The 55,032-nt window shown below is 68.1% G+C and carries 55 protein-coding genes, 2 pseudogenes and 2 riboswitches (2 of these 59 only partly in view); of the genes and pseudogenes, 30 read left to right on the top strand and 27 right to left on the bottom strand.

What is annotated here, in order from left to right; all coding sequences use genetic code 11:
* Window positions 1–79: the final stretch of a DUF7134 domain-containing protein gene (locus BJ988_RS15545; RefSeq protein WP_179658790.1), read on the top strand. Its footprint begins 1,160 nt before the window's first position; the window shows 79 of its 1,239 coding nt (coding positions 1,161–1,239); the start codon falls outside the window, past its left edge; the stop codon is at window positions 77–79.
* On the top strand, window positions 76–753 hold the full coding sequence (locus BJ988_RS15540; protein WP_179658789.1) for a response regulator: 678 nt from the start codon (window positions 76–78) through the stop codon (window positions 751–753). Before BJ988_RS15545 ends, BJ988_RS15540 begins: the two co-directional genes overlap by 4 nt.
* Before the next feature lie 14 nt (window positions 754–767).
* On the opposite strand, the gene BJ988_RS15535 is transcribed toward BJ988_RS15540, so the two are convergent.
* Both BJ988_RS15535 and BJ988_RS15530 read right to left on the bottom strand, forming a co-directional pair.
* Window positions 768–1,310, bottom strand: a complete 543-nt coding sequence (locus tag BJ988_RS15535) for a DUF4822 domain-containing protein (RefSeq protein ID WP_179658788.1) — start codon at window positions 1,308–1,310, stop codon at window positions 768–770.
* Window positions 1,311–1,430: 120 nt separating this feature from the next.
* Window positions 1,431–2,693 carry an HNH endonuclease signature motif containing protein gene (locus BJ988_RS15530; protein ID WP_179658787.1) on the bottom strand — a complete coding sequence of 421 codons (1,263 nt, stop codon included), beginning with the start codon at window positions 2,691–2,693 and terminating at the stop codon, window positions 1,431–1,433.
* Window positions 2,694–3,398: 705 nt separating this feature from the next.
* On the opposite strand from BJ988_RS15530, the gene BJ988_RS15525 reads away from it, so the two are divergent.
* On the top strand, window positions 3,399–4,109 hold the full coding sequence (locus tag BJ988_RS15525; protein WP_179658786.1) for an ABC transporter ATP-binding protein: 711 nt from the start codon (window positions 3,399–3,401) through the stop codon (window positions 4,107–4,109).
* On the top strand, window positions 4,109–6,493 hold the full coding sequence (locus tag BJ988_RS15520) for an ABC transporter permease (RefSeq protein WP_179658785.1): 2,385 nt from the start codon (window positions 4,109–4,111) through the stop codon (window positions 6,491–6,493). Before BJ988_RS15525 ends, BJ988_RS15520 begins: the two co-directional genes overlap by 1 nt.
* A 112-nt stretch (window positions 6,494–6,605) precedes the next feature.
* Here BJ988_RS15520 and BJ988_RS15515 read toward each other — a convergent pair whose 3' ends face one another.
* Complete coding sequence (locus BJ988_RS15515; protein ID WP_179658784.1) at window positions 6,606–7,538, bottom strand: TerC family protein; 933 nt, start codon at window positions 7,536–7,538, stop codon at window positions 6,606–6,608.
* 192 nt (window positions 7,539–7,730) lie between these two features.
* Here BJ988_RS15515 and BJ988_RS15510 point away from each other — a divergent pair, with 192 nt between their 5' ends.
* Together BJ988_RS15510 and BJ988_RS15505 are read left to right on the top strand one after the other, a co-directional pair.
* Entirely contained in the window at window positions 7,731–9,113 is a 1,383-nt protein-coding gene (locus tag BJ988_RS15510; RefSeq protein WP_179658783.1) for an FAD-binding oxidoreductase, read from the top strand.
* Between the two features lie 24 nt (window positions 9,114–9,137).
* Window positions 9,138–9,992, top strand: a complete 855-nt coding sequence (locus BJ988_RS15505; protein WP_179658782.1) for a hypothetical protein — start codon at window positions 9,138–9,140, stop codon at window positions 9,990–9,992.
* Here the strand turns inward: BJ988_RS15505 and BJ988_RS15500 are convergent.
* From BJ988_RS15500 to BJ988_RS15480, 5 genes are all read right to left on the bottom strand, one after another.
* Window positions 9,982–11,694: a copper resistance protein CopC gene (locus BJ988_RS15500; protein ID WP_179658781.1), complete on the bottom strand. Its 1,713-nt coding sequence runs from the start codon at window positions 11,692–11,694 to the stop codon at window positions 9,982–9,984. The genes BJ988_RS15505 and BJ988_RS15500 overlap by 11 nt on opposite strands.
* The gene (locus tag BJ988_RS15495) at window positions 11,691–12,398 is read right to left on the bottom strand and encodes a YcnI family copper-binding membrane protein (RefSeq protein WP_179658780.1); all 708 of its coding nucleotides are present in this window, start codon (window positions 12,396–12,398) and stop codon (window positions 11,691–11,693) included. Before BJ988_RS15495 ends, BJ988_RS15500 begins: the two co-directional genes overlap by 4 nt.
* A gap of 62 nt (window positions 12,399–12,460) precedes the next feature.
* The gene (locus BJ988_RS15490) at window positions 12,461–12,982 is read right to left on the bottom strand and encodes a cell division protein FtsQ (RefSeq protein ID WP_179658779.1); all 522 of its coding nucleotides are present in this window, start codon (window positions 12,980–12,982) and stop codon (window positions 12,461–12,463) included.
* A 121-nt stretch (window positions 12,983–13,103) separates the two neighbouring features.
* Window positions 13,104–14,513 carry a GntP family permease gene (locus tag BJ988_RS15485; RefSeq protein WP_179658778.1) on the bottom strand — a complete coding sequence of 470 codons (1,410 nt, stop codon included), beginning with the start codon at window positions 14,511–14,513 and terminating at the stop codon, window positions 13,104–13,106.
* A 22-nt stretch (window positions 14,514–14,535) separates the two neighbouring features.
* On the bottom strand, window positions 14,536–16,278 hold the full coding sequence (locus BJ988_RS15480; protein ID WP_218860899.1) for an IlvD/Edd family dehydratase: 1,743 nt from the start codon (window positions 16,276–16,278) through the stop codon (window positions 14,536–14,538).
* Window positions 16,279–16,418: 140 nt separating this feature from the next.
* Here BJ988_RS15480 and BJ988_RS15475 point away from each other — a divergent pair, with 140 nt between their 5' ends.
* On the top strand, window positions 16,419–17,114 hold the full coding sequence (locus BJ988_RS15475) for a GntR family transcriptional regulator (RefSeq protein ID WP_179658777.1): 696 nt from the start codon (window positions 16,419–16,421) through the stop codon (window positions 17,112–17,114).
* A gap of 86 nt (window positions 17,115–17,200) precedes the next feature.
* On the opposite strand, the gene BJ988_RS15470 is transcribed toward BJ988_RS15475, so the two are convergent.
* Window positions 17,201–17,830, bottom strand: a complete 630-nt coding sequence (locus tag BJ988_RS15470) for a 3-oxoacid CoA-transferase subunit B (RefSeq protein WP_179658776.1) — start codon at window positions 17,828–17,830, stop codon at window positions 17,201–17,203.
* 1 nt (window position 17,831) lies between these two features.
* The gene (locus BJ988_RS15465; protein WP_179658775.1) at window positions 17,832–18,596 is read right to left on the bottom strand and encodes a CoA transferase subunit A; all 765 of its coding nucleotides are present in this window, start codon (window positions 18,594–18,596) and stop codon (window positions 17,832–17,834) included.
* Between the two features lie 127 nt (window positions 18,597–18,723).
* Between BJ988_RS15465 and BJ988_RS15460 the strand changes: the two genes are divergently transcribed.
* The gene (locus tag BJ988_RS15460; RefSeq protein ID WP_179658774.1) at window positions 18,724–19,524 is read left to right on the top strand and encodes an IclR family transcriptional regulator; all 801 of its coding nucleotides are present in this window, start codon (window positions 18,724–18,726) and stop codon (window positions 19,522–19,524) included.
* Here BJ988_RS15460 and BJ988_RS15455 read toward each other — a convergent pair.
* Complete coding sequence (locus BJ988_RS15455; RefSeq protein ID WP_179658773.1) at window positions 19,481–20,485, bottom strand: MsnO8 family LLM class oxidoreductase; 1,005 nt, start codon at window positions 20,483–20,485, stop codon at window positions 19,481–19,483. The genes BJ988_RS15460 and BJ988_RS15455 overlap by 44 nt on opposite strands.
* A gap of 162 nt (window positions 20,486–20,647) precedes the next feature.
* Between BJ988_RS15455 and BJ988_RS15450 the strand changes: the two genes are divergently transcribed.
* A complete protein-coding gene (locus BJ988_RS15450) occupies window positions 20,648–21,328 on the top strand; it encodes a Crp/Fnr family transcriptional regulator (protein ID WP_179658772.1) in 681 nt (226 codons plus the stop codon).
* A gap of 7 nt (window positions 21,329–21,335) precedes the next feature.
* On the opposite strand, the gene BJ988_RS15445 is transcribed toward BJ988_RS15450, so the two are convergent.
* The gene (locus tag BJ988_RS15445; protein WP_179658771.1) at window positions 21,336–22,382 is read right to left on the bottom strand and encodes a CobW family GTP-binding protein; all 1,047 of its coding nucleotides are present in this window, start codon (window positions 22,380–22,382) and stop codon (window positions 21,336–21,338) included.
* A 127-nt stretch (window positions 22,383–22,509) separates the two neighbouring features.
* Window positions 22,510–22,604: riboswitch (glycine riboswitch) on the top strand.
* Window position 22,605: 1 nt separating this feature from the next.
* A riboswitch (glycine riboswitch) is annotated at window positions 22,606–22,705 on the top strand.
* Between the two features lie 56 nt (window positions 22,706–22,761).
* Between BJ988_RS15445 and gcvT the strand changes: the two genes are divergently transcribed.
* The 3 genes from gcvT (at window position 22,762) to BJ988_RS15430 (ending at window position 25,715) form a co-directional block, all read left to right on the top strand.
* The gene (gene gcvT, locus BJ988_RS15440; RefSeq protein WP_179658770.1) at window positions 22,762–23,865 is read left to right on the top strand and encodes a glycine cleavage system aminomethyltransferase GcvT; all 1,104 of its coding nucleotides are present in this window, start codon (window positions 22,762–22,764) and stop codon (window positions 23,863–23,865) included.
* Complete coding sequence (gcvH, locus tag BJ988_RS15435; RefSeq protein WP_425490871.1) at window positions 23,862–24,245, top strand: glycine cleavage system protein GcvH; 384 nt, start codon at window positions 23,862–23,864, stop codon at window positions 24,243–24,245. Before gcvT ends, gcvH begins: the two co-directional genes overlap by 4 nt.
* 63 nt (window positions 24,246–24,308) lie before the next feature.
* The gene (locus BJ988_RS15430) at window positions 24,309–25,715 is read left to right on the top strand and encodes an L-serine ammonia-lyase (RefSeq protein ID WP_179661532.1); all 1,407 of its coding nucleotides are present in this window, start codon (window positions 24,309–24,311) and stop codon (window positions 25,713–25,715) included.
* 30 nt (window positions 25,716–25,745) lie between these two features.
* On the opposite strand, the gene BJ988_RS15425 is transcribed toward BJ988_RS15430, so the two are convergent.
* The gene (locus tag BJ988_RS15425; RefSeq protein ID WP_179658769.1) at window positions 25,746–26,078 is read right to left on the bottom strand and encodes a type II toxin-antitoxin system PemK/MazF family toxin; all 333 of its coding nucleotides are present in this window, start codon (window positions 26,076–26,078) and stop codon (window positions 25,746–25,748) included.
* A 64-nt stretch (window positions 26,079–26,142) separates the two neighbouring features.
* Window positions 26,143–26,637 (bottom strand): FBP domain-containing protein, encoded by a 495-nt coding sequence (locus BJ988_RS15420; RefSeq protein ID WP_246321497.1) that lies wholly within the window; start codon window positions 26,635–26,637, stop codon window positions 26,143–26,145.
* 47 nt (window positions 26,638–26,684) lie between these two features.
* Between BJ988_RS15420 and BJ988_RS15415 the strand changes: the two genes are divergently transcribed.
* The gene (locus BJ988_RS15415) at window positions 26,685–27,296 is read left to right on the top strand and encodes a TetR/AcrR family transcriptional regulator (protein WP_179658768.1); all 612 of its coding nucleotides are present in this window, start codon (window positions 26,685–26,687) and stop codon (window positions 27,294–27,296) included.
* 110 nt (window positions 27,297–27,406) lie between these two features.
* Here BJ988_RS15415 and BJ988_RS15410 read toward each other — a convergent pair whose 3' ends face one another.
* Complete coding sequence (locus BJ988_RS15410) at window positions 27,407–28,297, bottom strand: LysR family transcriptional regulator (RefSeq protein ID WP_179658767.1); 891 nt, start codon at window positions 28,295–28,297, stop codon at window positions 27,407–27,409.
* 151 nt (window positions 28,298–28,448) lie between these two features.
* Here BJ988_RS15410 and BJ988_RS15405 point away from each other — a divergent pair, with 151 nt between their 5' ends.
* From BJ988_RS15405 to BJ988_RS15380, 6 genes are read left to right on the top strand one after another with little or no spacing between them, the layout of a single operon-like run.
* Window positions 28,449–30,074, top strand: coding sequence for a BCCT family transporter (locus tag BJ988_RS15405; protein WP_179658766.1), 1,626 nt, complete (start codon window positions 28,449–28,451; stop codon window positions 30,072–30,074).
* A complete protein-coding gene (locus BJ988_RS15400) occupies window positions 30,071–31,537 on the top strand; it encodes an aldehyde dehydrogenase family protein (protein WP_179658765.1) in 1,467 nt (488 codons plus the stop codon). Before BJ988_RS15405 ends, BJ988_RS15400 begins: the two co-directional genes overlap by 4 nt.
* The gene (locus BJ988_RS15395; RefSeq protein WP_179658764.1) at window positions 31,534–33,264 is read left to right on the top strand and encodes a hypothetical protein; all 1,731 of its coding nucleotides are present in this window, start codon (window positions 31,534–31,536) and stop codon (window positions 33,262–33,264) included. The genes BJ988_RS15400 and BJ988_RS15395 overlap by 4 nt, the downstream gene beginning before the upstream one ends.
* Window positions 33,261–34,268: a membrane dipeptidase gene (locus BJ988_RS15390; RefSeq protein WP_179658763.1), complete on the top strand. Its 1,008-nt coding sequence runs from the start codon at window positions 33,261–33,263 to the stop codon at window positions 34,266–34,268. The genes BJ988_RS15395 and BJ988_RS15390 overlap by 4 nt, the downstream gene beginning before the upstream one ends.
* Window positions 34,265–35,056, top strand: a complete 792-nt coding sequence (locus tag BJ988_RS15385; protein ID WP_179658762.1) for a hypothetical protein — start codon at window positions 34,265–34,267, stop codon at window positions 35,054–35,056. Before BJ988_RS15390 ends, BJ988_RS15385 begins: the two co-directional genes overlap by 4 nt.
* Window positions 35,053–35,490, top strand: a complete 438-nt coding sequence (locus BJ988_RS15380) for a RidA family protein (protein WP_179658761.1) — start codon at window positions 35,053–35,055, stop codon at window positions 35,488–35,490. Before BJ988_RS15385 ends, BJ988_RS15380 begins: the two co-directional genes overlap by 4 nt.
* A 202-nt stretch (window positions 35,491–35,692) precedes the next feature.
* Here the strand turns inward: BJ988_RS15380 and BJ988_RS15375 are convergent, their stop codons facing one another.
* Genes BJ988_RS15375 through BJ988_RS15365 form a run of 3 tightly spaced genes read right to left on the bottom strand, consistent with a single transcriptional unit; the run spans window position 35,693 to window position 38,121 of the window.
* On the bottom strand, window positions 35,693–36,349 hold the full coding sequence (locus BJ988_RS15375) for an HAD family hydrolase (RefSeq protein ID WP_179658760.1): 657 nt from the start codon (window positions 36,347–36,349) through the stop codon (window positions 35,693–35,695).
* 57 nt (window positions 36,350–36,406) lie between these two features.
* A complete protein-coding gene (locus BJ988_RS15370; RefSeq protein WP_218860898.1) occupies window positions 36,407–36,766 on the bottom strand; it encodes a hypothetical protein in 360 nt (119 codons plus the stop codon).
* A gap of 20 nt (window positions 36,767–36,786) precedes the next feature.
* Entirely contained in the window at window positions 36,787–38,121 is a 1,335-nt protein-coding gene (locus tag BJ988_RS15365; RefSeq protein ID WP_218860896.1) for a helix-turn-helix domain-containing protein, read from the bottom strand.
* Between the two features lie 255 nt (window positions 38,122–38,376).
* On the opposite strand from BJ988_RS15365, the gene BJ988_RS31015 reads away from it, so the two are divergent.
* Window positions 38,377–39,042 (top strand): helix-turn-helix domain-containing protein, encoded by a 666-nt coding sequence (locus tag BJ988_RS31015; protein ID WP_343051626.1) that lies wholly within the window; start codon window positions 38,377–38,379, stop codon window positions 39,040–39,042.
* Window positions 39,043–39,713: 671 nt separating this feature from the next.
* Window positions 39,714–40,112: a hypothetical protein gene (locus BJ988_RS15355; protein WP_179658757.1), complete on the top strand. Its 399-nt coding sequence runs from the start codon at window positions 39,714–39,716 to the stop codon at window positions 40,110–40,112.
* Between the two features lie 449 nt (window positions 40,113–40,561).
* Here the strand turns inward: BJ988_RS15355 and BJ988_RS15350 are convergent, their stop codons facing one another.
* Both BJ988_RS15350 and BJ988_RS15345 read right to left on the bottom strand, forming a co-directional pair.
* Window positions 40,562–41,005 carry a hypothetical protein gene (locus tag BJ988_RS15350; RefSeq protein WP_179658756.1) on the bottom strand — a complete coding sequence of 148 codons (444 nt, stop codon included), beginning with the start codon at window positions 41,003–41,005 and terminating at the stop codon, window positions 40,562–40,564.
* A complete protein-coding gene (locus tag BJ988_RS15345) occupies window positions 41,002–41,397 on the bottom strand; it encodes a hypothetical protein (RefSeq protein ID WP_179658755.1) in 396 nt (131 codons plus the stop codon). The genes BJ988_RS15350 and BJ988_RS15345 overlap by 4 nt, the downstream gene beginning before the upstream one ends.
* A 131-nt stretch (window positions 41,398–41,528) precedes the next feature.
* On the opposite strand from BJ988_RS15345, the gene BJ988_RS15340 reads away from it, so the two are divergent.
* Both BJ988_RS15340 and BJ988_RS15335 read left to right on the top strand, forming a co-directional pair.
* Window positions 41,529–41,885: a hypothetical protein gene (locus BJ988_RS15340; RefSeq protein WP_179658754.1), complete on the top strand. Its 357-nt coding sequence runs from the start codon at window positions 41,529–41,531 to the stop codon at window positions 41,883–41,885.
* A gap of 357 nt (window positions 41,886–42,242) precedes the next feature.
* Window positions 42,243–43,442, top strand: a complete 1,200-nt coding sequence (locus BJ988_RS15335) for an IS110 family RNA-guided transposase (protein ID WP_218860894.1) — start codon at window positions 42,243–42,245, stop codon at window positions 43,440–43,442.
* A gap of 125 nt (window positions 43,443–43,567) precedes the next feature.
* Here BJ988_RS15335 and BJ988_RS15330 read toward each other — a convergent pair whose 3' ends face one another.
* The gene (locus BJ988_RS15330; RefSeq protein WP_179658753.1) at window positions 43,568–44,218 is read right to left on the bottom strand and encodes a GNAT family N-acetyltransferase; all 651 of its coding nucleotides are present in this window, start codon (window positions 44,216–44,218) and stop codon (window positions 43,568–43,570) included.
* A gap of 194 nt (window positions 44,219–44,412) precedes the next feature.
* Window positions 44,413–44,997, bottom strand: coding sequence for a carboxymuconolactone decarboxylase family protein (locus BJ988_RS15325; RefSeq protein WP_179658752.1), 585 nt, complete (start codon window positions 44,995–44,997; stop codon window positions 44,413–44,415).
* Window positions 44,998–45,438: 441 nt separating this feature from the next.
* Here BJ988_RS15325 and BJ988_RS15320 point away from each other — a divergent pair, with 441 nt between their 5' ends.
* From BJ988_RS15320 to BJ988_RS15310, 3 genes are read left to right on the top strand one after another with little or no spacing between them, the layout of a single operon-like run.
* Window positions 45,439–45,747 (top strand): helix-turn-helix domain-containing protein, encoded by a 309-nt coding sequence (locus tag BJ988_RS15320; protein ID WP_179658751.1) that lies wholly within the window; start codon window positions 45,439–45,441, stop codon window positions 45,745–45,747.
* Window positions 45,744–47,012 carry a type II toxin-antitoxin system HipA family toxin gene (locus BJ988_RS15315; protein WP_179658750.1) on the top strand — a complete coding sequence of 423 codons (1,269 nt, stop codon included), beginning with the start codon at window positions 45,744–45,746 and terminating at the stop codon, window positions 47,010–47,012. The genes BJ988_RS15320 and BJ988_RS15315 overlap by 4 nt, the downstream gene beginning before the upstream one ends.
* 57 nt (window positions 47,013–47,069) lie before the next feature.
* Window positions 47,070–47,930: an alpha/beta fold hydrolase gene (locus tag BJ988_RS15310; RefSeq protein ID WP_179658749.1), complete on the top strand. Its 861-nt coding sequence runs from the start codon at window positions 47,070–47,072 to the stop codon at window positions 47,928–47,930.
* Window positions 47,931–47,973: 43 nt separating this feature from the next.
* On the opposite strand, the pseudogene BJ988_RS15305 reads toward BJ988_RS15310, so the two are convergent.
* A pseudogene (locus BJ988_RS15305) lies at window positions 47,974–48,900 on the bottom strand (NAD(P)-dependent oxidoreductase); the annotation flags it as partial.
* An 84-nt stretch (window positions 48,901–48,984) separates the two neighbouring features.
* Here BJ988_RS15305 and BJ988_RS15300 point away from each other — a divergent pair.
* Complete coding sequence (locus BJ988_RS15300; protein WP_179658747.1) at window positions 48,985–49,368, top strand: winged helix-turn-helix transcriptional regulator; 384 nt, start codon at window positions 48,985–48,987, stop codon at window positions 49,366–49,368.
* Between the two features lie 48 nt (window positions 49,369–49,416).
* On the opposite strand, the gene BJ988_RS15295 is transcribed toward BJ988_RS15300, so the two are convergent.
* Window positions 49,417–51,009: an MFS transporter gene (locus BJ988_RS15295; RefSeq protein ID WP_246321496.1), complete on the bottom strand. Its 1,593-nt coding sequence runs from the start codon at window positions 51,007–51,009 to the stop codon at window positions 49,417–49,419.
* A 114-nt stretch (window positions 51,010–51,123) separates the two neighbouring features.
* On the opposite strand from BJ988_RS15295, the gene BJ988_RS15290 reads away from it, so the two are divergent.
* Window positions 51,124–51,720, top strand: coding sequence for a helix-turn-helix domain-containing protein (locus BJ988_RS15290; RefSeq protein WP_179658746.1), 597 nt, complete (start codon window positions 51,124–51,126; stop codon window positions 51,718–51,720).
* Window positions 51,721–51,840: 120 nt separating this feature from the next.
* Window positions 51,841–53,310, top strand: a complete 1,470-nt coding sequence (locus BJ988_RS15285; RefSeq protein WP_179658745.1) for a peptide MFS transporter — start codon at window positions 51,841–51,843, stop codon at window positions 53,308–53,310.
* 86 nt (window positions 53,311–53,396) lie between these two features.
* Here BJ988_RS15285 and BJ988_RS31580 read toward each other — a convergent pair whose 3' ends face one another.
* The 3 genes and pseudogenes from BJ988_RS31580 to BJ988_RS15275 form a co-directional block, all read right to left on the bottom strand.
* Entirely contained in the window at window positions 53,397–53,615 is a 219-nt protein-coding gene (locus BJ988_RS31580) for a cyanase (RefSeq protein WP_425490870.1), read from the bottom strand.
* Between the two features lie 67 nt (window positions 53,616–53,682).
* Window positions 53,683–53,850 (bottom strand): annotated as a pseudogene (locus BJ988_RS31380) (hypothetical protein); the annotation flags it as partial.
* Between the two features lie 4 nt (window positions 53,851–53,854).
* Window positions 53,855–54,709: a formate/nitrite transporter family protein gene (locus tag BJ988_RS15275; protein ID WP_179658744.1), complete on the bottom strand. Its 855-nt coding sequence runs from the start codon at window positions 54,707–54,709 to the stop codon at window positions 53,855–53,857.
* A 231-nt stretch (window positions 54,710–54,940) separates the two neighbouring features.
* Here BJ988_RS15275 and BJ988_RS15270 point away from each other — a divergent pair, with 231 nt between their 5' ends.
* On the top strand, window positions 54,941–55,032 hold the 5' end (the start) of the coding sequence (locus BJ988_RS15270; protein ID WP_179658743.1) for a helix-turn-helix transcriptional regulator. 667 nt of this gene lie beyond the right edge of the window; the window shows 92 of its 759 coding nt (coding positions 1–92); its start codon is at window positions 54,941–54,943; its stop codon lies beyond the right edge, outside the window.

Below are 55,032 nucleotides of genomic sequence, written 5' to 3'. Positions count from 1 at the left end.
CACCGCCCATGAGGGAACGCTGGAGACCGGCCCGGCCCCCGGTGGCGGTTTCCGCGTCTACGCGAAGATGCCCCTATGACGACTCCTGCCGAACCCATCAAAGTGATGCTCGTCGACGACCAAGAGCTCGTCCGTGCCGGGTTCCGGATGCTCATCGACTCCCAGCCCGACCTGACCGTCGTCGGCGAGGCCGGCGACGGCCAGGAGGCGATCGCCGAGCTGGGCCGCACCGAGGCCGACGTGGTCCTGATGGACGTACGCATGCCGCGCATGGACGGCGTCGAGGCGACCGGTCTCATCGCCGGCAGCGTGAACGCACCCCGAGTGATCGTCCTGACCACCTTCGACCTCGATGAGTACGCCTTCGCCGCGATCCGGGCAGGTGCGGCCGCCTTCCTGCTCAAGGACGCCCGCCCGGAGGATCTGCTCACCGCGATCCGCACCGTGCACGCCGGCGACTCGGTCGTCGCCCCCAGCACCACCCGCCGCCTGCTGGAGCATTTCGCCGCGGCCGCCCCCTTGACCCCGACGACGGCCGCCGCCGAGCAGCGCCTGGCAGCATTGACCGAGCGTGAGCGTGAGGTGCTCACCCTCGTCGGCCGTGGCCTGTCCAACACCGAGATCGCCGAGACCTTCGTCGTCGCCGAGGCCACCGTGAAGACCCACGTCGGCCGCGTGCTGGCCAAGACCGGCTCCCGTGATCGGGTCCAGCTGGTGGTGCTGGCCTACGAGACCGGCCTCGTAGGCCGCTGATCCGGAGGATCAGGTCAGGCGGTGGGCTCCGCGTGGTCGGTGGGCGTGTGGACGATGTCGAGGTAGACGGACTTGTCGTTCTCGTCGGGGAAGACGCGGTAGGTGAACTCGTCCTCGGTCAAGGTGACAATGTCGGAGTCCCGCTCGAACATCACCTCACCGGCGCCGTCCTTGGCGACGATGTGGCGGGTCTGGCCGTCCTCGGTGACGGTCCAGTCGCCCTGCATCTTCGGGGTGTCGTCGAGGTTGTACATCGAGAAGGTGCCGTCGGCGTCGAAGTAGGCCCAACCGACGAAGGTCGAGACCTCCTCGTCCGTGAGCGGTACGTCCTTCCCGTCCTGGTCCACCGCGCCGGTGGTCTCCCAAGCGGTCGAGGCGAGTACGTCGGACGGAGTCGCCAGAGTCGACTCGGCCTGCTGGGCCGAGCCGGCCTGCTCGGCGCCGGTCGAGGCGCCGTCGGTCGCGCCGCATGCGGCGAGCACAGCTGCGGTAGCGAGGGCGGCCACCGAGGTAGCGATGAAGCGGACGGGGTTGGTTGCAAGTGCGGAATTCTTCATACATCCACGATCACTCGATCGGGCGCACCCAGACATCTGGCGACAGGCCACGATCAGATAGCCGATCGGATGATGCCGTGACGCTGCGTGGGAGCGCTTCAGAAGATGCGTCCTGCCGGTTTAGGGCCGGCGGGTGAATCGGACTGTGCCGTCGGGCAACCGCTCATGAACATAGGCAGGGTTGTGCGCCAGTCGGTGATGGTGCGGACAGAGCAGCACCCCGTCCTTCAGATCCGTTCTTCCGCCTGCGGCCCAGGGGTCGAGGTGGTGGGCATCGCACCACTCCGGTGGCATGTCACAGCCTTCGGCCTGGCAGCACTTCTGCTGCAACCGGAGTGCCTTGCGCTGGATCGGCACGAAGAACCGGCTCGCCCGACCGACATCGAGAACCTCACTGCCACCGCCCAACACCCAGGGGATGATGGTCGCGTTGCACGCCAACTTGCGGGCTTCGGCTGCGGTGATGGTGGTGCCGTTGGTCTCGTCGTAGCCCAGGGTCGCGGTGCCGAGCTCTTTGCGGAGCTCCTCGAGCGAGATCACCACATTCACGACCGTGGCGTCGCCACCGTGTCGGGGCAGCGCATTCGGGTCGATGGTCTCGATCAGCCGGGCGAACCCCTGGCCCATCAACCGCTCCCAGGGCGGCAGGGCCGAGCCCTTCTCGACCAGTTGCTGCTTACGCGGCTGAGCCCAGGCCTCGACCTGCTTCTTGAAGCGCATCCCGATCGATGTCGGGAGGACACCGTCGAAGCCGATGGTGCCGTCGTGGTTGTCCCAGACCCGCAGCGCGGTCTTCTGTTGGGCGCGTTCTTCTTCGGCGAGGAGTGCTTTGGCTTCGGCTGCCTCGAACCGGGCGGGGTCGACCTCGACCAGGATCCGTCTACCGACGACCCGCAGTTCCTTGGCCGTGAACTGGGTCGCGTACTCGACCAACAGCTTCTCGGCCAGGACCAGGTCCTCATCAGTGGCGATCGGGTCGGTCTCGATCTTGTCGAGGGCTTTGGTGATCACGCGGGCCTTGTCCTGGGAGACGACGCCCTCAGCGAGGCCGGCAGCGACCAGCTCGTATCTGGCCACCGAGGTGGCGAGCTTGATCTGCGAACGGGCCGTGCCCTTGTCGACCAGTAGTTCGGCGCGCATCCAGGCCGAGGCGTCCTTGTCTCCGGTCTCTGCGGCGATGTCACCGGAGACAGCCAGCACCCGCAGCGTCAACGCCGCTTGTTGGGCCTGAAGCTTCTCTACCTTGGCCAGGAAGTCTTTCTTCTGGCTGGTGCGCCAGTAGGTCGGGTCCATCGCGAGCAGCTCTTCCAGGGAGGTTTCGATGGCAGCAAGAGCCGACGAGACGAGGTCGGCGGGGTTGGTGCCCCAGTGGTCGATGCTCATGGCTGCTACCTCCCTTCAAAGGTGTGTCGTAGTGCCTCCGATTCTACTCCGACCCAGCCTTCTTCAACACCTATTTATGCAGGTCAACAGATGTTTTCGCGGTCAGCGAACGGCGTCAGACCTGTGGATGGTAGGTGGCTCGAAGGGCCACCCTCCTGCCCGTTCAACAGCACCGTTCTGAAGCAAGATTGCGCTGCGCCACACCCGGGCCGCCGCCCCGATAGCCAGCCAAATTTTTTCTCGACGTGGTCCGGTGTCAAGGACCGCGAAGCGGCCGGCGGAGCCGGCGGCCGGAGGGCGTCCTTGACTCCGGGGCAGGTCGAGAAGACCCTCGAAGTCGGGTCGGCGGCCCTGTCCGGCCTTTGGGGTGGGACGATCCGGCAGGGAACTGTGTTGGTCTCGACACGCCTCCGCCTAGCGGCTCCGGCGGCTCGACCAGCGGGGGCGAGGGGGTCTCGACAAGCTCGACCAGCGGGGTGAGGTCTCGACGAGTTCGACCAGCGGGGGCAGGGAGGTCTCGACAGGCTCGACCAGCGGGGGCAGGGAGGTCTCGACAGGCTCGACCAGCGGGGGCAGGGAGGTCTCGACAGGCAAAACCCCAGGGATGACCCCGAGCCGACCCTTGCCGATCAACCCCAGGTCGTACATCAGGATCAGCCCCCAGCCCGATGCGGACTGACGACCCGGAACGAGAGGCTCGGTGGCATGACACAGACCTCTGTTCACACGACAACAGCCGCCGCCCGAGCGGTGGGATTGACGAAGACCTACGGCAAGGGTGCCACCGAGGTGCACGCGCTGCGGGGCGTCGACCTGGAGATCCGCCGCGGAGCGTTCACCGCGATCATGGGCCCGAGCGGTTCGGGCAAGTCCACATTGATGCACTGCCTGGCCGGGCTCGATCGTCCTACCAGCGGCGAGGTGTCGGTTGCCGGGCAACCGTTGGAGAACTTCAATGACGACCAGCTGACCATCTTCCGGCGGGAGAACGTCGGGTTCGTCTTCCAGGCGTTCAACCTGCTGCCGATGCTCACCGCCGGGCAGAACATCCAGCTGCCGCTGGAGCTGGCCGGCAAGCGGGTGACCGACGAGACCCGCGCGCGGGCGCAGATGATCGCGGACACCCTTGGTATCGGCCAGCGCCTGGGCCACAAGCCCTCCGAGCTATCCGGCGGCCAGCAGCAGCGCGTGGCCATCGCCCGCGCGCTGGTCACCCAGCCCGCGATCCTCTTCGCCGACGAGCCCACCGGCAACCTCGACTCCGAGACCTCGGCAGAGGTGCTCGACCACCTCCGCCGCAGCGTCCGTGAGCTCGGTCAGACCGTGGTCATGGTGACCCACGAAGCCTCCGCCGCTGCGTACGCCGACGAGATCGTGACCGTCAAGGACGGGCGCATCGAAGGGGTGACGCGCTGATGCGGACGGTGTTGTTCGCGTCCTTGCGAACCTACGCCCGTCGATATGCCGCGGCGGTGGTGGCGGTCGTCGCCGCGGTCGCCCTGATCGTGGTCACCAACGCGCTCACCTCCGCGACGAAGGCGGGCCTGTTCGCGGGCATCGACGCGCCGTTGCAGAACGCGGTCGGCGCGGTCGACTTCCCGACGGAGGAGGTCACCGCGAAGTACGTCGAGCAGGGCGGCTGGCCGGTGGCGGCCTCGATGCAGGCGGTCCGTTCTGACGAGAAGATGTTCGGCCAGGAGATCATGGTCGGCGCCGTCTCCACCGAGAAGCGCTGGCAGTGGCAGGACCTCGAGGAAGGCCGGTTCCCGGCCCGAGCCGGCGAGTCCGTGGTCGACGCCAACGCCGCCAAGACCAACAAGGTCGCCGTCGGCGACACGCTCAAGGTCGGCAGCGGGACGCTGGCGATCGAGACGACCGTGGTCGGTCTCGTGGACGCCCCGTCGATGTGGTCCTCACCGATCTACGTCACCTGGCCCGAGATGCAGGGCTGGGAGGAGCAGCATGTCCAGGCCGTCCTGACCGCCGGGACCGGCGACAAGGCCGACGGCTGGCTGACCACCGACGAATACCTCACCGAGCTGCAGACCCAGCTCAACCAAGAGGTCAACATCATCGCGTACATGGTCTTGATCTTCGCCTTCATCGCGCTGTTCGTCTCCGTGCTGGTCATCACCAACACGTTCTCGATCCTCTTCGCACAGCGGATGCGCGACTTCGCGCTGCTGCGCGCGATGGGTGCGACGAAGCGGCAGGTCCTGAGATCGGTACGCCGCGAGGCGCTCGTCCTCGGCCTGCTCGCCTCGCTGCTGGGCCTGGCTGTGGGCGCTCTGCTCGGCTGGGGGATCGTCGCGCTGGTGCGGCAGCTCGCCGAGACGGCACCGTTGGGTGCGGTCTCCTTCGAATGGCCGTGGCTCGTGGGCGCGTTCGTGCTCGGTGTGCTCACCACCCTGGTCGCCTCGTGGCTGCCGACCCGCCGGCTGATGCGGCTGAGCCCGCTGGCCGCGCTGCGTCCGCAGGAGGGGTTCGACGTACGCGGCGCCGGGATGTTCCGGACCGGGCTCGGCCTGTCAGTCGTCCTCGCCGGGGTGGCGACGATCTTCGTGGCCGTCGGCTGGGACGACGCCCAGATCGGCATGCTCATCGTGCTCTTCGGCTGCGGGGTGACGTTCCTCGGCGTGATGCTTCTCGGACCGGTGCTGGTGCCCGGCCTGGTGCGGCTGGCAGGGTCGGCGCTGGCGACGGTCGTCGGGTCGCCGGCGAAGCTGGCCGCGGCCAACGCCGGCCGCAACCCGAAGCGCACCGCGGCCACCGCGGCGTCGCTGCTCGTCGGCGTCACGCTCACCACCGGGGTGCTCACCGGGATGAGCACCATCCGCACGGCCACGGTCGAGGAGATGGCCGAGCAGCATCCGATCGACCTCGCTCTGCAGGCGGAGTCGAAGCCGCTGGAGGACTCGGTCCTCGGCGACGCGAAGTCGGTCCCGGGTGTCGCCGACGCGGTGGCAGTGCCGGGTGCGATGGCCTCGGTCGAGGCCGACGGCAAGCCTGTTCCGCTGCCCGTCGTCGCCCCTCCTGCGGGAGACGTCGCGCTCAAGGACCTCACCGTAAAGCCCGGCACGATGGTGCTCTCGCCGTTCGCCGCCTCCGCGTTCATCGAGGACTCCTTCGAAGCGACGGGGGAGAAGGTGACGTTGGTCGTCGGCGACCGGTCGGCCACGGTGACCCTGGACGTACGCGAGATCGACGGCGCCCCGCAGATCTCCGCCGCGACGCTCGATGAGCTCACCGACGACCCGCAGACCTATGCCGTCTGGGTCCGCGCGGATGCCGGAGCCGACCCCGAGGACATGGCAGGGACGCTCGGAGCGCTCGCTCCGGACGCCGAGCTGATCAACGGCAAGGGCCAGCGCGCCTGGGTCGAGCTCCAGCTGGACGTGTTCACCTGGGCGGTGATCGGGCTGCTGGCGATCTCGGTGCTGATCGCGCTGGCCGGCATCGCCAACACGCTGGGTCTCTCGGTGCTCGAGCGTGGACGTGAGCACGCGCTGCTGCGGGCACTGGGGCTGACCAAGCGCCAGCTGCGGCGGACGCTGGCCGCCGAGGCGGTGCTGCTCTCAGCTGTGGCGGCCCTTGTCGGAACCGCGCTGGGCGTCTTCTTCGCCTGGGGCGGCAGCGAGATCCTGGTCGGCGACATCATGCCCGACGCCACCTTCCAGCTGCCTGTGCTGCAGCTGGTCGGCGTGGTCGTGGCTGCGGGCCTGGCAGGCCTGATCTCCTGCGTGGCACCGTCCAAGCGGGCCACCAAGGTCAGCCCAGCGGAGGGACTCGCGCTGGACTGACCGCGGTCAGGAGATGTGTTGGTCTCGACACGGACTCGTTCGTTCCTCACGAGTCCGTGTCGACCGGCGGGGGTCGCCCGTCGGTCGAGCGTGTCGAGACCAACACGGTCGCCTACGCGTTCGACTCCTCCAGCGCCTCGGTCTCCTCCCGAGCCTGGGTGCGCGCGGAGGAGATCAGGCTGGTGGTGACGGTGACGGCGAGGATGCCGACGATGATCACCAGGGACAGCCAGGTCGGCACGACCGGGACACCGTCCCAGTGGCCGTGGGCCCAGTGCAGGCCGAGCTTGACGCCGATGAAGGCGAGGATGGCGGCCAGACCGTAGGAGAGGTGGACCAGCTTGGACAGCGCACCCTCGAGCACGAAGTAGAGGGCTCGCAGGCCGAGCAGCGCGAACGCGTTGGTCGCGAAGACCAGGTAGGGGTCGCCGGTGATGCCGTAGACCGCCGGCACCGAGTCGACCGCGAAGACGATGTCGGCGGCGAAGATGGCGAGCACGACGATGGCCATCGGCTTCAGGCCGATCTTGCGGCCGAGGCGTACGGCCAGCATCTGCTCGGGGTCCACCTTCTGCTCGTGGCCCTGGAGTGCCTCGGTGAAGATCTTCGCGGCGGTGATCAGGAGGATCACGCCGAAGAGCAGGAAGACGATGTCCCACTGCGAGAGCGCCGCGGCGCCGAGGGCGATGAAGATGCCGCGGAGCACGAGCGCGCCGACGATGCCGAAGAGAAGCACCTTCTGCTGCAGGTGCCGTGGCACCGCGAAGGCTGCGAGCAACAGCATGAAGACGAACAGGTTGTCGACGCTGAGCGACTTCTCGACGATGTAGCCGGTGTAGTACTCGAAACCGGTCTGGCTGCCGTGGGCGTTCCAGACCCAGACGCCGAAGGCGAGCGGAAGCGCGACGTAGAAGACCGACCAGCCGATGGCTTCCTTCATGGAGACATCGTGCGGCTTGCGAGTCAGGACGAAGTCGAGGGCGATCAGCGCCACGACAGCGGCGATCGTGACGGCCCACAGAGTGGGCGTGGCAATAGAAGGCATCAGGCAGGTTCCTCAGGCGTGTCGGTGAACGTCTGAGGTCTCCCTCACCCCGAGACCGGGGCGCCAATCCGGGACGGTTTCGGCACCGACGTACTGACCGGAATGAGCTTGATGAGGTACTCCCCTCGAAGTGAAGCCTATCGGTTGGGCGGAAGGGAATCGCAATCGACCCTCTCGCGACACAATGGGGGGATGACGACGGCACCACAGCTCTCTTTGGTCAACGACCTCGCCTCCCAGGTCTCGGAGGTGGTGACCGACGACATCTCGCTGCTGGCGGCCTCGACCGACCGTTCCGGGTCGGTCGCCGTCGGCCTTCCGCTGGCAGTGGTGCGGGCGCACAGCATCGCGGACGTCCAGGCGGCGATGCGGGTCGCCTCTGCCCATCGGGTGCCCGTCGTCCCGCGGGGCACGGGCACCGGTCTCGCCGGGGGAGCGGTGGCCGGCACCGGCCACCTCGTCGTCGACCTCTCCGCAATGGACCGGATCCTCGAGCTCGACCCGATCGACGAGATCGCGGTGGTGGAGCCGGGAGTGCTCAACGCGCGACTGGACGCCGCGGCCGCCGAGGTGGGGCTGCGCTACGCGCCCGACCCTGCCTCGGCGGCGATCTGCTCGATCGGCGGCAACGTCGCCACCAACGCCGGCGGGCTGCGATGCGTGAAGTACGGCGTGACCCGGGAGGCGGTCCTGGGTCTCGACGTCGTCCTCGCCGACGGCACCCTGATCCACACCGGCCGCCGCACCATGAAGGGCGTCGCGGGGCTCGACCTCACCGCGCTCTTCGTCGGCTCCGAGGGCACCCTGGGCATCGTCGTCGGCGCGACCCTGCGTCTCAAGCCACGCCCGGTCTCCACGCTGACGGCCTCGGCCGCGTACGCCTCGGTGGCGGCGGCCGCGCGCGCCTGCGCCGAGATCGCCGCCGCCCGGCGGCTGCCGTCGATGCTGGAGTTCATCGACCGCCGCTGCCTCGAGGCGGTCGACCGGTTCTCGGGCACCACCTATGCCGAGCGTGGCGACGCGCTGGTGATCGCCCAGGCCGACGGTCCGGCCGCCGCGACGGAGATCGAGGCGATCGCGGCGATCCTCGGCAAGGAGGCGACCTGGATCGAGCAGGGCGTCGACGAGGAGTCCTCCGACCGGCTGGTCGAGGCTCGTCGCCAGGTCCTGCCCGCGATCGAGGCGGACGGCTCCTGGTTCATCGAGGACATCTGCGTGCCCCGGTCCCGGCTCGCCGAGGCGGTCGACCGGATCTCCGAGATCTCGCAGCGGCACGGCGTACGCACCTACACCCTCGCGCACGCGGGCGACGGCAACCTCCACCCGGTCATCGGCTGGGACCCCTCGCCGGACGACGTCCCGGGAGTGATGCCTCCGGCCGAGACCATCGCGGGCGACGAGATCTTCGCTCTGGCCATCGAGCTCGGCGGCACCACCACCGGCGAGCACGGTGTCGGCCGGTTGAAGCGCAAGTGGCTCGAGCCCGAGATCGGCGCAGACTCGATCGACCTGCAGCACCGGATCAAGGCGGCCCTGGACCCGCTGGGGATTCTCAATCCGGGTGTCGGGTTCTGACCGGTCGCATGACACCCTTGCCTGGTGCGTGTCGGAATTGCTGCTGTCGTCCTGACCCTCGGCCTCGCGGTCACCCTGATCGCCTGCGGCGGTGAACCCGAGGCCGCCGACTCGTCCTCGGCCCCCGGCGAGTCGGCCAACGTCGCGACGGTCGTGACCGAGATCAAGGGCGCCGACGGCACCACCGCGACCGCTGGTGGCTACACGATCGGTGACGTCAGCCTCCCCGCCGAGGCGGGCACCCCGGGCAAGGTGAGCTTCACGATCACCAAGGACGCCGGCGATAAAGGGAACAGTCCGGTCATCGACTACATCGAGGAGCAGACCAAGGACCTCCACCTCTACGTCGTCCGCGACGACCTAGAGGTCTTCCGCCACCTGCACCCGACCCAGGACGAGTCCGGTACGTGGTCAGGAGACCTGACGCTGCCCGCGGGCGGCACCTACCGGGTGGTCGTCGAGTTCGCCGCCCGGACCCCGGACGACAAGGGGGAGCAGGCGATGCTCGGAGCGACGGCGAAGGTCGCCGGACCGACCGAGGTGGAGGTGCCAGGCTCCGACGACGGCGTCGTCATCGCCGCGCTCGAGGAGACCCCGAAGCCCGGGATCGACCAGGAGATCGGTGTCCTGGTGTCCGACCCGGCCGGCAAACCGGTCAACCTCGGCACCTACCTCGGCGTCTACGCGCACGTGACCGCGTTCAGCCGCGAGACCGGCGAGGTGATCCACCTGCACCCGCTCGGCGGCCCCGAGAACCAGGAGGGCGGCACCCGCCTCGGCATCCACGTGAAGCCGCCGAAGGCGGGTGACTACGTCTTCTTCGTGCAGGTGCGCGTCGACGGGATGATCCACACGCTCCGGCTCCCCGTCACTGTCTGACGGGGAGCTCCAACAGTGCCAGCGGGCTCTCGAACTCACCGAGCCGCAGCCCGACGGTCGCCTCCCAGGTCCCACCCTTGGGCAGTACGACGTCGGCCTCCCAGGTGCCGGCACCGACCGTGGTCAGGGCCAGGCTGCCCAGGTCGACGTCGCCCGAGCTGAGCTTGGCGCTCGGGACCGCCGAGGCCTCGACGGGCTCGCCGGCCGCGTCCTGGATCTGCAGCCGGAGCACGTTCGGCCCAGGACCCGCAGGCGTCATCGTGGCGTACACCCGATGGTCGTCACCGAGCTTCGCGGCTTGGGTGCTGGTCGGCGCGACCGTGGCCGTGCCGGTCCCGGCCGAGGCGGTGTCCGCCTGTGGTGGCTGGTCGACCAGGAAGCCGGTGACGCCGAGGACGACCACGAGCACGCCCGCCTCCATCAGCACCGCACGGCGCAGCATCGAGCCGGCCTCGACGGTGTCGTCGTGACCGACCGCCTGACGGACGCGGGGGAGGACCAGCAGTCGGTTGCCGGCCGCCATCACCGCGACCGCGACGACCAGGGCGACCTTGGTCATCAGCAGGGTGCCGTACGTGCTGTTGAGCAGGTTGTCCCACGAGCCGAGGATCCGCCAGCCCATGAGCACGCCGGAGGCCGCGAGAACTGCCAGCGAGACGGCGGCGAGGGTGGAGAAGCGGGTCACGATCTCGGCCGCGACCGTGCCGCGCCTGGTGATCAGCGGCAGGGTCAGCGCGAGACCGACCAGGCCGCCGAGCCACAGCGCGCCGGCGATGAGGTGGACGATGTCGGTCGCGGTGACCAGCCAGGCGGGTACGACCGCGCGGGAGTGGCCCACCAATGCCGGTGACATGATCGCGAACAGCCCGGCGGCCGCGGCCAGGCGGGGTCTCGGGCGCAGGACGAGCGTGGCCGCGATGCCGAGGATCCCGACCAGGGCGCTGAGCCACTCCTTCCCGACCGACGCCGGTGACCAGGCGTCGAAGGTGAGCATGGCGCCCGGTCCGCTCTCGCTCTGCAGCGCTCCGCTGGCCGGCGCCAGGAACACCAGCGCGAGGACCGCGACCATGCCGGCGACGATCTGCAGACGCTGGACCCGGGCGGTGGCGCGGTCGGGGACGCGGTGGTCACCGACGATCACCGCGCGGAACCAGACCAGGCCGACGACCAGCAGCAGCGCGGCGTACTGGATGAACTGGAGGAACCCGTGGATCGCCGCCGTCGCCTTGGATGGCTCCGTGGACGGGGGTGGGGCGACGCTGAGGCTCGGCGCTCCGACCGCGAAGGTCAGCGAGCCCGAGATCGGGTGACCGTCGGCCGAGACCGCACGCCAGGCGACGACGTAGGTGCCGTCGCCGAGGCTGCTCGGGTTCGCGAGCGCGACCTCCATCGAGGTGCCGCTCGCGGTCGCCTCGGAGGTCACCTCCTCTCCCTTCGCGTCGTAGACGGTCACGCCCGCCGGCGGCAGGGTCACCGCCTCGTCGAAGGTGAAGGTGATCGTCTCCGGAGCCACCTCCAGCACCGCACCCTCCTCGGGGTCGGTGCCGATCAGCGTCGCGTGCGCCTGGGCGGGGGAGATGCTGAGCAGGACGGCGTACGCCGCGGCGGCAAGCGCCACCAGCAGCCGCCCCAGGGCGCGCCGGCCACGATCTCGACGATCGAGCCTGTCGAGACCGGGCCGGCGCGTCAGGGGAGCACTCACGCCTTACGACGCCCCAGCGCGAGGGCGGTGACGCCGGCGATCAGTCCGAGGATGCCAGCGCCGGCACCGATGCCGGCCCACAGGTTGCTGTCGCCGCCCTCTTCGACGTCCGCAGCGACCGGCTCGGCCTTCTCGGCAGCCTCGTCGGAGCTGTGGCCGTGGCCGTCGTCGGTCGCCTCGGTGACATCGAAGGCCGGTGCCGGGTTCTCGGGCTCCTCGGTGGCGCCCTCGGGGGTCTCCTCGATCCAGGCGGTCTCACCCTTCTCGCAGGTCTGGATGACCGGGAAGGCGAGCGTGCCCTCCTCCTCGGGAAGCTGGAGGGAGACCTCGAAGGCGTCACGCTGACCGTCGGGCAGCGGGGTCTTCGCGGTGTAGACGATGGTCGCGTCGCGCTCGGTCAGCTCGTTGCCGTGGGCGTCCTTGATCGGCTCGGCGAGCTTCTCCTTGGTGACCTTGACATCGTAGAACGGCTGACGCGTCGGGGTGACCGTGTTGATCCCCTCCGGCACCTGGATGGTGATCTGCTTGGTCGGGGAGCCTTCGCAGCCGTGGCCGTTGCTGAAGGTCAGCACGGTGTAGGCGCCGGCCGCCGTCTCGGTCGGGGTGACCGTGACGTGCGCCGAGGCCGGAGCGGCGACGAGGAAGGTGACAGCCGCGGCAGCGGCGGCGGGCGCGCCGAGGCGCGCGAGGGTACGTCGAGACATGGGTGATGCTTTCTGTGGAGTGTTCTGCGTCGGGCGTGTGCCCAGTGGGCGGGGTCGGGTCCTCAGGCGAGGACCGGTGGCCCCCGGCCGGCAGCGACGTACGTCCACAGTCCGGTGCGCGGCAGGACCGGCTGCGCCTGGACCGGCAGGCGGAACGGAACCAGAACCTGAGGCGTCGTCAGTGCGTGCGAGATGACTCGCCAGGCCCGGCGGTGCAGCAGCCACACGACCACGGTGAGCGCCGCGGCCGCAGTGTGCGCGAGCAGCATCGAGGCCTCGCCCGCGGCGCCGTTGTGCGCGTGCGCGGCAGGCGCGGCGTACGCCTCGAAGGCCTCGTGCATCCCCAGCTGCGCCGCTCCGGCCAGCACCGCTCCCAGAGCGATCCCGACCCTGCGCTGCAGCACCACGACTCCGACACCGAAGGCGGCGAACCCGGTCGCGGCCAGCCACAACGCGTCCGGCAGCTCTCCGCCGCCGGCCAGGTGGGCCAGGCTGGACCCGGTGGTGATCTCGACTGCGGCGAGCAGCGCCAGCCACACGCTCCCGCGTGTCGGCCGCACCACCCTCAGATCCACGCCGGACATTCTCGCAGACGAACCGAGGCGTCAACCACGTCGGCCGAGAAGTCACGTACGTCGGCCGAGACGTCACGCGAGTGACGTCTCGGCCGACGGGAGTGACGTCTCGACCCGACTGCTCCTGGGGTCAGGAGATGAAGATGCTCAGGATGAGGACCACGGCGAAGCCGGTGAGGCCGACCAGGGACTTCATCACCGTCCATGACTTAAGGGTGTCGGCGACGCTCATCCCGAAGTAGCGGTTGGCCATCCAGAAGCCGGAGTCGTTGACATGCGAGAAGCCGGCGCCGCCGCAGGCGATCGCGATGCAGGTGAGGGCGACACCGGCGTCGCTCGTGCCGAGCGACTCGGCGAGAGGAGCGCTGAAGGTCGCACCCGTGACCATCGCGACCAGGCCGGAGCCTTGGGAGATACGCATGACGGCGGAGACGAGGAAGCCGAAGACGACGAGGGGTACGTTCGCGTCGCGCATGGCCGAGGACAGGGTGTCGCCGAGCCCGGACGACACCAGGACGTCGCCGAAGACACCGCCGGCGCCGGTGACCAGGATGATCATGCCGGCCGGGCCGAGTGCGTCGCTGGCGAGCCGCTGGAGGTCGGCAGCCCCGGCGCCGAGCCTGACGCCGAAAGCCCACAGGCTGAACAGGCACGTGATGAGCAGCGCGATGACGGGGTGGCCGATGAAGGTCAGCAGAGCGACTGCCGTCGAGTCGCCGCCGATCGTGCGACCGACGGTGCCGATCAGGATCAGGACCAGCGGCATGAGCAGCGTCGCGACGACCGAGGCGAAGGACGGCAACGACTTGGGGTTGGCCGTGCCTGCCACGTCGGGCGCCTGCTCCGACGCATCGACGGACGACCCGGAGGTGGCGCTTCCGCCGCCGATGCCGGCGGTGGCCATGGCGGGCGGTACGACCATGATCTTCTTCGCGATGTAGCGACCGAAGAGCGGCCCGGCGACGGACACGGCGGGGATGCCGCAGACGACGCCGAAGAGGATGACGAGCCCGATGTCGGCATTCATGATGCCGGCGGTCGCGAGTGGGCCCGGGGCGGGCGGCATGAAGGTGTAGGCACAGCTGAGGCCGGCGCACAGTGGGATGCCGTAGTGCAGAAGGGACTTGCCGGTGCGCTGGGCGACTCCGTAGAGCATCGGGACCAGGACGACGATGGCGACATCGATGTAGACCGAGGTGGCGACGAGGAATCCGGCGAGGCCGAGACCCCAGGAGACCATGCGGTCGGAGAAGTTGTCGACCAGCGTCAGGGCGATGCGTTCAGCGGCTCCGGCTCGTTGCAGCACGGTGCCGAGGATCGCGCCGAGCGCGATGACGAGCGCGAGCTGACCCAACGAGTCGCCCATGGCCGTGACGACGAGCTCCATCAGCTCGTTCGGGTTCGTGCCGACGGCGAGACCGAACAGCAAGGTGGTGATCAGCAGGGCCAGGAACTCCTGGACTCTGAATCTGATGATCAGGACGAGCAGGGTGCCGATCGCCAGCAGCGCGGCGGTGACGACCCAGGTTTCGTGGTTCATGGGGGAGATCTCCTTCCGCGGGTCAGTGCGCGCTGTGGGTGGGCCGGGGGACAGGAACGGTCGGGTCTGGGTCCTGGAGGAAGCGGAAGTCGCAGCCCTCCTCGGCCTGGGTCACCTCGTCGGCGTAGAGCTTTGCGTACCCGCGTCGGGGCTTCGGGCGCTCGACGACCTGCTCGGCTCGGGTCGCGAGCACCTCCTCGGGGACCTCCAGGCGCAGCGTACGGTCCTTGACGGAGAGCGTGATCATGTCGCCCGTGCGGACCAGGGCGATCGGTCCGCCGACCGCCGCTTCGGGGGAGGCGTGCAGGACGATCGTGCCGGCCGCGGTGCCCGACATCCGGCCGTCGGAGATGCGGACGATGTCCTTGACGCCGGCGCGGGCCAGCTTGCGAGGGATCGGGATGTAGCCGGCCTCGGGCATGCCGGGGTAGCCGACCGGACCGATGTTGCGCAGCACCAGGATGTCGTCCGCGTCGACGTCGAGGTCGTCGCTGTCGATGCGGGCCGCAAGGTCCTCGGCATCCTCGAAGACGACCGCCCGACCGCGGTGCTCGAGCAGAGCGGGCGTCGCGGCGGACTGCTTGATGATCGATCCGCCGGGCGCCAGGTTGCCGCGCAGGACGGCGATGCTCCCGCCGCTGTGGATCGGGTTGTCCCGTCCGCGGATCACGTCCTGGGGGAAGGGCGCCGGCGCGTCGTCGAGCTCCTCGCCGAGAGTGCGGCCCGTGACGGTCAGCGCGTCGAGCTGCAGCTGGTCTCGGATCTCGAGCATGAGGCGCTGGACGCCACCGGCGCGGTGGAAGTCCTCCATGTAGTGATCACCCGACGGCTTGAGGTCGAGGAGCACCGGCGTCTCTCGCCCCATGCGGTCGAAGGCGTCGAGGTCGAGGGGATAGCCGCAGCGACCGGCGATCGCGGCCAGATGCACCAGGGCGTTGGTGGATCCGCCCATGGCGAGCAGGACCCGGAAGGCGTTGTCGAAGGCCGCGGGGGTCAGGATCTGGTCGATGGTCAGCCGCTCGGTGGCGATACCGACCGCACGACGACCGGTCTCCTCCGCGACCCGCATCCGGTCGGCCGTCACTGCAGGCGGAGTGGCGCTTCCCGGGAGCGCGATCCCCATCGCCTCCGAGACCGCGGCCATGGTGCTGGCGGTGCCGGCGACCGAGCACGTGCCGACCGAGCCGACGAGCCTGCCGTTGACCTCTGCGATCTCCTCGTCGTCGATCTCCTCGGCCCGGTACTTGCCCCAGAAGAACCGGCAGTCGGTGCACGCGCCGACCGTGCGGCCACGGTGGCTCCCGGTCAGCATCGAGCCGGTCACGAGCTGGATGGCGGGCTTCCCGGCAGAGGCGGCGCCCATCAGCTGGGCGGGCACGGTCTTGTCGCAGCCCCCGATGAGGACGACGGCGTCGACCGGCAGGGCTCGCAGCATCTCCTCGGTGTCCATCGACATGAGGTTGCGCAAGAACATGCTCGTGGGGTGGGCGAAGCTCTCGTGCACCGAGATCGTCGGGAAGCTCACCGGGAAGCCACCGGACAGCATCACGCCCCGCTTGATGGCGTCGATCAGCTGGGGAACGTTGCCATGACAGGGGTTGAAGCCGCTCTCGGTGTCGACGATGCCGATCACCGGCCGATCGAGAGCGTCGTCGCTGTAGCCGGCGCCCTTGATGAACGCCTTGCGGAGGAACAGCGCGAACTCGGTGTCGCCATAGCTGGTCAGGTTGGACCGCATCCCGGTGGGCATGCTCTCGTCGAACATTATCGTCCTTATTATTGATAATCTGGTTGAGACTGGCATCACACCACATCTCGCTGGCTCTCGCAACGGCCGGTCCGCCCGCGAGCGAGTGTGACGCCGTGAAAGCATTGGCATGGTCGGAGCGGAAGGAGGAGGCACTGATGACTACCCGGGCGAGCGATGCGCTCTCTGACTCGGCTCAGACGACCCGCCAGCGGGCGTCGGCGCAGGTCGAGGCGATCGCCGGCGAGCTCGAGGAGGACATCGCGATGGGCCTGCTGCACCCGCGCGAGCGCCTCGTCGAGGACGCGCTGATGGAGCGCTTCGACGCCAAACGCCATGTCGTACGCAGCGCGCTCTCCACGCTCGAGACGCGAGGTGCCGTGGAACGGCGTGCCCATGTGGGCGCGCTCGTCCGCTCCTTCTCAGCCCAAGAGGTGCGCGACCTCTACGACGTTCGCGAGCTGGTCGAGACAGCCTGCGCCCGCGCCATCACGACGCCGGTTCCTGGCGATCAGATCCGTCCCGTGGAGGACGCGATGCACGAGCACGAGCAGGCGGTGGATCGCGGCGATCGCCGCTCCGCGCTGCGCGCCAACATCCGATTCCATGAGCTTCTCTTCGGGTTGGCCCCGAACCAGTTCCTGGTCGAGTCCGTGCGCCGTCACGCACGGATGGCCTCGCCGATCCGGTCGCTCACGGTGGTCAACGACAGGCTCCTGGAGCGGTCCCGCGATGAGCACCGGGCGATGGTGGTGGCGCTCCGTGAGGGTCGGACCGATGAGCTGGTGCGGGTCTGCGCCGCCCATCTCGAGCCGTCCCGCGACGCCTACCTCAACCTGCTCGGCGAACTCTGAACGTACGCAGATATCGAGGCGTCACGTACGTCGGCCGAGACGTCACACCCGTGACATCTCGGCCGACGCAGCTGACGTCTCGGCGGTCAGCGGAGGATCGGAGGCTCGGTCTTCTCTGCCACCTCGTCGTACGTGACGCCGGGGGCGAGCTCGACCAGGCGGACGCCGTCGGGGGTGATGTCGAGGACGCACAGGTCGGTGATGATGCGCTGCACGACGCCGAGCCCGGTGTAGGGGAGCGAGCACTCCTCGACGATCTTGTAGGAGCCGTCGCGGGCGACGTGCTCCATCAGCACGACGACCTTCTTCGCGCCGTGGACGAGGTCCATCGCGCCGCCCATGCCCTTGACCATCTTGCCGGGGATCATCCAGTTGGCCAGATCGCCTGACGAAGAGACCTGCATGGCGCCGAGGATCGCGGCGTCGATCTTGCCGGAGCGGATCATTCCGAAGCTCATGGCGGAGTCGAAGAAGCTCGCCCCCTTGCGTACGGTCACCGTCTCCTTGCCCGCGTTGATCAGGTCCGGGTCGACGGCGTCCTCGGTCGGGTAGGCGCCGGTGCCGAGGATGCCGTTCTCGCTCTGCAGCACCAGCTCGACGTCGTCGGGGACGTAGTTGGGCACCAGGGTCGGCAGCCCGATGCCGAGGTTGACGTAGTCGCCGTCGGAGAGCTCCGCGGCGGCACGGGCGGCCATCTCTTCACGTGTCCATGACATGTCAGCGGACCGTCCTCTTCTCGATGCGCTTGTCGGCGGCCTGCTCGGGGGTCAGGGGCACGACGCGGTGGACATAGACGCCGGGGAGGTGGACGTCGTTGGGTGGGATCTCGCCGGGCTCGACGAGCTCCTCGACCTCGGCGATCGTGATCTGCCCGGCCATCGCGGCGAGCGGGTTGAAGTTGCGGGCGGAGTCCTTGAAGAGGAGGTTGCCGTGGCGGTCGCCCTTCCAGGCGCGGATGATGCCGAAGTCGGCGACGATGGCCTCCTCGAGGACGAACTCTCGCTCGCCCTCAGGCGTCTCGAAGGTCATCACCGGCTTCTCGGGGGAGGTCTTGATGACGTTGCCCGCGTCGTCGTACTTCCACGGCAGCCCGCCCTGCGCCACCTGTGTGCCGACACCGGTGCGGGTGTAGAACGCGGCGATGCCGGAGCCGCCCGCGCGCATCCGCTCGGCCAGCGTGCCCTGCGGGGTCAGCTCGACCTCGAGGTCGCCGGAGAGGTACTGCCGCGCGAACTCCTTGTTCTCGCCGACGTACGACGCGACCACGCGGCGCAGGCGTCCGGCGCCGAGCAGCAGGCCCAGGCCCCAGTCGTCGACGCCGGCGTTGTTGGAGACCACCTCGAGGTCGGACACGCCGGCCTCGAGGAGAGCATTGATGAGCACCGAGGGGATGCCGCACAGCCCGAAGCCGCCGACCGTGAGGGTCGCTCCGCTCGGGATGTCCGCGACCGCCTCGGCGGCTGAGGAGATGACCTTGTCCATGCTGATCAGTCAAGGCGGGGCAAGCCGATCGGTCAATAGACGAGCGCGAGTTCCCGCTCGGTCTTTCGATGAGCGGCCCCGCTGACGCTATGGCGTTCACTGAATGGACGCGCCTATCGTACGTTCCATGCAACCCGGTCAGGACGCGCCTCAGCCCAGCGTGATCCGCCGCAGCGCGCACCTGCTGCGGCTGCTCGCCGCGCGCGAACCCGAGGGCGCGACGACCACCCAGCTCGCGACGGCCGCCGCGATCCCGCGTCCGACCGCTCACCGGCTGCTCAGCGCGCTCCAGGACGAGGGCCTGGTCGAGCGAGACAACGCAACCGGCGCCTGGCACCTGGGCCCGGAGTGCTTCCTGCTCGGCGCCGCCGCGACCACCCGCCACGACATCACCCCGGCGGCCCGGGCGGCGGTCCTGCGCATCGCCCGGGAGACGGGGGAGAGCGCGTTCTTCTCGATCAGGCGCGGCGACGAGACGGTCTGCGTACTGCGCGAGGACGGCAGCTTCCCGATCCGCTCGCACGTGCTCCACGAGGGGATCCGGTTTCCGCTCGGCGTCGCCTCGGCGGGCCTGACGATCCTCGCCTTCCTGCCGGAGCCGCGGCGCGAGGCCTACCTCGCCCGGACCGACCTCGTCGGGGCCTACGGCGAGCAGCACTCGGCGTCCGCTCTCCGGAAGCGGGTCGCCGCGACCCGTGAGCGCGGCTTCGCCGTCAACCCGGGCCTGCTCGTGGTCGGCAGCTGGGGTCTGGGTGCCGCAGTCTTCGACGCCCACGGGCAGCCGTACGGAGCGTTGAGCATCACCGGCATCGAGGCCCGTCTCGCGCCACCGCGTCAGGCCGAGCTGGGTCGCCTCCTCCTGGAGGCCGCCCACACCCTGTCCACTAGCTCCGCGACTGGCTCGACACCTGGGCGCGCCCGGTCATGATCTCGGCGAGCGCGGCGTCGGAGGCGAGCTGGGCGTCGCGGTCATAGGTGGAGGTGAAGGCGAGGAGCTCGTCGGCTCCGGTGGCCTCGGCCAGCCGGTCGAGGCGGCTGCGTACGGTGGCGGGAGAGCCCGCGGTCGTGCGCGCGAGATGCGCCTCGACCCGCTCGCGCACCTGGTTCGTCCAGGTCTGGTCGCGGATCGCCGCGACCGGCTCGAGCGCTCCGAACTCGCCGGTCTGCCGCGATCTGGCCATCGCCCACGCCTCCGGCAGCGCGAGCTCGGCGGCCTCGGCGTCGGTGTCGGCGACCAGCACGTCGGCGGAGACCGTCACCGACGGCGCTGACGCCTGTGAGGAGGGCCGGAAGTCGTTCCGGTACGCCCCGAGCAGCTCGCCCAGCCGTGGGCTGTCCAGCACCGGACCGCCGACTACGACCGGCAGCCCGAGCTGAGCGGCGAGGGCGAGACCGCGTCCGGTCGCGAGCACGAAGATCGGGATCTGACGGGACGCGGCCGGCCGGGCGGTGACCGGCGCGGTGCGGTCGAGATAGCCCCGGAGCTCCTCGATGTCCTCGGCGAACGTGTCCGGGTCGTCGAGATCCTGGCGCAGCGCGCGGCGTACGGGTGCGGTGAAGCCCAGGGTGCGCCCGACTCCCAGGTCGATCCGGCCGGGGTAGAGCGCGTCGAGCATCAGGAACTGCTCGGCCACGACCAGCGGCTGGTGGTGCGGCAGCATCACCCCGCCAGAACCGAGCCGGATCGTGGAGGTGTGCGCACCGAGGGCGCCGAGCAGGACCGGCGGCGATCCCGACGCGATCCCCGGCACCGCATGGTGCTCGGCGACCCAGAACCGCTGGTAGCCGAGCCGTTCGGCCGCCACCGCCCGCTCGATCGTGTGGGTCAGCGCAGCGCCCTCGTCGTACCCCACCCGGGTGCGAGACCTGTCCAGCATGGAGAGCTTCACAACAACACCAACCCCGTCTTCGTCTCGAGGCTTCCCATCATCTCCGGTGTGGCGAAGAACGCACTCGACAGGCGTGCGACGAGGGACACACATCCGCTGTCGGCAGCCCTGGTCTCGGTACCCTGATGGCTTGAACCAAACGACGACAGGAGCGGCTTAGTAATGGATCGAGACGTGCTTCGGCACGCGCCGCTTTTCGGCGAGCTGGACGACGAGTCGATGACGGCGATGCTCGCGATGATGGGGGAGGTCCGCCTCAGGCGTGGCCAGGTGTTGTTCCACGAGGGCGATTCCGCGGACCGGCTCTACGCCGTCGTGTCCGGAAAGGTGAAGCTGAGCCGTGCCTCGGCCAGCGGGCAGGACAGCGTGCTGGCGATCCTCGGGCCGGGGCAGGTCTTCGGTGAGCTGTCGCTCTTCGATCCCGGCCTGCGTTCCTCGACGGTCACGGCCGTCACCGATCAGGTGGAGCTCGCCTCGCTGTCGCACGACGACCTGCTGAGGCTGCTCGACGGGCGGCCGAGCGTGACGCGCGGGCTGCTCGCGCTGCTGTCGGGTCGCCTGCGCCGGGCCAACGACGTGATCGGTGACCTGGTCTTCGCCGACGCGCCCCGCCGGGTGGCGAAGGCACTGCTGGATCTCGCCGAGCGGTTCGGTGAGACCACCGACGAGGGTGTGCACGTCCGTCACGACCTCACCCAGGAGGAGCTCGCCCAGCTGGTGGGCGCGGCCCGCGAGACGGTCAACAAGGCGCTCGCTGACTTCGCGGCCAAGGGCTGGGTCAGGCTGGAGTCGCGCTCGGTGGTCATCACCGACATGGAGCGGATCGTGCGCCGAGCGGGCTGAGCCCGCGTCAGAGACTGACGCGCACCAGTTGGCGGAGCCGACGAAGGCCGTCGGTGCTCGGTCGCTCGGCCGGGGCGAGGGCGGCGGTGAGCCTCTGCCAAACCTCATCGGGGTCGAGCTCGAGGCCGATGGCCACGAGCTCGCTCCTCGTCTCTGTGGTCGCGCGGCCGGGCCTCTCCGCGGCCACATGCGCGCTGCGCCCGACCAGGTTCACCTGGTAGCTGCGCGGCCCCTGCCCGGTCGCGACCGCGACGGTCCCCTTCACCCGGTACGCCGCCGACGGCGGGTCCTCGAGCAGGTCGAGCAGCCGAGCCGGCTCGATGGTGCCGGGGGTGGTGACGGTGACGGACCGGGCGTGCTGATGGGCCGCGTGGTCGGCGGCCGCCTCGCGCAGCAGCGCGGCGATGGGCAGCTCGTCGGGCGGGTCCTCGGGCACGGCGGCGTCGTAGACGAGCCGAGGGTCGATGCGGCCACCCACTGCGTACGCGATCTGGACGTCGGGGTTGTGCTCCAGCACGCGCCGCTCGATCCGCGCCAGGACCTCGTCCCGGTCGGCGGCCGGCACCAGATCGGTCTTGTTGATGACGACCAGCGTGGCCGCGGCGAACCGGACCGGTGCCGGACCCCGGCCGTCGTCGAGGGTGTCGAAGTACGCCGATGCGTCGACGACCTCGATGAGCCCACCGCGGCGTACCCGCTCGACACCGCTGAAGCGGACGAGGCGCGCCAGCGTGCCGGGCTCGGCGAGCCCGCTGGCCTCCACGATGACGGCGTCGAGCGCGAGCCGCGGGTGGGTGAGCTTCTCGAGGGCGTCATCGAGGCCGCCGGCGTCGGACAGGCAGCACAGGCAGCCCCCGGCGATCGAAGCCGGCTCGTCGACCTGACCCGTGACGAGCCCGGCGTCGACGTTGATGTCGCCGAAGTCGTTGACGACCACGCCCACCCGCGCGCCCGGCTGGCGCAGCAGATGGTTGAGCAACGTCGTCTTGCCCGACCCCAGATGGCCGGTGAGGATGACCACGGGAACTCGGGTGCTGGCGCTGGTGGGTGGCATCGAGCCATCGTAGAACCCGTTGAGAACAGTTCTCGTTAACGGGGTCGAGGCTCACTCGATGTCGCCGGATCTTGACGGCCGAGGTGGCCAGACCTAGGTTGTGCCGCACAACTTCACATCCGCCGTTCGAACTGCAGCGGGAGAGTCCTCACCGTCCCGGGTGAGGCGCCGAAGGAGCAAACCTCCCCAGAATCTCTCAGGCCCCATGACCGCTGTGGTGAGGCGAACTCTGGAAAGACAGGATCCGCTGGATCCTGCACCCACGGTGCAAATCGTCCCTGCGGGCGGTGAAGCTCTCAGGTAGCGATGACAGAGCGGGGAGGTCACCCGTCCACGGGTGCCGCATCAGCGGCAGCCATCATCAGGGAGCCTCCCGCACATGACCTCACCTGTCCCTACCCCTCTGCATGCGATCCACCAGTCGCTCGGTGCCTCGTTCACTGACTTCGCCGGCTGGAGCATGCCGGTCCGCTACGGCTCGGAGACCGCCGAGCACCACGCGGTACGCACCACCGCAGGGCTCTTCGACCTGAGCCACATGGGCGAGATCGAGGTGACCGGACCGGAGGCGGGACGGGCCCTCGACCACGCCCTGGTCGGCCGACCGTCGGCGATCGGCGTCGGCCGCGCCCGCTACTCCATGATCTGCGCCGAGGACGGCGGCATCATCGACGACCTGGTCGTCTACCGGCTCGAGGACGAGCGCTACCTGGTCGTCGCCAACGCCAGCAACGTCCACGTGGTCGCTCCGGCTCTGGTCGAACGGGCCAAGGGGTACGACGCCGTGGTCCGCGACGCCTCCGCGGAGTGGGCGCTGATCGCGGTCCAGGGACCTGCCTCGGCTCAGATCGTCGCGGCTGTGACCGACCTGGACGTACCGACCCTTCGCTACTACGCCATCGACGCCGGCAAGGTCGCCGGGATCGACGTGCTGCTCGCGCGCACCGGCTACACCGGCGAGGACGGCTTCGAGGTCTACTGCGCGCCCTCGTCGGCCGCCGCCGTCTGGGAGGCGATCACCGAGGCCGGTACGCCGCACGGGCTGATCCCCGCCGGGCTCGCCTGCCGCGACACCCTCCGGCTCGAGGCCGGAATGCCGCTCTACGGTCACGAGCTGAGCCGCGAGACGACCCCCTTCGAGGCCGGCCTCGGCCGGGTGGTCTCCTTCGACAAGCCCGACGGCTTCGTCGGCGACGCCGCCCTCGCCGCGCGCCGCGAGGAGGGCCCGCGCAGCACGCTCGTCGGCCTCGTGGCCACCGGGCGCCGATCCCCGCGGGCCGGTTACGCCGTCATCGACCCGGCCACCGGCGACGAGATCGGCATCGTGACCAGCGGCTCCCCGTCGCCCACGCTGGGCCGCCCCATCGCGATGGCCTACGTCAAGCCAGACCTGGCCGTCTCCGGCACCAAGATCCAGGTCGTCGTACGCGGCAGCCACGAGGACGCCGAGATCGTCGACCTTCCCTTCTACTCCAAGAAATGAGCACCGCCATGAGCAACCCGTCCCACCTGTCCTACACCGCCGAGCACGAATGGATCGAGACCCGCGACGAGGTCGCGCGCGTCGGGGTCACCGCCTTCGCCACCGAGGCGCTGGGCGACATCGTCTTCGTCGAGCTGCCCGAGGTGGGCAGCGAGATCACCGGGGGAGAGAGCTGCGGTGAGCTGGAGTCGACGAAGTCGGTCAGCGACCTCTTCGCGCCCGCCGACGGCGAGGTGCTCGCGATCAACTCGGCGGTCGTCGATGACCCTGCGCTGATCAACAGCGACCCGTTCGGCGCCGGCTGGCTCTTCGAGATGCGCATCTCGAACGCTCCCGATCTGCTCGACGCCGCGGCCTACGACGCTTTGATCGAGGAGTGAACCGCCGTGACCGCTGACCTCGGCGGTGTCGCGACGGTGGCAGAGCCATCGGGGCCGGCCGTGATGGCCCTGAGCGCCTTCGACCTGTACTCGATCGGGATCGGCCCGTCCTCCTCGCACACCGTCGGACCGATGCGTGCCGCGAAGATCTTCGTCGACGGCCTCGTCGAGGACGGTCAGCTGGACGCGGTGACGCGGGTGAAGGCCGAACTGTTCGGGTCGCTCGGCGCGACCGGTCACGGGCACGGCTCGGCCGGGGCGGTGCTGCTCGGTCTCGAGGGCGAGGAGCCGGCGACCGTCGACACGCGGTCGTCCTCGGCGCGGGTGGCGGCCATCCGTGAGCGCGGGGAGCTGTCGCTGGGCGGCCACCGCCCGATCCGCTTCGCCGATGACACCGACCTGGTGATGCACCGGCGCAAGAGCCTGCCCGGCCACCCCAACGGCATGGTGTTCACTGCCTACGACGCCTCGGGCCAGGTACGCCGCGAGCGGACCTACTACTCCGTCGGCGGTGGCTTCGTGGTCGACGAGCACGCCTCGGGTGTCGCGCGGGTCGTCCCCGACAGCTCGCGCGTCCGGTTTCCGTTCACCACCGGTGCCGAGCTGCTCAGCACCTGCGAGCGCGAGGGGTTCCGGGTCTCCGACCTCATGCTCGCGAACGAGCTCACCTGGCGTACGCAGGCCGAGGTCCGCGCCGGTCTCCTGGAGATCTGGCGGGTGATGGTCGACTGCGTGCAGGCCGGCTGCGACCGTGATCCGGTCACCGACGGCGTACTTCCTGGTGGTCTGCGGGTCCCGCGCCGGGCGCCGCTGCTCCACCGCGACCTGGCGTCCGGGGCTGGCGCCCAGGACCCCTTCCGGGTCATGGACTGGGTCAACCTGTTCGCCCTGGCGGTGAACGAGGAGAACGCCTCCGGCGGCCGGGTCGTCACCGCTCCCACCAACGGCGCGGCCGGCATCGTGCCCGCCGTCCTGCACTACTGGGTACGTTTCGTGGCGCCTGCGGCCGGCTTGGACGAGGCCGCGAACGAGGACGGCATCGTCCGGTTCCTGCTCACCGCGGCCGCCATCGGGATCCTCTGCAAGACGAACGCCTCGATCTCCGGCGCCGAGGTCGGCTGTCAGGGCGAGGTCGGCTCGGCCTGCGCGATGGCGGCCGGTGCGCTGTGCGAAGTGCTGGGCGGCAGCCCGGAGCAGGTGGAGAACGCGGCGGAGGTCGGGATCGAGCACAACCTCGGTCTCACCTGCGACCCGGTCGGCGGGCTGGTGCAGATCCCGTGCATCGAACGCAACGCGATCGGCAGCGTGAAGGCGATCAACGCCGCCCGCCTCGCCCTCAACGGCGACGGCTCCCACAAGGTCAGCCTGGACAAGGCACTGAAGACGATGCGCGAGACCGGGGCCGACATGAAGGTCAAGTACAAGGAGACCTCCCGCGGCGGCCTGGCGGTCAACGTCATCGAGTGCTGAGACGAAGCCGCGCGAGCAGACGTCCTCCGCCTACCCGAGGCCACCGAGACGGAGGGCATCCTCGATCTCGCTGATCTTCGCGGCGGACAGGGCGCCTGCTCGCTCGATCAGGTCTTCCCGGGACAGGGTGGTCAGCCACGTACAAGGGGTCAAGCCTGGACGCGGAAGCGCGAACCGAAGGACGCCGTCAAAGGGCAGTCCTTCCATGGTGCCTACTGCCACCTCGACGCCCAGACCGGTGATGTCGACACCCGCCGGCGCGACGACCTGCATCACCTGGATCGCGGACGCGTCGTCTTCAGACAGCAGCACCACCAGCCGCCGCTCGTCGAACTCCACCCACCAGACTTCGCCACGTTGCACATGTCCTCCTGACACAGGGCGGGCCGCAGGTCACAGCGTAGAGCCTGTTCGCTGGGTGGAGGAGTCACGCCGGCCGGAGCACCCGCGCGACGAACGAGTCGAGGTTGCCGAGCAGCCGGTCGACCTTCTGCTCGACGCTGAGGGTCTCGTGGATGACAGGGGTGTCGGGCTTGCGCTTGTTGCGCGCCTTGAGGGAGCAGTCGAGGTCGGCGCAGATGTAGGTGCCGACGGAGTTGCCGTCCTGCCCGGAGCGGCCGGCGCGCGAGGCGACCAGCAGCGCGACGTCCCCGACCGTGGTGCACAGCGCACACATGGTCTTCCGCGGCCCGCGCGTCTCGCGCGAGGCGCGGAGGGCGACGCCGCAGAGACGGCCGTCGTGCTCGGTGACGAGGTAGTGGTTCTGCGGCGCCTTCGGGTCCTGCCAGCCGAGGTAGTCCAGGTCGCCCCACGGCCGTTCGGCCAGGTCAACGGGCATGTTGAGGCGCTTGGTCGCACCCTTGGTGAGGTTGACGAACGAGGAGCGTACGTCGGTCTCGGTCAGCGGCTTCATACTGATCATGCTAGGTTTCCTACAACTGTTAGGCAATTCGCTATTGGAGGGTGCTGATGGGTCGTCCGGGGCTGAACCGAAGCGCTGTGATCGCGGCCGCCGCCGACCTGACCGACGAGCTGGGCTTCGACGCCGTCACGATCTCGGTCCTCGCGCGCCATCTCGGAGTCAGGTCGCCGACCCTCTACTCCCACGTCTCCGGAGCCACCGACCTCCGCACCGCCGTCACTGCGTACGTCCTCGACGAGCTCGCCGACACCACGAGCCGGGCGATGGCAGGGGAGGGCCGCGGCCTCCTCGTCGCGTACGCCGACGCCATCCGCGACTTCGCCCGCCGCTCACCCGGCCGCTATGACGCCACCACCCGCCAGCGCATCCCGTCCGCCTCCGACCCGGCCGCGGAGATCCCCGACTCGGTCGCCGCCGCCATCACCGCCGGCCGCCGCAACGCCGACCTCGCCCTCGCCGTCATCCGCAGCTACGGCATCGCGGAGACCAACGAGACGTACGCCGTCCGCCTGATGTCCAGCCTCATCCACGGCTACATCACCCTCGAGATCGCCGGCACCTTCGCCCACAGCGACCCACCGAGCGAGGTCACCTGGTTCAAAGTCCTCGACGACCTGGACCGCACACTCAAGCGCACGGCGGCGGACCAACATCGCTGATCACGGCGGTTGAGAACCGAGGCCGGATCCACCGTCTCGTGGCGCGAGTCGTGCGGTGGCCCGGCACCTCGTGACTCCGTCGCGGTGAAGCCGGCAGATCACTTCGGAGCTCATCCCTCCGAGTTGAACCGCTCCTGAAGCACGGCTTGGAGATCTTGCGCGGTCGGACTGATGTTGTCATCCCTGACGACCGCACAGACGTCGGTCCAGGCTCCCTCGTCGCGCAGGCGCAGGTAGTGGACGCCGTCCTGGCGTAGGGCGCGGACGGAGGCGGGCACGACCGCGACGCCCACCTCGGCCGCGACCAGTGCCAGGAGGGTCGCAAACTGGTTCGCCTCCTGCGCGAAGTGGAGGCGCGTCCCGCTGTCGTGGGCCAGCACCACGAGACGGTCCCATGCCCGCGGCACTCGTGCGCGCGGCAGCGTCACGACCTGAGAGTCTGCGAGGTCGCGGATGTCGATCGTGTGTCGATGATGCAGTGGGTGCGTGCTTGGGACGACGGCGATGAGCGGCTCGCGCAGCACTGCGCGGACAGTGATGCCCTCTTGCTCCTCCAGGTCTCGGCTCAGGCCTACATCGATGGCTCCCTCGTGCAGGGCAGCGATCTGCTCCTCAGTGGTCATCTCCTTGAGCGTCAGTCGGACTCTGGGTCGTGCCCTGCTGTGCTGGCGGACGAGTTCGGGCAGGATCTGGATGGCCGCCGATGCCACGAAGCCGAGTGTCACCGTGCCGCTGATGCCGGAGGCCGCGTCGACCGCGGCCTCACGGCTCGAGTCCACCGCGGAGACGGCGCGGCGCGCAGCGTCGAGAAACGCCGCGCCAGCGGCGGTGAGGCGGACCTGACGACTTGTGCGCTCGAACAGGTCCACCCCAAGGTCGCGCTCGAGGTCGCGGATCTGACGGGAGAGTGACGGCTGCGCCACCAGGAGCCGCTCAGCCGCTCGCCCGAAGTGCAGCTCTTCGGCCACCGCGATGGCGTACCGGATCTGACGTAGCTCCATGACCAAGGTGTAGCACCGATGACGCAGATGAATCAATCATTGCTGAACAAGTCTTGGACTGACTAGGTGTTTGCTCCTTACCGTCTTCCATGTGAAGGCCGTCACGTTTCCAACCGAATCGGGGCGACACTTTCAAGGAGAAGAGGCAGACATGAGCACAGAAAGCCGAGGGGCTGCGGCCCTCACAGCCCGGGGCGGAGGCGCTGACCGTGTCGTCACGACGGCCAGCGCGGGTTCGCTCCTGATCTTCGTAGCCGGTGCGATCGTCGCACCGGACATCGTCGGGGCCTGGGTGACCGTTGGATTCACCAAGAGTGCGCAGTGGTTCGGCCTCTACTGGCAGGTGTTGATGCTCGCCACCTTCGCCGTGGCGTTGCTCCTTGCCGTCACGCCGTGGGCTCGTGCCCGACTCGGCGACGTGGAGCCGGAGTTCGGCCGCTTCAAGTGGGTGGCGATGATCATGTGCACCTTGCTCGCCGGTGGTGGCGTCTTCTGGGCTGCGGCCGAGCCGATGTACCACTTCCTCAACGCGCCGCCACGCTTCGAGGGCGTCGAGGCGGGGAGCGCCGAGGCGGTCCATGTCGCGCTGGCGCAGAGCTTCGTCCATTGGGGCTTCCTGGCGTGGGCGATTCTCGGCTCCCTCGCCGCGATCGTGATGATGTATGCCGCCGAGCGAGGAATGCCTCTGCGTCCGCGGACCCTGCTGTATCCGATCCTCGGGAGCCGAGTGGTGACCAGCCCCATTGGCACCGTTGCGGACGTGGTCTGCATCGTCGCCGTGGTTGCGGGGACGGTCGGACCGATCGGATTCCTGGGACTCCAGGTCTCCTACGGGCTCTCATCGCTGTTCGGCATTCCCGATGTGTACGGTGTGCAGCTCGCTGTCATCGCGGTGCTGACCGCGGTCGCCGCCGTGTCCGTCGTCTCTGGCGTCAACCGCGGCATCCAGCTCCTCAGCCGGGTGAATGTGTGGCTGGCGCTGGCGCTGATGACCGCGGTGCTCGTGCTCGGTTCTGCCTGGTACGTCGTCAAGGCCTTCGTCGGCGGCTTCGGTGTCTACGTCACCGACTTCGTCGGAATGAGCCTGTACTCGGGTGATTCGACCTGGACATCTGGCTGGACGGTCTTCTTCTTCGGTTGGTTCCTCGGGTACGCCCCGTTGATGGCGATCTTCATCGCTCGGATCTCCCGCGGCCGCACGGTCCGTGACCTGATCATCAGCACGTCGGTGCTGCCGCCGGTCGCCACCTGCCTGTGGTTCTCGGTCCTGGGTGGCACCGGCATCATGCTCGAACAGCAGAATCCCGGCGAGATCTCTGGCCCGCTCGAGGGAGCCGGACTGCCCGCCGCGGTGATGGCCATCGCCAGCGGTCTCCCGCTGTCTCTGCTGGTCAGCACAGGATTTCTGCTCCTCACGATCCTGTTCGTCGCGACCACCACAGACTCCATGTCGTACGCCATCGCCCAGTCCTGCACCACCAAGGACCACGCGGACTCCCGGCTGCGGGCTGTCTGGGCGGTGCTGATGGGTGCCGCTGCGGCGGTCCTGATCAGCATCGGCGACGGAGGTATCACCGCCCTGCAGTCGTTCATCGTCGTCACCGCCGTCCCCGTCGGGTTCATCCTGTTGCCGTCGCTCGTCGCGGCGCCCGTGATGGTGCGCCGCTTGGCGGTGGAGCAGGGCATCACCGGTTGGCGTACGCCCCACCCCTCGACCATCAATCCCACGACCTCGACCCGCGCTACGCGTGAGGCCGAAGAAGGAGCCAAAGCATGAGCACCTCCACCATCTACCTCCGCCAGCTGATCGGCGGCACCTGGGCCGACGGCGCCGGAGTGCCCCAGCGAAGCGAGGACCCAGCCGACCCGGCTGGCGTCTCGGTGGCGGAGTACAGCACCGCCACCGAGGAGCAGCTCGAGCAAGCCATGGCTGCCGCCGCTGCCGCCACCAAGGACTGGGACCGGCAGGGACTGCTGGGCCGCGGTCAGGTGCTTCGTCGGGCGGCTCAGCTCATGGAAGACCGCGCCGAGGACCTGGCCATGCTGATGACCCGCGAGCAAGGCAAGTCCTTGGCGGACTCCCGCGGCGAGGTAGGTGCTTCGATCGAGACGCTGCACTACCACGCCGCCTCCGCGCGCCGGCCGGACGGCGCGACGTACCCCTCCAGCCATCCGGACGAGGTCGTGCGGACAGTGCGCCGCCCGGTGGGCACGGTCGCCGTCATCACGCCGTGGAACTTCCCCCTGCAGATTCCGGTCTGGAAGATCGCGCCCGCGCTTCTGTGGGGCAACCCGGTCGTCTGGAAGCCCGCGAGCGACACCCCGGCGATGGCGGTCGCGTTGGCCGAGATCCTGGTCGAGGCCGGCGTGCCCGACGGCGTGCTCAACCTACTTCTCGGCCCCGGCCACCTCGGCGCGGCCCTGGTCGCACACTCCGGCACCGCCGCCGTCACGTTCACCGGCTCCGTCCCGGTGGGCCACTCGATCCGCGATGCGGTGGTCCCGCGCGGCGCAAAGCTCCAGATGGAGCTGGGTGGCCACAACGCCGCCATTGTCCTCCCGGACGCCCACCTGCCGTCGGCAGCCGACGCGATCGTGGCAGCTGCGATGGGGAGCACGGGTCAGAAGTGCACGGCAACCCGCCGCATCATCGCGGTCGGTGGCTGCTATGACGAGCTGGTCGGCGAGCTGGTCGGGCGGGTCGAGACGCTCGTGGTCGGACGTGGTGCCGACACAGGCACCGCTCTCGGACCGGTCGTCTCCGCGAAGGCCCGCGACCAGATCACAACTGCGGTGCAGCAGGCGATCGATGAGGGGGCGGAGGTGCTCGCTACCGCCCCCGTGCCCGATGCGCCCGGCCACTGGGTCCCGCCCACGCTGCTGGCAGGAACGCCCGAGCTGACGATCTCCCGCGAGGAGGTCTTCGGGCCGGTCACCACGCTGTTGCGTGCCGCTGACCTCGACGCGGCCATCGAGCTCGCCAACGGGACTGACTTCGGCCTCACGGCCTCGGTGTTCACCCGCGACGAGCGGGTCGCCCGGCGATGCGTGGACGAGCTGGCCGCGGGCCTGGTGAAGGTCAACGCCCCATCTACCGGCTCGGAGCTGCATGCGCCGTTCGGGGGCCTGCGCGACTCCTCCTTCCCGGCACCTCGTGAGCAGGCGAGTGACTCGGCCGCGGAGTTCTTCACGGTGAGCAAGACCGCCTACCTGCGGTTGGCTCCGGAGGACAACTCATGACCGCGGGCGTCGGAACCTCGACCATCGGGCTGCGACCGCCCCATGAGGTCCTGACACCTGCAGACTTCGGCGGTGCCCGGTCGACGCGGCATAGCTTCGCGCGGGCGCTCGTACGTCGCGCGGCCGCCGAGGGCTGGAACGTGTCGCTGGGTCGCACCGACCTGGACGAGGACGGCCGAGGAGTGGTGGTCTTCGACGTACTGGCCGGTGAACACCGGTGGAGCTTCGTCGCGTTCTCCCAGACCATCGACGACTCGGCGCGTGAGGACCGGGTTGTCGCCGCGTCGTGGGACGTCACCGCGGCCCTGGTCGAGGGCGAGGTCGACGACGCGTACGTCGCCTCGCTGCGGCCGCAGGTCACCCGGCAGGAGGAGGGCCGTGCCGATGAGCGGACGCTGATCTGGACCCGCGCCAACCGCAGCGGGCGATTCTTCGACTATGTCGTGGACCGGCTGGCCGACGGCCGGCAGCCGGAGCCGAATGCCTTCGGGCTCTCGCCGTATCTGCTGAGGAGCACCGCGTTCTACAGCAACGGCAAGTTCGGCATCGCCGACTTCGAGCGTTTCGAGGAGGGTCATCCATTTGCCGTGCCCTATCGGGCCCACATGCTGGCTGCCTGGCTGTTGCGCGAGCTCGGCTACGTGCTGGCCGAGAGTTGCGCCGCGGCGCGCAGCAGGAAGGCCGTCCTGCTCGACGGGGACTGGCGCCGCTACCTCGGTCTGGGCAACGCCACCGGCCTGGGCATGGTTCCCTACGTGGTCAACCACCCGGAGGTCCTCGACGCCTGGGTGCGTCTGCGGGAGCTTCCGCTGGCAGCGGTCACTGCTCGCGTGGTCGACCCTTCCGATCCGGACGTCGCCCGCCTGCGTGAGCTGCTCCGGCGCGCCGTACGCTTCCTGGGGGAGCAGGGCGACACCGAGCCGACGCCGTATGCCTCGGGAGCTCAGCTGGCCGCGCGGCTCCTGCCGCTCACCGGCCTGCTCGACGAATTCGCCGAGCGCGGGACCATGGGTGGTGCCCCTGAGCCGCAGCCCTGGCGACACCTCCACGACCGGGCAGCCGCTTCAGGCTCGGAGGTTCGCGGGCTGGTCGCTTCTGTGCTGACCGAGCTGACCGATGACCTCGACGACGTCGTTGAAGCCGGTCTCCCATGCCACGAGGAGCGCGTCGTCAGGCCTCGGATGTCCTCCGGTCATCTCCGGCAGGTGATCGACACGACCTATGACTGGCTGGCCGGGTTCGACTTCGCGGATCCCGGGCAGACCGAGCGCTTCTGGTATTCCTCGGCGAACAACGAGGAACCGCGCCGGGCAGTCGCTGGTGTGGACCCCGGGGAGACGGTGCAGCACGCCGTCGACGTGGCCCGGGCCGTGCACTCGCTGCGGGCAGATCTGGAACGAGTCGACGCCGAGACGAGCGTCGGCGAGTTCCTCCTCGGCCATCCGCGGCATCGCGCAGCCGTCGCCCGGGTGCAGTCGATCGACGGGCTCGACTACGCCGAGCTGCACATGAATCTTCTTGCCGGCGACTTTCTGCCGTTGCATGTGCAGCGGTTCCAGCTCGCCGTCTACGGCATGGACAACTTCAACCCACAGTCAACCGACTGGCTCCGCGTCACGCTCTTCTCCGGCGCGCCGCGGATCGCCGACCTGGACCACGGAACGGCCGACAACGACTGGTGCTTCGTCCCGCGGCCGGCAGCCGTCGACGAGAGGACCCACGCATGACCGCCCACGACATCCCCGAACCGGCCCGTCTGCACACCGACGCAGTGGTGGTCGACGGCCTGCAGATCAACAACTGGAGCCGCGAGGTCTTCGAGGAGCTCCGTACCGGCGGCGTGAGCGGCGTAAACGCCACTGCGGCCGTGTGGGAGGGCACCGACCAGACCCTGCGCACCGTCGCGGAGTGGTACCAGATGGCTCAGCGCCACAACGATCTGATGCTCCTCGCGGAGACCGCCGATGACATCCGAAAGGCGAAGGACGAGGGACGCGTCGCCGTCATGCTCGGGTTCCAGAACACCAGCCCGTTCGGTGATGACTACCGTCTCGTGGAGGTGTTCTCCCGCCTGGGCGTGCGGATCGCGCAGCTGACCTACAACATCCAGAACGCCGTGGGTGGCTCCTGCTACGAACCGGAGGACAGCGGGCTCACCCGCTTCGGACGCAACATCGTCGCGGAGATGAACCGGGTCGGGATGCTCATCGACCTCTCGCACGTCGGCAACCGCACCTCCCTGGATGCTGTCGAAGCGTCGGTCGCGCCGGTCGCGATCACGCACTCCAACCCGACCTGGTTCGTCGACAACCCGCGTAACAAGCCCGCCGAGGTGCTGCGCGCGGTCGCCGAGGGAGGCGGTGTCGTCGGGTGCTGCCTGTATCCGCTCGTGCTGGGCGGCGCCGGCACGGGGCTCGACGAGTTCTGCGCGATGGTGCGCCGGCTGGTCGACGAGATCGGCCCCGAGCACGTTGCGCTCGGAAGCGACTGCACACGCAACTGGGACGACGGCTACGTCGAGTGGCTGCGCAGCGGTCACTGGCGCCCGCGCGGTGAGGTGCCCGCGACCTGGCCCGAGTGGCCACACTGGTTTCGAGGGCCGGAGGACTTCCCGCGAGTGACTGATGGACTGGTCGCCGCTGGTCTGGACGAGCACACCGTACGTGGGGTGCTGGGCGAGAACTGGCTGGGTCTCTTCGACGACGTGTTCCTCGGTGGGAGGGCAGCATGAACGCGATGACGATGATCGAGCCGACATCGATCGGCGCGGAGGAGGACGCGGTGCTGAAGAACGACGGACCGACCGTCCGAGTCACCATCCGCGAGATCCGCGAGTACGCCTACCGATCGCTGATCGCGGCCGGGGCGAGTGCGGGGGAGGCCGCGACTGCTGCCGGCCAGGTCCTCCACGCCGAGCTGCACGCGGGAGACGGTCTTGCCGGCCTGGTCTCCGACCTGGCGCGCGGCCTGTGGCCCGGCAGTGGCCTCACCTGCACCCGACGACCACTCGGACCATCGGTCCTCGAGGTGGACTGTGGTGGGCGTTCGGGCGAGCTGCGCGCCGGCGCGCCGATCGTCGACCTGGTCTGCGGCGAGGACGGCCCCGCGGCGGTGGCCGTCACCGCGGGCGACGTCCCGGTCAGCTCCCTGCTCGACAGGGTGCTGCTCACCGCGGCGGTCACCGCAGGCACCAGCGTCGTCGCCATGCGCGCAGACTCGGAGGGAGCGTACGTCGTGCGCCTCGCGACGCCGGCCGGCGATCTGGCGCACGGTGCTCTGCCCGCTGCCGACCGCAGGTCGCTCAGCGACGTCGAATGCACGGACGACCCGCACGCTCTGGTCGTGACCACCGGGGCCGATGTGGAAGCGGTGGCTTCCCGACTGACCTGGTGCACGGGCGACTCGCGGGCCGAGCGCCGCCGGCAGGCAGCCCTGCACGGCGTCCGGGTCGACGAGGTGACATGGCGGACCGTCGCCGAGCACGCACAACGCTTCCTGGTTCCTGAGGAGGACGCATGAGCATCGATCCGGCCGTCGTGCATCGTGACCACGCCGACGGCGTCCCGCGTTCGTACCTTGCCTCGGCGACCCACGGCGGTGTCGTCTGGGCGTGCGGCCAGGTGCCACGTCGTGCGGACGGATCCGTCCCGGGTTCCATCGAGGAGCAGGTCGCCGTCACGATCGACAACCTCGAGGCCGTCCTCCGGGACGCTGGAGCCTCGCTGGCAACGGTCCTCAAGATGACCGTGTTCCTCGCCGATCTCGACGAGTTCGACTCGTACGACGAGGCCTACCGCGCTCGCCTGGACGGCAATCCGCTTCCGCCCCGAACCACCGTGCAGGTCGCCCGCTTCCGCGGCGAGAAGAGGATCGAGATCGACGCCGTCGCCGCGGTCGTCCGAGAGCCGGGCGGTCCAGAAGATCCGACAGAGCCTGCCCATCGGAAGGAATGAGTCACGCTGATCCCCTGGGGGCGGATGCCGCCAGGGGATCAGCGTGTACGGGGGAGTAGAGAGTCGCCAAGGGCTGGTACGCCACCGGCATGGACCGGATCATGACCGTGCCCAAGGCATTCGACGCCCACGCCGACCTGGACTGCGTACGCAGCCTCGACGACCGCCTCTACGGCTGGCACAACACGTTGATCGCGCTACGTCACTGATTCTTGTTGAGTGTCGCTATCCGTCCGGGCAGCTCGTCGAGCGACGAGATCCGGATCGTCGCGATCTCGTCCGCCTCCGGGTCGTGCTCCTGGATCACGCCCCAAGGACCTCTGCGGATCAGCGCGGTCGCCATCCCCGACTCGTAAGCAGGTCGGACGTCGTTGTCGATCCGGTCACCGACGTAGAGAATCTCCTCAGCCGAGTACGGGACCGCCTCGATGACACGCTCGAAGAACGCCAGATCCGGCTTGCTCGCACCCCAATCATCAGAGGTCGCGACCATGTCCACCGGAAAGTCCATCTCCCGCAGGATCCGGCCAGCGTTGACGGTCTGGTTCCCGGCAAGCCCCAACCACAACCCAGCAGCGCGGAGTTCCTTCAGAGCAGGACGTACGTCGGGATAGATGTCGTCCTCCCCGAACCACTCCGGCTGCCCAGCCTCATCCCGTTTCCGCCGCTCCTCGGTCAGATCGAACCCCGGCCTGAACACCTGGAAGGTCTCGCGGTAATCCAGCCCGCTGGCGATGACCGCCCCGAACACCGCAGAGAGCGTGTGCCGCGGCACCCCCAGCCAATCCGCCCACGTCCCGTACTCGCGGGTCTCATCGATCAGACACTCGCCGACATCGAACACCACCGCCCGAATCATGGCTCGGGATCCTTCCACACGGTCTACGTCAGGCGCGGCGGCATAGCGCGGCCTCCGCTACGCGCCTTGTTCGATTGTCTCGAAGATGTCCGCGTCAGTCTCTTGTTGCCAGCCGGGCATGTCGTCCCAGTCGGCGACGTAGGAAGGCTTCGGGTCCGGGAAGTGCTTGAAGATCTGCCCAATCCAGCAAAGGGCTACGAACCGGCCCTTCTGCTCGCGGGTGAGCTTGCTCGTCGCACCGCCCGATGTCTCGACGAAGGCACGGATTTGGTCGTAGACCGCCGCCGCGCTCACGCGCTCCCAGTCCGGGGTTTCATCCCACGGGGCGACATAGCCCGCCTTCGGCTCTCCCGGGTAGTGCTTCCGGACTCCGGCGATCCATGCCTCACGAAAGACCCGTCCCTGGTCGACCGACAAAGTGCTCTCCTTCGTTGATGTCATGACGGCGTCGTGAACGACGCCAACTTGTGGCTCAACTGATTAATCCTCGGCTCACCCATCAGCGGCGTGAGCTGTTTATTCAAGCCGGTGAGCTTACGTTCCACCCATCCCGAGCCCGTGTTTCTGGCGATTTCGACCGCCGCATCGGCATGAGCGACAAGCTGGTCGATATCCCGTTGTTGAAGCCCCAGAGACGCCAGGTCGGTCAGAACGCCGCCACGGCGGCGTTCTGAGATGTCATTCCGCAGGGCGGTGTCGAGTGCCTGTTCGGCGAGATCGGTACGTTGCAGTGCGACGTAGCATGCGCCCCGTTCTTCGGGGAGTCGTGAGCCGTCGAATCGGAGCCAACCGTCGGTATGAATCCGGCCGGTTAGGTGGTGGACCTGGTCAGCATGATCGAGTGCTCGTTGGCATGCGGCGAGATCACCGAGTCCTGCATGCACCTGTGCCTGGACGGTGCTCACCCAGAAGCGCGTTGACAGTCCCGGGTTGCCCTTGCTGGCAAGACCGGCGGCCAAGTCCAGCATCGGGCGGGCATCAGCGTGCTGATGTTCGTAGACCCCGATGAACGCGTGGCGGGTCAGCGCGCTGGCCCAGAGGTCGTACGCTCGGGTTTCTCTTCCCGCCGACGCGGCCAAGGTGTAGCAGTGCGCGGCGTCGGTGTAGCGGTTGCTGTCGAAGAAGATCTCTCCGGCGAGCTGGAAGAGGTCAGCGATCAGGGAGCAGAGCAGTCGATGAACCTCACCGCTGTGCGTACGTTGCAGTGCAGATACCAGGACGCCGAGGTGTTCTCGCACGATCGGATAGGTGTGGCGCTTCGTCTTCGCCAAGGCGAAGACTCGCCAGAGGTGGCCGTTGAGAGCGGCGTACTCATCGACAGTCTCGCGATCAATCCGGCCGGTGCCGTCAGCAAGATGCTCGATGCGTTCCCAGTCGATTTCGTCTTCGATCCCAGCGATGGCGATGAGGGTTCCGGTCATCGTCATCAGCCGCAGCAGCTCGCGGCGGCTCATGTCGTCGAACTCTGGTCCCGACGCCTGGCCCGAATCGAGATCATCGAGGATGGTCGCAGAGGGCACGAGCGCGACCTGGCGCTCGGAAAGTGCCGCTTCGAACCGGGCACGAGCTTTCGGATCAGCGCGTTCGAGGACCGTGTCAAGCATGGCTTGCATGTGTGGTCGCGGCACGCGGGCTGCACCAGCCTGCTCCCACTTGCTGATGGTGCGGGATGGAATGCCCAGACGGTCGGCGAAGTCACGCAGGCTCAGGCGCAGCGCCACTTTACGCAGCAACCGCGCTTCTGCTCCCGTCCACGTCTCCACCTCCGGCATTGAATCAGGTTTGAGCACCGAAGGGCAGAGGAAGGGCAGCGGAAGGGCAGCACTCGAACATTCCGAGAGACCCTACCGCTGAGCAGGCTTGAGAACGACGCCCGGCACTGGCAGAACGAGGAACCTTCGGGGCTGACGAGTCTCTGGTGCCGGGGGTCAGCAAACCAGAGCCTTCCCCACCTGACAGCACGGAGCATCGTGAGTCCAGCATCAGCTAGTGGTAGACGACGTGGAGGGCCAGGACGGCCTCGCCTCGTGCCCGAACGCCTAGCGGGCACACCGCGCGAGCAGATCCTCGATGCGGCGGCTCGGCTGTTCAGCAGCAAGGGCTACGCGGCGACCTCGACGCGAGAGATCGCCGAGGCAGTCGGGATCCGTCAGGCGTCGCTCTACTATCACTTTGCCGGGAAGGGCGAGATCCTCTCCGAGCTCCTGTGCCAGAGCGTCCGGCCCACCGTGGACAGTGTGGCCCGGCTCGAGTCACTCACCGATGATCCCGGCGTTGTCCTGTATCTGGTGGCGTTGACCGATGTCCGTACGTTGGCGATGGCTCCGTACAACATTGGACTGCTTCACCTTGCCCCCGACGTTGCCCAGGTCGAAGGATGCGATGGCTTCACCGCGGCCCGCGACGAGCTCGCGGTCATCTACGCGCGCTTGGCGGGGCCGGTCACGTCCCCAGACGTACTGGGCTCCCTCGGACCGGCCCGGCTCGGAGAGAAGTTGGTACACACAGTCGAGGAAGTCATCGGGCGCCGAAACACCGGCCGCCGGATAGACGTGGATGAGGCCGTATGGATCGCGTCATCGTGCCTACGTCTATGTGGCGTGGACAGCGTGCGCGTCGAGTTGGTCGTGAAGACCGCGGCGACACTTCTGGATCAGGCGGACGCCGGCGCAGATCTGGCCGGCAGGCAATGAAGGTCGTTGCAGACGGCCGTTCACGGCTGGCGGTTGTGACGAGTCACTCGCGGTGGAATGCCGCACCTGCTGGCCAGTTGGTCCGCGGCATGAGGAGGCTGCGACACCGTCCGGAACTATGGTGAAGTGGCGTCAGCGCGGGACCACCTAGGGAAGTCGGAGGTGACAGGCAGGTGACTCTCGTTGTGGCGCGGAGAGTAGGTGGCGCAATTGCTGTCACGGCGGACTGGTGGCTCACGCATAACGACGGTCTGCCCAGTTACCAGAATGGCGCACTGAAAGTGATCGTTGTACATCCCAATGTGGTGTGTGCATACGCCGGGAACGTCGTCTCCGCCCTCGGTGCAATTCGCGAGGTGGCGGACGTTCCCCCACTCGACGCCCCAAGCGACTTCCTACCCCGCATCTTGCGCGGGCTCTGCGCCGCTAGCTCGAGCGGCGAGTGCGACTTCATCGTCGCGCACACCGCCCCCCCACACAGCGATCATCCGCATCAAGAACGGGGAGCAACTCGCCGTTGAGTCGGGAGCGCAGATCGGGGATCGCAGCGCGATCGACGCGTTTCTAGCCTGGGAGCACTCACGCCGCATGTCCCCGACTTTGCCGCCTCTTGAGGACGACGCCTTGCAAGCAAGGATTGACGCCGGACGGTCTCGGGCCTACTAGACGAGTTGCTCGCTTTCGGGCCGCCTCTGCCGACAATCGGCGGGCATACGGTTCTCGCGACCAACTGGCCCGATGGTTTTCGATACAGCCAGACTCAGACCGTCTCACTTACGCAGCAACAGATCGTCGGCGGCGACGAAGCCGCGGAACGGCGAAACGAGCAGTTGCGAGGCATCGACGGTGGCAGCCTGCGCCTCAACGTGCGCCCCGCCAAGCTTCCGGGATTGGGTGCAGTAGCCCTCCACTTCCCGCAGCACCGCCCCGGGTTGTTCGTCTACCCGATGCGGATCGACTCGGAGGTGGTTTCCTACGGCAACGCCGATCCACGGCAGCTTGCCGAACGGGTGCTAGCAGATTTCGGCGTGGTGCTGGACGTCCCAACCGACCTATCGCATGAGGACTGACGTCCGTCCCTGGTCGCCAATCGCGTGCGGGCTCGAACAGTCCACTTCGCAAGTGGAAGCACTCGAGAATGGTCCGCATGCGGGACGGCCGCTCGCGGCGGATAGACCCGGGCCCCTGCCCGGCAGGTCGGCATGACGACGGCCGAAGGTCCCTCCCAACTTGCGCCTGGGGGGGACGTCGCGGTCAGCCCTTCCCGAGGGTGCTGCCGGCCTGGACTGGCGCCCTTGGACGAGCCGTTGAATGCCAACGTCTTGCCCGCCTTCGAAAGCGCTGCCTTGCTCGGCGTGCTCTTAGCCATAGTTTTGACCTCCTCCTATCACCAGCATGAACTGAGGAACCGACACCGCGTCCGACCGCGAGAACGCGCCGAGCCCGGACCGCGCGGCGCAGGTCCCACCAAGTTCGTCTGCTGGGCCAACTACAGCGTGGCCCAGCCGATTGAGGAGGCCTAGGCGTACTGGTCGTACTCGTCGCCTGTCGTTTGAATGACTGGATCACCGCGTTTGACGTATGAGTCCTCGTCATCGATCTCCACCAGGTCCGCTTTTGAGGGGTCGATGGCGAGAGTCTCAACGCGATCGGGGGTGCCAGCAAACGACGTGTTGGTGCGCATGAGGACATCAGCGAGGCCAGGCTTTCCGGGGATCGTTCGGAAAGTCCGAGCGATTGAGAGGTGCGCACCCTGCACCCGAGTCACCTTGACGATCGTCTTCGGCACCGGTACGTCCCCGAGCAGTTCATTCGTCTCGGGGTGTCGAATGCCGACGCCCTTGCTGTTCAAGACAACGAACCTCATGCCAGGGGTCACGCCATCGGCCTCTCCAACGGTGAGCGCCAATTCACGCTTGTTCAAGAGCGCAGCAACCTGGCCTTCGATCATCTTCTCGGTCACTGACCGTCCTCCTGGCTCATAAGTTCATTTGCAACGTCATTGGCGACGTGAGGCATCGCTGCGTACCAATCGTCCATGGCCTCCGTGATCTCTTCCTGGATCACGCTGATCCGCACGCTCAATGCACCAAGCAATTCGCGCCGATCGCCCACTGCCATCTGCGGGTTGTCAGCGAGAGCTTCGGAGGCTCGCCTTGCTTCGACGCTGCGCACGCGCAGAAGCCCGAGTCTTCGAACCGCGCCGCGGAGATGCGACGGATCAACGACCCCTACGCGGCTGAACGTCCACGCCGCGCCAATCTGACTGACCACCGCCACGAAGGCGAGCAAACCCTGAAACGCGGCCGACGGCGGATCCTTGCTGTTGCCTGCGTAGGCCAGGTAGATCGTCACGGCTGCCCCAAAGACAACTAGAGCTACGCCGAGTTTGCGCTTGCTGTCCCAAGCGCTGGGGCTAGTGGCCGACACCTTTGAATGCTCCAATCAAGCTTGGGTGCGGCCATCGTAGAGCGACGCGAGACACGATGAAGAAGGACGCGCTGTGCAACTGTTGCCTCATGAATGACGACGCAACCCGACGAGCCATGCACGTTCTTCTCGACATGGTCGCAAGCCAAGACCTGGGATCGCCCGACCACCTGAACCTACTCGCCGGGAAGACGGCCTTCGAGGGGTTCGACCAGGACGCGATCAAGGTGACTGAGGACGATGAGACGGGCGAGTTGACTGTCGACCCGACGCCGGTGCTCACTGCCGCTGGAATGGCCATCCAGTCGCTGCTCGGCATTGTCGCCATCGAGAAGGGGCAAGACGAGTTGACGTTGCTCAACGTGCTTCGTGAGCACTTGGACGGGCTTCTCTCGGACGACACCACCACCTGAGCCAAAAGCATGTGCATTGCACGGCCCGAACAATGGAACAGCCCCTGACTCACGTAAGTGCAGGTCAGGGGCTGTTTGTTGCTGGCGGGCGATACTGGGTTCGAACCAGTGGCTACTCACGTCATTCTGGGCTACTAGAGGATTCCCGTAGGACCGGTGTCCGGCCAGACTCGGTCTAGGTGTCCGGTGGGTTCGCTCTCTTTTGGGCCGCCCACCTGCCCTGTGCGGGTGTGGCTCGATTCCGGTTTGCAGCCCCCGGGCACCGCTGACGAGGCGTGGCTCAAGAGGGGACTGCCCAGCTCGTAGTAGCAATGCCCACCTCGCCGTCCACATCGGTACGAGCGCAGGGAGCAGCGCATGAAGCAGGTCGTCATCGGGGTCGATTCCCACAAGTTGTCCGCGACGATCGAGGTCGTCGACCAGCAGGAGCAACTCCTCGGATCTGGTCGCTTCACCACCGATCAGGCCGGGTACGCCGCGATGCGCGCCTACGCCAAGGCCTGGCCGGATCGAGTCTGGGCAGTCGAGGGAGCTAATGGTGCCGGGCGTCCACTCGCCCAGCGGCTCCTGGAAGCCGGCGAGCATGTCGTGGACGTGCCGGCCAAGCTCGCCGCCCGTGTCCGGCTCTTCGACACCGGCCACAACCGCAAGACCGATGCCCACGACGCGCACGCGGTCGCCGTCGTGGCCGTGCGTACGAGGAACCTGCGGGTGCTGAAGGTCGACGGGGCGCTCGAGGCAATGCGGATGTTGGCCGATCGACGCGAAGCGCTCACGCGACGTCGGGTTCAGACCGTGTGCCGGCTCCAGGCGCTGCTCGCAGAACTCCTGCCTGGTCAGGTCAAACGCGACATCACCACCGGTCAGGCCAAGGCCATGCTGGCCACGGTCCGCCCCAGGGACATCGCCGGGAAGACGCGGCGCCGTATCGCCGCCGAAGAACTCGCCGAGCTGATCGCGGTCGAGGCGAAGATCAAGAAAGCCACCGCAGAGCTCAGGGCCATGGTCCTGGCGCGGGATTCACGGCTGATGGACATCCACGGTGTCGGTGCCGTGGTGGCCGCCAGGATCCTCGCTGACGTCGGCGACGTCGCCCGGTTCGCCGACCGCAACCGGTTCGCGTCCTGGACCGGGACGGCGCCGCTGGATGCCTCCTCCGGTGAGCAGAACCGGCACCGTCTCTCACGCGCCGGGAACCGCAGGGTCAACCACATGATCCACATCGCCGCGGTCACCCAGGTGCGCCTCGACACCGAAGGACGCGCCTACTACCGGCGTAAGAGAGCGGCCGGCAAGAAGCCCCAAGAAGCGCTGCGTTGCCTCAAGCGACGCATCTCAGACGCCATCTACAAGCAGCTCGTCAAAGATGCCGTACGAGCTGGTGGGGCGGACCCGGGAGGGCACTGCGGGGCGTCTCAAGAATCCAGCGCGGTCGACCTGCCCCCGCGAATCGACACTTCGGATCAGCCACTCCCGGACCCGCAGACCCGACGCTACGCCGCACCACCCTCCACCCGGAAGAGCCCGGCGGCCGGACCCTTCGCGAGCACTGGTTGACAACAGAGGGGAGCCGGAATGGGCGACGCAGGCTGCTTGGGAAGCAAGTCCGGCAGCGAGACACGCGGAGGGCGTCAGTGACGCCGCTGACCGCGGGCCCGGATGGGACCTCCCAGCGGCGGCAGTCACTCAGCCAGCGGCGGAGACCAGACCATGGTCAACTGATGAACTGACTGTCCCTGGTACCTGACCCCTGGAACCAGCGGCGTCGAACCATGCGCGACAAATCCGCACTTCTCGAAGAACCGCGTTGCACGGGTGTTCTCGACCAGCGTCTGCAGGTAGCAGCCCGGGCTCTGTGCGTTCGTGAGCCAGTCCTGCCAAGCGCGCATCAGGTCCATGGCGACGCCGGTGCCACGCGCTTCTGGAGCGAGGTTGATGTGGAGGTGGGCGGGCCAGCGTGGATCCACGACTTCGCCGGAGGCGGACTCGCTACCTCGCAGTTTCGCCTTGGCCATATCAACGAGGCTCCGGGCGAAGAATGGCATCGACCGTGGCCTGAGCATCACCTTGTGGCGGGTGATCGCTTGGGTCAACAGCTCGTCCTCGCCAGGAAGAAGCGCACTGTCGGGACAGCCGGTGAGGTAGCCGACGAGATCACCATCGACCTCGGCGAGGAAGAGCGTGTCGGCGCAGTGCTCGATGTACGGGTCGAGGTAGACCATCTGCTCGGAGGGTAGATGCCTCCATAGTTCGCCGCTGGGGGAGTCGGCGCCCGCTCGGGCAAAGAGATCGATGAGCGCGTCGTGGTCAGCGGGCGTGTAGGTCCTGATCATGCAGCTCCTATGTGCGGGCGCGGATCGAATATCCGGGGCGCTCCAAGACCCGTGCCAAGAGGCTAACCGACCTGCCGGCTCGTGCCGGGTCACGCGTCGTGGTCAATGATGCCGCACGCCCATAGTGGGACCGGGGTGAATGTCCTCGACCACGCCGGGGCGTACTGATGTCAGATCCGCTCCTGGTCCGGCCTTCAGTGTTGGTCAGGCGTACGTCCCCAGGTGATCGCGGACCGTACGGCGGGGTCGAGGGCGTCCGCCAGAGCGATGTCGGGGCGGGCGCCGAGTGCACTGTTGATGCTGGAGAAGGCTGTGCGCAGCCCGGCGAAGACGGTCAGGGCGACGATCTGTGGCTCCGTGAACCCTGCGTCGCGCAGTCGCTGGATGTCTTGCGGCGAGCTGTTGCCGGGGGAGCGGGCGACGGTGCGTGCCCAGTCGGCCAGCGCCCGTTCCCTTTCGCTGAACGGCTCTTCGTCGGCGGTGAGTGCGGCGATCGCGGTCTCCGGGTCGGCCCAGTCGGTCAGGCGCTTTCCCCACGCGACGGCACAGTACGAGTCACCGATGGCCGCTGCCTGCGCGATCACGATGACGGCCCTGTCGCGCGGTGTCAGCCCTGCCCCATCGGCCATGGCCGCGAACAGTCCCATGAGCTGTTCCTTCGCCGCCGGCTGATGCGCCCACACCCGTGTCAGGTCCCAGACGTAGCCGTGGTCGGCGACGTCCGCGGCGTACAGCCTCTCCTGCCCAGCGCTCGGCTCAGGTTCCTCCAAGAAGGTCACGTATTCAGCACATCCGCGGGCCATCTGACTCATGCGGAATGAACGCTGCACGTCCCCTGTGTTGGGGATGGAAACCCGTCTGTCGCGGCGACAGCGCGACCACTACTCTCACGCCGTGCAGAGAAAGGTAGAAGACGGTCGCGTCGTCGGGTCTGAGACCGAGCACGGTACGGATCGCCGGGTGTTCGGCGAGTTCATCGGTCCAGGTGGCGAGCTGGTGTTCTCGCGGCCGATCGGCTCACGCCACATGGTTCTACCTCGAGGCCAAAGTTGGCATGGCGCGCGAGAATCCCGAGCCTGTGCTCGATCTGCTCGAGACCCAACGGTCGTGGTACATGGAGGCTGCAGATCGCTACGGCGCGCTTAATGCTCATTGTGCTGACCGCGCTACGCTGTACGATGGTCAATGTAATGACCATTACGAGGTCAAGGTGACTGTCCATGCCGAAGCGCCCATTGTCTGCTAAGTCGCGGCGCACAGCCCGCACGCTAGGAGACTACGTCTCTACGTTCCGCCGTCTGCAAGGCCTGACGGCGGAACAGGTAGCCGACCGCGCCGGCATCAGTCGAAACACGCTCCGAAAGCTCGAGCAGGGAGACGCCAGCGTCGGCCTCGACGTGTTCCTAGAAGTCTGCCGTGTCCTTGGGGTGCTCGACTTTGTCACTGAAGGAATGAACCCCTACGAGACCGCACTGGGCCAGTCGCTGGCTGAACAGAACCTTGCCCTGCCCAAGCGGGTGCGCCAATGAACCGAAGCGTCGACGTGTACACAGACCTACCATTCGCGGCAGGGCAGGTTGGGCGCGAAGAGGTCCGAGTCGGGCGAGCGTTCTTCGCAGTCAGCCGGCGAGGTGTGGCCACAACGTTCCGGTACGAGTCTGCGTACCTGGCGCACAAGCGGGCGTTTCCGCTGGACCCAGCGTTGCCGCTGTTCGAAGGAGCGCACGCGATCGCGGATGGGCTCCCGTACTGCTTCACCGACTGCGCTCCTGACCGCTGGGGCAGGAACCTGATTCGTAAACGGCTGCAGGCCGCTGATGCCGACGCTGGGCGAACCCGTCGGGACGTCACTGAGATCGACTACCTGCTAGGGGTCACCGACCTAACCAGACAGGGGGCACTTCGGTTCACCGACAGCGACAGCGGCACAGAAGGTCCGTTCCTCGCCGATGACTCTGACGTGCCAAAGCTGTTGGAGCTACCGCGGCTCTTGCATGCCGCAGAGCAGGTCGAGCTCGATGATGACGACCTGTCAGCAGTCAAGGAGCTCTTGGACGCTGGCACAGGGTCGCTCGGTGGCGCACGACCGAAGGCGTCGGTGCGTGACGGCGACCGGATCCTGATCGCGAAGTTCGCAAGCCCCAAAGACGACTGGGATGTCATCGCCTGGGAGAAGACAGCCCTCGATCTCGCTGAGAACGCAGGACTTCGGGTGCCACGGCGTCGTCTGCAGCGCGTCAACGGGAAGGCGGTCTTGCTGCTGGACCGGTTCGACCGGGCAGATGACGGCAGTCGTATCCCGTACATGTCGGCCATGAGCCTGCTCGAGGCACGAGATGGTGAGAGCAGCGACTATGACTACGTCGACATCGCAGAGGCCTTGGCCGAACACGGCGACGTCACAATCACCGAAGACCTACGCGAGCTGTGGCGTCGAGTCGCGTTCTCGGTCGCAATCCACAACACCGACGACCACCTCCGTAACCACGGGTTCCTGCGCGGTCGGGCGGGTTGGACGTTGTCTCCGGCCTTCGACGTCAACCCCAATCCCGACATCGCCAAGGAACGCGAAATAGGTATCGGGTCCGCGCACGCCAGAGACGAAGAGCTCGACGGACTGAAGGCCTCCGCTGCGTCATTCGGCCTCAAGGACGAACGCGCAACCGAAGTGTTGGACGAAGTGTTCGCTGCGACCGCGAACTGGCGTCAGGTTGCCGCCGGCAACGGCATCGCCGAACGTGAGATGAACCGTATGGCCGACGCGTTCGACGGATTGCGCGCCGCGGTCGGCTGAACCTGCCGGGATCGCCGTCGGACTGGCAGCATGGGCACCCCGTCACCAGGAGGCCCCATGCCCACCACAGCCACATTCGTCTCGCCGACCGACGGCACCGCGCTCGCAATCCGGACATGGGGCGAGGAGCTGTCCGCGCCGAAGGGCGTGGTCCAGATCGCCCACGGCATCGCCGAGCACGGGCAGCGTTACGACCGGCTCGCTCGGGCTCTCGTCGGGGCTGGGTACGTCGTGCGGGCGGTCGACCACCGCGGTCACGGCGGGTCCGTCGAGTCGGCCGACCAGCTCGGTCACTTCGACTTCGAGGCCCTGGTGGCCGACGTTGCGGCCACGGGTGCCGCGCTGCGCGATGACTTCTCCGGGATGCCGGTGTTCCTGGTTGCGCACTCGATGGGGTCCTTCGCGGCGCAGACGGTGCTCTTGGACCGGTCCGACCTGTACGACGGTGTGGTGCTGTCAGGCTCGACCGCCCTCGACGTACTTGCTGGTGCGCTCTCGAGCGCCGAGGGTCCGGTCGGGCTGGAGGCGTTCAACGACGGGTTCGAGCATCGGACCGGGTATGAGTGGCTCTCGCGCGATGAGGTCGAGGTCGATGCGTACGTCGCAGACCCGCTGTCCGGGTTCGATCTGCCCGACACCGCCGTGCCTCAGCTGTTCGGCGGCGCCGAGCGTCTGGCCGACCCGGCAGCCATCGGTGGGATCCGCTCCGATCTGCCGATTCTCGTCGTCTCCGGCGACGCCGACCCGCTCGCCGGAGGTGGCGCCCTGGTCGAGCTGCTGGGGGAGCGTTATCGCGAGGCCGGGCTGAAGGATGTGACGGCGACGCTCTACCCCGAGGCGCGCCACGAGATCTTCAACGAGACCAACCGTGATGCGATCACCGCCGACGTGATCGACTGGCTCACGGCTCATTCCTGACTGCCGCGAGCGGCCTCCTCACGGAGACCGCCCCGGCAACAGTTCACCCTCGGGCGTACGGCCGGATGGCGTCGATGATCCGGGACCAGTTCTCCCCGCCGTACCCACGCGAGCGAGCCCAGGTGTAGTGCGCCTGAACGGCGCGAGGGAGGTCGGTATCGATACCGGCCGCCTCGCTGGCCTCGACGAGGTGGTCGGCGGTGGCGCCCATCATCGTGATGGTGCTCAGGTGGCCGGGGTGCTGACCGGCCTCGAGCTGGGCGCCGAAGTCCTCGCCGACGGCCAGCATCGGCGGGATGCCGGCGAGGGTCTGCATCAGCTCCGGGATGGACGCGGTCGGCTTGATGCCGCCCGTCTCGAGCAGCGCGACGGCGTGGAGCAGCGAGGAGAGGGAGGTCAGGAAGACGTCCAGGTGCGCCTGGTACATCAGCTGGGCCAGACCGGGGTCCTCGCCCAGGTAGCGGACCGCCCCGATGCGAGCCAGCACATCCTCGTGCGGCGAGAGTGCGTCAGCGGGCCCGCTGAAGTAGACGAACGCATCGGGTGTGCCGACCATCGGCGCCGGGATCATCACGCCCCCGGTCAGGAACTGCGCGCCGTGCGAGGCAATCCACTCCGCACCCCGACGCGTCCCCTCGGGCGACTCGGAGCTGAGGTTGACGACCGTGCGCCCCTTCAGCTCGTCGGTGGCTGAGCCGAGCACGTCGTACATCGCCTGGTAGTCGGTCAGGCTGAGGATGACCAGGTCGCTCGCCGCGACCGCCTTGGCGGGGGAGTCGGCCAGCTGGGCGCCGGCGGCGACGACCTCGTCGGCCCGCGATGCCGTGCGGTTCCATACGGTCACCTGATGGCCGGCCGCGAGCAGGCTGTGGACCATCGCCTGGCCCATCGGGCCGAGGCCGATGAGGGTGACGGCGGTGCGAGGTTGATTCATGGTGGACTTCTCTCGTCTCGTTCTCGATCGGTACGCACCATCCTCGGACTTTGCGTAGGATCGCGGGAGTACCCACTAATTACTGGGGTACTTACCAAAAGGTTCGTAAGGAGCACCCCCGTGACGAAGCAGGCCCGAAACGGTCCCTACATCTGCGGCATCGACGCAGCGCTCGACGTGGTGAGCGGCAAGTGGAAGGGGCTGATCCTCTGGGAGCTCGACGAGCACGACGTACGCCGCTTCGCCGAGCTGCGCCGCGGCCTGCCCGGTGTCAGCGAGAAGATGCTGACCCAGCACCTGCGGGAGATGGAGCAGGACGGCCTGGTGCACCGCGAGGTGTACGCCGAGGTGCCCCCGCGGGTGGAGTATTCGCTGACCGAGCACGGCCACGCCCTCAACGTGGCGCTCGAGCCGCTCGGCCAGTGGGGGATCGGCCGCATCGCCCGCGAGCAGCCCGAGCTGGTCGAGCATCGCGACGCCGACCTGTTGCCCCGACCGTCGTAGCCGCCGTCAGGCAGATCGAGACTGCGACTCGACGGGCCGGGGCATGGGTCATCGATGAGCCTCGGTGACAGCGTCGGCTGGCTTGCGGGCATCCTGCGGGCCACGAGCAAGGATGTAGACGAACAGGACGGCCATCACCGCGGCGCCTGCCCACATGGCGTTCTGCCAGCCGTCGACGAACGATTCCTGTGCGACCCGGACCAGCGCTCCGGCCTGGGGGCCGGCGCCGTCTGCTGCGGCGACGGCGTTCGCGATGCCCTCGCGTGCTGTGTCCGCGACGTCGTCCGGGACGCCATCAAGACGATCGTCGATCGCGCTCCTGTAGCCGGCGGACAGGATGGCTCCGAGGAGGGCGATTCCCAGGGCGGTGCCGAACTCGCGGGTGACGTCGTTGAGTGCGGACGCGACCCCTTGGCGCTCGCGGGGCAGTGAGCTGGTGATCGCCTCCGTGGACGGCGTCATGGACAGGCCCATGCCAATACCCATGGAGAGCATGCCGGGCAGGACCGCGAGGTAGCCGCCCTCGACGGAGACCAGGCCGGCCATGAAGGCGAGTCCGGCGCCGGCGAGGAAGATGCCGGCAGCCGTCGTGGCTCGAGCTCCGACGCGGGAGGCGACCTTCGGGGCGAGCCCGGAGGCAAGCATCATCAGCAACGCCATCGGCATCATCGCCAGCGTGGCGCGCAGTGCGGACCACCCCAGCACGGCTTGAAGGAACGGGAAGAGCACCACGAAGATCCCAGCCTGCACCCCGAAGACCACCAGCAGCGTGACCGATCCGCTGGCCAGGCCTCGCTCACTGAAGAGCCGGACGTCGAGCAGAGGCGCCGTCTGGCGCAGCTCCCAGACGACGAAGGCGACCGCGGCGAGGATGCCACCGACCAGCCCGATCATGGTCGCGGGCTCGGTCCAGCCGTGTACCGGACCCTCGTGGAGCGCGAAGATCAGCCCGAGGACGGCGAGGACCGAGGTCGCCGAGCCGATCGTGTCGAACCGGTGCTCGGTGTGCTCGCGTGAGTTGGGCACCGAGCGCACGATCATTGCGACCGCAACCAGGACGAGCGCGATCGGCAGCATGAAGAGCCACCGCCAGGTGGCGACGTCGACGAGCAGGGCGGACAGGTACATGCCGAGGATGCCGCCACCGCCGGCCACGCCGGTCCACACGCCGATGCCTTTGGCGCGTTCCTCCTCGGGGAAGGTCGAGGTGATGACCGCCAGGGTAACCGGCATGATCATGGCCGCGCCCACACCGGAGGCGAAGCGGGAAGCGAGCATCATCTCAGAGGAGTTGGCCAGCCCGGCCGCCACGTTCGCGGCGCCGAAGACGGTCAGTCCCACGAGCAGCACGGGCTTGCGGCCGATCCGGTCGCCGAGTGCGCCCAACGGCAGCAGCAGGGCGGCGAGACTGATCGTGTAGAGGTTGATGAACCACAGCACAGTGCTCTGCGAGGCGTCGAACTCGACGGCGAGCTCGGGCTGGGCGACGTTGAGGCCGGTGACCGAGGCGATCACGGCCATCAGTGCGATGCAGACCGCGATCAAGATCGCGCGGCGCTGCCCCGCGTCGTGGATGGCCGAGTCGTCCGCGTCGACTGGTTCGCCACGGCTGACACCGGAGACAGGTGGGTTCGTGCTCAATGGATTTCCTTTCACAACCTGCACCGCGGCCATCGTCTGACGGCCACATGAGTCGATGGTGCTCACGAGAATGCGGATTCGCAAAGGTTGTTGCTGAATGGCAAAATCGTCGACATGGACCCTTCGCCCGACCGCACCCTCGACGCGCTGGGGCCGCGACTCAAGCGCCTCCGCCAACGTCGCGGCATCACCCTCAGTGATCTGTCTGAAGAGACCGGGATCTCGACCAGCACGCTGTCCCGGCTCGAGGCAGGTCTGCGCCGCCCCACCTTGGAACAGCTGCTTCCCCTTGCGCGCGCCCACGGCGTCACGCTCGATGAGCTCGTTGATGCACCACCTACCGGGAACCCGCGCATCAATCTGCGGGCCATCCCGTGTGCGGACGGCTCCACGATCCTTCCCCTGACTCGCAGGCCGGGCGGTATCCAGGCGTACAAGTTCGTCCTCCCCACCGGCCGCGACGATGCCGAGCCGGACCTGCGCACCCACGAGGGGTACGACTGGGTGTACGTCCTCAACGGCAGGCTCAGGCTCGTGCTCGGCGAGCACGACCTCATCCTCGAGCCCGGCGAGGCAGCGGAGTTCGACACGCGTACGCCGCACTGGTTCGCAGCCACGAGCTCGGGGCCGGTCGAATATCTCAGCCTGGTCGGCAAGCAGGGCGAACGCGCTCACGTCCGAGCCGCGCCGAGAGCGCCCAGCTCGAGCTAGAGGGTGAGAGCGTCAGCAACCTGCTGCCTCAACACCTTGGGCAGGTGGCAATTGTCACAGGACTCGCGATGCCGTTGCTCGCGATTTGGCCGAGGCGCCTGATCTTGTGAGCCTAAAGTAATGAGTCAACTGCAAAGTGAGACCGACGCGGACGATCCCCGCGACCGGTCTTTCCTGGGCCAGCCACGCGTACTGGCCAACCTGTTCGGCGTCGAGCTGTGGGAGCGGTTCAGCTTCTACGGCATGCAGGGCATCCTGGCGATCTACCTCTACTACTCCGTGGCCGAGGGTGGCCTCGGGATCAGCGAGACGGTGGCGCTCGGGATCGTCGGTGCGTACGGCGGTTCGGTCTATCTCTCCACGATCATCGCGGCCTGGATCGCCGACCGCCTGATCGGCGCGGAGCGTACGCTCTTCTACTCGGCCTGGCTGGTCGTCTTCGGTCACCTCGGCCTCGCCCTGATCCCGGGGATCGCCGGTGTGGGCGTCGGCCTGGTGCTGATCGCGCTCGGCTCGGGCGGAGTGAAGGCGAACGCCTCCTCCCTGGTCGGCACGCTGTACGCGCCCGACGACGAGCGTCGCGACGCCGGCTTCTCCCTCTTCTACCTGGGCATCAACCTGGGTGCGCTGGTCGGTCCGTTGCTGACCGGGCTCCTGCAGAAGCAGTGGGGCTTCCACTTCGGGTTCGGGCTGGCCGCGATCGGCATGATCCTCGGCCTGGTGCAGTACTCGATGGGTCGCAGCAGGCTCCCCGCCGAGAGCCGTGTCGTGCCCAACCCGCTCCCGGCCTCGGAGCGTGGCCGCTGGATCGCCATCGCCGTCGGCGCCGTGGCGCTGATCGTGGTGCTCTGCCTGACCGGCGTCATCACCGCGCCGCGACTGGCCAACATCGTGATCGGCGTCGCCTCCGTCGCTGCGGTCGCGCTCTTCGCGGTCATCCTGCTCAGCCGCCAGGTCACCGCCATCGAGCGGAGCCGGGTGTGGGCGATGGTTCCCCTCTTCATCGCCTCCGCGGTCTTCTGGTCGCTCTACCAGCAGCAGTTCACCGTGATGGTGGTCTACTCAGACCAGCGCCTGGATCGTGACATCTTCGGCTGGGAGATGCCGGTCTCGTGGGTGAACTCGATCAACCCGGTCTTCATCATCCTGCTCTCGGGTGTCTTCGCGGCGGTGTGGACCAAGCTCGGCCCCCGTCAGCCCTCGACGCCGGTGAAGTTCGCGATCGGCAACATCGTGATGGGCATCGCGTTCTGGGTGTTCCTGCTGATGCCGAGCGGCGCACACTCGGTGCCGCTGGTCGGCCTGGCGTTCATCCTGCTGCTCTTCACCCTCGCCGAGCTGCTCCTCTCGCCGGTCGGCCTCTCTCTGGCCACCAAGCTCGCCCCGCAGCGCTTCCGAACCCAGATGATGGCCCTCTTCTTCCTCTCGATCGCCCTCGGGACCGCGATGTCGGGACGGCTGGCCGCCTTCTACGACGTCAACGACGACAGCGCGTTCTTCTGGTGGGTCGGGCTCGCCTCCGTGGTCGTCGGTGTCGTGCTGCTCATCGGCAACCGGCCCATCCGCCGGTTGATGGCCGGCGTGCACTGAGCTCGTCGAAGTACGCGTACGAACGGCTGTCCCGGGCGAACGAAAATTCGTTCGCCCGGGACACCGGGCATACCCGGTGAGGGTCCTCACCAGTTGTAGTCGAGGAACTTCCCGTCGAAGGTGACCACCACCCGGTCGCCGCCGGGGTCGGAGCGGCGAGCGATGTCGACCTTGAAGTTGATCGCGCTCATGATGCCGTCGCCGAACTCCTCGTGGATCAGCTCCTTGAGCGCAGGACCGTAGACGGCCAGGGCCCTCGTGGAACCGGTAGATCGTGGGATCGGACGCCACGCCGGATGCCGCACCCCGGTAGGGCTGGACCTGCAGGGCCTCGACGACCTCGGGCTCGAGGCCGAGCAGCTCGCCGGCCGCCTTCGCCTCGGCGGCGCTCATGGGGTGCTGGCCGAGCAGGGCGGCGGTCGTCCACACGGGCGCACGGCCGACGTGCTCGGCGATCTGGGCCCAGGTGATCCCGGCACGTGACCGGGCGGAGGTGACCGCCGCGGCGGCCTCCGTCTTGCTCAAGATGGGCTCGGTCATCTGTTCACACCTCGTTCGAGACGGTTGAGTCGGTACGCGGGATCGGCTCGGGACGCGCACGCTCCGAGCCGGTTCGGTGGTGGGTGGCGTAGATGACCAGGCCGACGAAGGTCAGGCCGCCGACCAGGTTTCCCAGGACGGTCGGGATCTCGTTCCAGATCAGGTAGTCGACGACGGTGAAGTCGCCGCCGAGCATCAGCCCCGAGGGGAAGAGGAACATGTTGACGACCGAGTGCTCGAAGCCCAGGTAGAAGAAGACCATGATCGGCATCCACATCGCGATCACCTTGCCCGGGAGACTGTCGGACATCATCGCTCCGACGACGCCTGTGGAGACCATCCAGTTGCACATCACGCCGCGTACGAAGAGGGTCAGCATCCCCGCGGCCCCGTGATCGGCGTAGCCCAGCGTCCGGCCCTCGCCGATGGCGCTGATCGCCTGGCCGACCGCGTCGGGTTCGACGGAGAAGCCGTAGGTGAAGTAGATCGCCATCATCACCGCCGTGGTCAGAGCGCCGGCGAGGTTTCCGACGAAGACCAGGCCCCAGTTGCGCATCATCGCGCCGAACGTGACGCCGGGACGCCGGTCCAGCCAGGCCAGCGGAACCAAGGTGAAGACGCCGGTCAGCAGGTCGAAGCCGAGCAGATAGAGCATGCAGAAGCCGACGGGGAAGAGCACCGCGCCGATGAGCGGTTCGCCGGTCTTGGCGCCGATGGTGACCGCGAACGCGGCCGCCAGCGCCAAGATCGCTCCCGCCATGTAGGCACGGATCAACGTATCTCTGGTCGACATGAAGACCTTGGACTCACCGGAGCTGACGATGCGGCCGGCGAGCTCCTTCGGGCTCACGTAGGACATGGGTCGCCTCCTGGGGGACGAGGTGGGCACGTATGACTGGAACCTCGGATCGCCGTTGACCCACGGCCCCATGCCACCACCCGAGACGACGATCCGAATAGGCCATCCGCGCACGATCCTCGGCGATCTGCGCGCCACCGGCCTCGGTTAACCGGAGCGACACAGGCAGGAGGACCGAGGTGAAACAGGGACGGGCGAACCTGGTGCGACGAGGCGAAAGGGTGAGAACGGATGGAACCGCTGCGCCAGGGGAAACCGAGGCCCGAGCTCGACGACGGCCTGCTGGCCGCGGTGGTCAACGTGACACCCACCGCGCTGTGGGT

This window comes from Nocardioides panzhihuensis, from assembly GCF_013408335.1.
Lineage (GTDB): Bacteria > Actinomycetota > Actinomycetes > Propionibacteriales > Nocardioidaceae > Nocardioides > Nocardioides panzhihuensis.
Note: the sequence above shows the minus strand (reverse complement) of the source record. Positions and strands in the feature narration are given on the sequence as shown.

Excerpts from the sequence above, each read along its gene's own strand:
- BJ988_RS15420 (WP_246321497.1), bottom strand. The coding sequence starts at position 26,637 with ATGATCAGTATGAAGCCGCTGACCGAGACCGACGTACGCTCCTCGTTC.
- BJ988_RS15490 (WP_179658779.1), bottom strand. The coding sequence starts at position 12,982 with ATGTCCGGCGTGGATCTGAGGGTGGTGCGGCCGACACGCGGGAGCGTG.
- BJ988_RS15480 (WP_218860899.1), bottom strand. The coding sequence starts at position 16,278 with ATGTTCGACGAGAGCATGCCCACCGGGATGCGGTCCAACCTGACCAGC.
- BJ988_RS15475 (WP_179658777.1), top strand. The coding sequence starts at position 16,419 with ATGACTACCCGGGCGAGCGATGCGCTCTCTGACTCGGCTCAGACGACC.
- BJ988_RS15470 (WP_179658776.1), bottom strand. The coding sequence starts at position 17,830 with ATGTCATGGACACGTGAAGAGATGGCCGCCCGTGCCGCCGCGGAGCTC.
- gcvH (WP_425490871.1), top strand. The coding sequence starts at position 23,862 with ATGAGCACCGCCATGAGCAACCCGTCCCACCTGTCCTACACCGCCGAG.
- BJ988_RS15395 (WP_179658764.1), top strand. The coding sequence starts at position 31,534 with ATGACCGCGGGCGTCGGAACCTCGACCATCGGGCTGCGACCGCCCCAT.
- gcvT (WP_179658770.1), top strand. The coding sequence starts at position 22,762 with ATGACCTCACCTGTCCCTACCCCTCTGCATGCGATCCACCAGTCGCTC.
- BJ988_RS15410 (WP_179658767.1), bottom strand. The coding sequence starts at position 28,297 with ATGGAGCTACGTCAGATCCGGTACGCCATCGCGGTGGCCGAAGAGCTG.
- BJ988_RS15380 (WP_179658761.1), top strand. The coding sequence starts at position 35,053 with ATGAGCATCGATCCGGCCGTCGTGCATCGTGACCACGCCGACGGCGTC.
- BJ988_RS15290 (WP_179658746.1), top strand. The coding sequence starts at position 51,124 with ATGGACCCTTCGCCCGACCGCACCCTCGACGCGCTGGGGCCGCGACTC.
- BJ988_RS15400 (WP_179658765.1), top strand. The coding sequence starts at position 30,071 with ATGAGCACCTCCACCATCTACCTCCGCCAGCTGATCGGCGGCACCTGG.
- BJ988_RS15315 (WP_179658750.1), top strand. The coding sequence starts at position 45,744 with ATGAACCGAAGCGTCGACGTGTACACAGACCTACCATTCGCGGCAGGG.
- BJ988_RS15375 (WP_179658760.1), bottom strand. The coding sequence starts at position 36,349 with ATGATTCGGGCGGTGGTGTTCGATGTCGGCGAGTGTCTGATCGATGAG.
- BJ988_RS15520 (WP_179658785.1), top strand. The coding sequence starts at position 4,109 with ATGCGGACGGTGTTGTTCGCGTCCTTGCGAACCTACGCCCGTCGATAT.
- BJ988_RS15330 (WP_179658753.1), bottom strand. The coding sequence starts at position 44,218 with ATGATCAGGACCTACACGCCCGCTGACCACGACGCGCTCATCGATCTC.
- BJ988_RS15465 (WP_179658775.1), bottom strand. The coding sequence starts at position 18,596 with ATGGACAAGGTCATCTCCTCAGCCGCCGAGGCGGTCGCGGACATCCCG.
- BJ988_RS15385 (WP_179658762.1), top strand. The coding sequence starts at position 34,265 with ATGAACGCGATGACGATGATCGAGCCGACATCGATCGGCGCGGAGGAG.
- BJ988_RS15515 (WP_179658784.1), bottom strand. The coding sequence starts at position 7,538 with ATGCCTTCTATTGCCACGCCCACTCTGTGGGCCGTCACGATCGCCGCT.
- BJ988_RS15405 (WP_179658766.1), top strand. The coding sequence starts at position 28,449 with ATGAGCACAGAAAGCCGAGGGGCTGCGGCCCTCACAGCCCGGGGCGGA.
- BJ988_RS15525 (WP_179658786.1), top strand. The coding sequence starts at position 3,399 with ATGACACAGACCTCTGTTCACACGACAACAGCCGCCGCCCGAGCGGTG.
- BJ988_RS15275 (WP_179658744.1), bottom strand. The coding sequence starts at position 54,709 with ATGTCCTACGTGAGCCCGAAGGAGCTCGCCGGCCGCATCGTCAGCTCC.
- BJ988_RS15390 (WP_179658763.1), top strand. The coding sequence starts at position 33,261 with ATGACCGCCCACGACATCCCCGAACCGGCCCGTCTGCACACCGACGCA.
- BJ988_RS15510 (WP_179658783.1), top strand. The coding sequence starts at position 7,731 with ATGACGACGGCACCACAGCTCTCTTTGGTCAACGACCTCGCCTCCCAG.
- BJ988_RS15485 (WP_179658778.1), bottom strand. The coding sequence starts at position 14,513 with ATGAACCACGAAACCTGGGTCGTCACCGCCGCGCTGCTGGCGATCGGC.
- BJ988_RS15430 (WP_179661532.1), top strand. The coding sequence starts at position 24,309 with ATGGCCCTGAGCGCCTTCGACCTGTACTCGATCGGGATCGGCCCGTCC.
- BJ988_RS15450 (WP_179658772.1), top strand. The coding sequence starts at position 20,648 with ATGGATCGAGACGTGCTTCGGCACGCGCCGCTTTTCGGCGAGCTGGAC.
- BJ988_RS15530 (WP_179658787.1), bottom strand. The coding sequence starts at position 2,693 with ATGAGCATCGACCACTGGGGCACCAACCCCGCCGACCTCGTCTCGTCG.
- BJ988_RS15445 (WP_179658771.1), bottom strand. The coding sequence starts at position 22,382 with ATGCCACCCACCAGCGCCAGCACCCGAGTTCCCGTGGTCATCCTCACC.
- BJ988_RS15365 (WP_218860896.1), bottom strand. The coding sequence starts at position 38,121 with ATGCCGGAGGTGGAGACGTGGACGGGAGCAGAAGCGCGGTTGCTGCGT.
- BJ988_RS15415 (WP_179658768.1), top strand. The coding sequence starts at position 26,685 with ATGGGTCGTCCGGGGCTGAACCGAAGCGCTGTGATCGCGGCCGCCGCC.
- BJ988_RS15335 (WP_218860894.1), top strand. The coding sequence starts at position 42,243 with ATGAAGCAGGTCGTCATCGGGGTCGATTCCCACAAGTTGTCCGCGACG.
- BJ988_RS15535 (WP_179658788.1), bottom strand. The coding sequence starts at position 1,310 with ATGAAGAATTCCGCACTTGCAACCAACCCCGTCCGCTTCATCGCTACC.
- BJ988_RS15460 (WP_179658774.1), top strand. The coding sequence starts at position 18,724 with ATGCAACCCGGTCAGGACGCGCCTCAGCCCAGCGTGATCCGCCGCAGC.
- BJ988_RS15540 (WP_179658789.1), top strand. The coding sequence starts at position 76 with ATGACGACTCCTGCCGAACCCATCAAAGTGATGCTCGTCGACGACCAA.
- BJ988_RS15340 (WP_179658754.1), top strand. The coding sequence starts at position 41,529 with ATGAAGAAGGACGCGCTGTGCAACTGTTGCCTCATGAATGACGACGCA.
- BJ988_RS15310 (WP_179658749.1), top strand. The coding sequence starts at position 47,070 with ATGCCCACCACAGCCACATTCGTCTCGCCGACCGACGGCACCGCGCTC.
- BJ988_RS15320 (WP_179658751.1), top strand. The coding sequence starts at position 45,439 with ATGCCGAAGCGCCCATTGTCTGCTAAGTCGCGGCGCACAGCCCGCACG.
- BJ988_RS15285 (WP_179658745.1), top strand. The coding sequence starts at position 51,841 with ATGAGTCAACTGCAAAGTGAGACCGACGCGGACGATCCCCGCGACCGG.
- BJ988_RS15495 (WP_179658780.1), bottom strand. The coding sequence starts at position 12,398 with ATGTCTCGACGTACCCTCGCGCGCCTCGGCGCGCCCGCCGCCGCTGCC.